Source organism: Phyllobacterium sp. P30BS-XVII (genome assembly GCF_014138335.1).
GTDB lineage: Bacteria > Pseudomonadota > Alphaproteobacteria > Rhizobiales > Rhizobiaceae > Phyllobacterium > Phyllobacterium meliloti.
Genome location: NZ_JACGXO010000002.1, coordinates 57,672 through 114,520 on the forward strand (window position 1 = coordinate 57,672; position 56,849 = coordinate 114,520).

53 protein-coding genes (1 of these 53 only partly in view) are annotated in these 56,849 nt (G+C 56.2%); 26 read left to right on the forward strand and 27 right to left on the reverse strand.

The window, feature by feature from the left end:
* Positions 1-680: 680 nt before the first annotated feature.
* The 3 genes from FHW17_RS06240 to FHW17_RS06250 all read right to left on the reverse strand — a co-directional run bounded on the left by FHW17_RS06240 (position 681) and on the right by FHW17_RS06250 (position 5,034).
* Positions 681-2,123 carry a homospermidine synthase gene (locus FHW17_RS06240; protein WP_112530155.1) on the reverse strand — a complete coding sequence of 481 codons (1,443 nt, stop codon included), beginning with the start codon at positions 2,121-2,123 and terminating at the stop codon, positions 681-683.
* A 152-nt stretch (positions 2,124-2,275) separates the two neighbouring features.
* On the reverse strand, positions 2,276-3,172 hold the full coding sequence (locus FHW17_RS06245) for a DUF3445 domain-containing protein (RefSeq protein ID WP_182509433.1): 897 nt from the start codon (positions 3,170-3,172) through the stop codon (positions 2,276-2,278).
* Between the two features lie 2 nt (positions 3,173-3,174).
* The gene (locus tag FHW17_RS06250; protein ID WP_182509434.1) at positions 3,175-5,034 is read right to left on the reverse strand and encodes a M3 family oligoendopeptidase; all 1,860 of its coding nucleotides are present in this window, start codon (positions 5,032-5,034) and stop codon (positions 3,175-3,177) included.
* A gap of 348 nt (positions 5,035-5,382) precedes the next feature.
* Here FHW17_RS06250 and FHW17_RS06255 point away from each other — a divergent pair, with 348 nt between their 5' ends.
* Positions 5,383-7,362: a DUF882 domain-containing protein gene (locus FHW17_RS06255; RefSeq protein ID WP_246706749.1), complete on the forward strand. Its 1,980-nt coding sequence runs from the start codon at positions 5,383-5,385 to the stop codon at positions 7,360-7,362.
* A 128-nt stretch (positions 7,363-7,490) separates the two neighbouring features.
* Here the strand turns inward: FHW17_RS06255 and FHW17_RS06260 are convergent, their stop codons facing one another.
* From FHW17_RS06260 to FHW17_RS25335, 3 genes are all read right to left on the reverse strand, one after another.
* A complete protein-coding gene (locus FHW17_RS06260; protein WP_182509435.1) occupies positions 7,491-8,129 on the reverse strand; it encodes a 2-dehydro-3-deoxy-phosphogluconate aldolase in 639 nt (212 codons plus the stop codon).
* Positions 8,130-8,167: 38 nt separating this feature from the next.
* A complete protein-coding gene (locus FHW17_RS06265; protein ID WP_182509436.1) occupies positions 8,168-8,800 on the reverse strand; it encodes an N-acetylmuramidase family protein in 633 nt (210 codons plus the stop codon).
* Positions 8,801-9,195: 395 nt separating this feature from the next.
* Positions 9,196-9,318: a hypothetical protein gene (locus tag FHW17_RS25335; protein WP_281410735.1), complete on the reverse strand. Its 123-nt coding sequence runs from the start codon at positions 9,316-9,318 to the stop codon at positions 9,196-9,198.
* Positions 9,319-9,382: 64 nt separating this feature from the next.
* Between FHW17_RS25335 and FHW17_RS06270 the strand changes: the two genes are divergently transcribed.
* The 5 genes from FHW17_RS06270 (at position 9,383) to modC (ending at position 13,907) form a co-directional block, all read left to right on the forward strand.
* Positions 9,383-10,312 (forward strand): rhodanese-related sulfurtransferase, encoded by a 930-nt coding sequence (locus tag FHW17_RS06270; protein WP_112530165.1) that lies wholly within the window; start codon positions 9,383-9,385, stop codon positions 10,310-10,312.
* Between the two features lie 87 nt (positions 10,313-10,399).
* Positions 10,400-11,125, forward strand: a complete 726-nt coding sequence (locus FHW17_RS06275; protein WP_182509437.1) for a tellurite resistance TerB family protein — start codon at positions 10,400-10,402, stop codon at positions 11,123-11,125.
* Between the two features lie 273 nt (positions 11,126-11,398).
* Positions 11,399-12,148: a molybdate ABC transporter substrate-binding protein gene (gene modA / locus FHW17_RS06280; protein WP_112530169.1), complete on the forward strand. Its 750-nt coding sequence runs from the start codon at positions 11,399-11,401 to the stop codon at positions 12,146-12,148.
* Positions 12,145-12,834, forward strand: a complete 690-nt coding sequence (modB, locus tag FHW17_RS06285; RefSeq protein WP_182509657.1) for a molybdate ABC transporter permease subunit — start codon at positions 12,145-12,147, stop codon at positions 12,832-12,834. The genes modA and modB overlap by 4 nt, the downstream gene beginning before the upstream one ends.
* Complete coding sequence (gene modC, locus FHW17_RS06290; protein ID WP_182509438.1) at positions 12,831-13,907, forward strand: molybdenum ABC transporter ATP-binding protein; 1,077 nt, start codon at positions 12,831-12,833, stop codon at positions 13,905-13,907. The genes modB and modC overlap by 4 nt, the downstream gene beginning before the upstream one ends.
* Positions 13,908-13,909: 2 nt before the next feature.
* Here modC and FHW17_RS06295 read toward each other — a convergent pair whose 3' ends face one another.
* Positions 13,910-15,079, reverse strand: a complete 1,170-nt coding sequence (locus tag FHW17_RS06295; protein WP_182509439.1) for a pyridoxal phosphate-dependent aminotransferase — start codon at positions 15,077-15,079, stop codon at positions 13,910-13,912.
* Positions 15,080-15,169: 90 nt separating this feature from the next.
* On the opposite strand from FHW17_RS06295, the gene FHW17_RS06300 reads away from it, so the two are divergent.
* Both FHW17_RS06300 and FHW17_RS06305 read left to right on the forward strand, forming a co-directional pair.
* Positions 15,170-15,844 (forward strand): GNAT family protein, encoded by a 675-nt coding sequence (locus FHW17_RS06300; RefSeq protein ID WP_112530176.1) that lies wholly within the window; start codon positions 15,170-15,172, stop codon positions 15,842-15,844.
* Positions 15,845-15,982: 138 nt separating this feature from the next.
* Positions 15,983-16,189 (forward strand): hypothetical protein, encoded by a 207-nt coding sequence (locus tag FHW17_RS06305; protein WP_112530277.1) that lies wholly within the window; start codon positions 15,983-15,985, stop codon positions 16,187-16,189.
* A 306-nt stretch (positions 16,190-16,495) separates the two neighbouring features.
* Here the strand turns inward: FHW17_RS06305 and FHW17_RS06310 are convergent, their stop codons facing one another.
* The 4 genes from FHW17_RS06310 to FHW17_RS06325 form a co-directional block, all read right to left on the reverse strand.
* On the reverse strand, positions 16,496-17,647 hold the full coding sequence (locus tag FHW17_RS06310; RefSeq protein ID WP_182509658.1) for a nickel/cobalt transporter: 1,152 nt from the start codon (positions 17,645-17,647) through the stop codon (positions 16,496-16,498).
* A 4-nt stretch (positions 17,648-17,651) separates the two neighbouring features.
* Complete coding sequence (locus tag FHW17_RS06315; protein ID WP_112530178.1) at positions 17,652-18,311, reverse strand: DUF1007 family protein; 660 nt, start codon at positions 18,309-18,311, stop codon at positions 17,652-17,654.
* A 67-nt stretch (positions 18,312-18,378) separates the two neighbouring features.
* Positions 18,379-19,278: a LysR family transcriptional regulator gene (locus FHW17_RS06320; RefSeq protein ID WP_112530180.1), complete on the reverse strand. Its 900-nt coding sequence runs from the start codon at positions 19,276-19,278 to the stop codon at positions 18,379-18,381.
* 1 nt (position 19,279) lies between these two features.
* Complete coding sequence (locus FHW17_RS06325) at positions 19,280-20,470, reverse strand: amidase (RefSeq protein WP_182509440.1); 1,191 nt, start codon at positions 20,468-20,470, stop codon at positions 19,280-19,282.
* A 541-nt stretch (positions 20,471-21,011) separates the two neighbouring features.
* Here FHW17_RS06325 and odc2 point away from each other — a divergent pair.
* Both odc2 and FHW17_RS06335 read left to right on the forward strand, forming a co-directional pair.
* Positions 21,012-22,145 (forward strand): ornithine/lysine decarboxylase, encoded by a 1,134-nt coding sequence (gene odc2, locus FHW17_RS06330; RefSeq protein WP_113095597.1) that lies wholly within the window; start codon positions 21,012-21,014, stop codon positions 22,143-22,145.
* Positions 22,146-22,231: 86 nt separating this feature from the next.
* The gene (locus tag FHW17_RS06335) at positions 22,232-22,861 is read left to right on the forward strand and encodes an N-acetyltransferase (protein ID WP_112530188.1); all 630 of its coding nucleotides are present in this window, start codon (positions 22,232-22,234) and stop codon (positions 22,859-22,861) included.
* Between the two features lie 76 nt (positions 22,862-22,937).
* Here the strand turns inward: FHW17_RS06335 and FHW17_RS06340 are convergent, their stop codons facing one another.
* A complete protein-coding gene (locus tag FHW17_RS06340) occupies positions 22,938-23,477 on the reverse strand; it encodes a DinB family protein (RefSeq protein WP_182509441.1) in 540 nt (179 codons plus the stop codon).
* A gap of 85 nt (positions 23,478-23,562) precedes the next feature.
* Between FHW17_RS06340 and FHW17_RS06345 the strand changes: the two genes are divergently transcribed.
* Positions 23,563-24,198, forward strand: a complete 636-nt coding sequence (locus tag FHW17_RS06345; protein WP_246706750.1) for a TetR/AcrR family transcriptional regulator — start codon at positions 23,563-23,565, stop codon at positions 24,196-24,198.
* 58 nt (positions 24,199-24,256) lie between these two features.
* Here the strand turns inward: FHW17_RS06345 and FHW17_RS06350 are convergent, their stop codons facing one another.
* On the reverse strand, positions 24,257-24,865 hold the full coding sequence (locus FHW17_RS06350; RefSeq protein WP_182509442.1) for an alpha/beta hydrolase: 609 nt from the start codon (positions 24,863-24,865) through the stop codon (positions 24,257-24,259).
* 572 nt (positions 24,866-25,437) lie between these two features.
* Between FHW17_RS06350 and FHW17_RS06355 the strand changes: the two genes are divergently transcribed.
* Both FHW17_RS06355 and FHW17_RS06360 read left to right on the forward strand, forming a co-directional pair.
* The gene (locus FHW17_RS06355) at positions 25,438-26,001 is read left to right on the forward strand and encodes an isochorismatase family protein (RefSeq protein ID WP_112530194.1); all 564 of its coding nucleotides are present in this window, start codon (positions 25,438-25,440) and stop codon (positions 25,999-26,001) included.
* Positions 25,998-26,990 carry a helix-turn-helix domain-containing protein gene (locus tag FHW17_RS06360; protein ID WP_182509443.1) on the forward strand — a complete coding sequence of 331 codons (993 nt, stop codon included), beginning with the start codon at positions 25,998-26,000 and terminating at the stop codon, positions 26,988-26,990. The genes FHW17_RS06355 and FHW17_RS06360 overlap by 4 nt, the downstream gene beginning before the upstream one ends.
* Positions 26,991-27,297: 307 nt before the next feature.
* Here FHW17_RS06360 and gndA read toward each other — a convergent pair whose 3' ends face one another.
* Positions 27,298-28,716 carry an NADP-dependent phosphogluconate dehydrogenase gene (gene gndA, locus FHW17_RS06365; protein WP_182509444.1) on the reverse strand — a complete coding sequence of 473 codons (1,419 nt, stop codon included), beginning with the start codon at positions 28,714-28,716 and terminating at the stop codon, positions 27,298-27,300.
* A 102-nt stretch (positions 28,717-28,818) separates the two neighbouring features.
* Positions 28,819-29,652: a MurR/RpiR family transcriptional regulator gene (locus tag FHW17_RS06370; RefSeq protein ID WP_112530200.1), complete on the reverse strand. Its 834-nt coding sequence runs from the start codon at positions 29,650-29,652 to the stop codon at positions 28,819-28,821.
* A gap of 135 nt (positions 29,653-29,787) precedes the next feature.
* Between FHW17_RS06370 and FHW17_RS06375 the strand changes: the two genes are divergently transcribed.
* The 6 genes from FHW17_RS06375 (at position 29,788) to FHW17_RS06400 (ending at position 36,878) form a co-directional block, all read left to right on the forward strand.
* The gene (locus tag FHW17_RS06375) at positions 29,788-30,588 is read left to right on the forward strand and encodes an N-formylglutamate amidohydrolase (RefSeq protein WP_182509445.1); all 801 of its coding nucleotides are present in this window, start codon (positions 29,788-29,790) and stop codon (positions 30,586-30,588) included.
* A 55-nt stretch (positions 30,589-30,643) separates the two neighbouring features.
* Positions 30,644-32,224, forward strand: coding sequence for an amino acid permease (locus FHW17_RS06380; RefSeq protein WP_182509446.1), 1,581 nt, complete (start codon positions 30,644-30,646; stop codon positions 32,222-32,224).
* Between the two features lie 80 nt (positions 32,225-32,304).
* Positions 32,305-33,675 carry a glutamine synthetase family protein gene (locus tag FHW17_RS06385; protein ID WP_091878191.1) on the forward strand — a complete coding sequence of 457 codons (1,371 nt, stop codon included), beginning with the start codon at positions 32,305-32,307 and terminating at the stop codon, positions 33,673-33,675.
* Positions 33,676-33,757: 82 nt separating this feature from the next.
* Entirely contained in the window at positions 33,758-35,143 is a 1,386-nt protein-coding gene (locus tag FHW17_RS06390) for an aldehyde dehydrogenase family protein (protein WP_182509447.1), read from the forward strand.
* 20 nt (positions 35,144-35,163) lie between these two features.
* A complete protein-coding gene (locus FHW17_RS06395; protein WP_182509448.1) occupies positions 35,164-36,330 on the forward strand; it encodes an iron-containing alcohol dehydrogenase in 1,167 nt (388 codons plus the stop codon).
* Between the two features lie 155 nt (positions 36,331-36,485).
* Positions 36,486-36,878: a hypothetical protein gene (locus FHW17_RS06400; protein ID WP_112530211.1), complete on the forward strand. Its 393-nt coding sequence runs from the start codon at positions 36,486-36,488 to the stop codon at positions 36,876-36,878.
* On the opposite strand, the gene FHW17_RS06405 is transcribed toward FHW17_RS06400, so the two are convergent.
* From FHW17_RS06405 to FHW17_RS06425, 5 genes are all read right to left on the reverse strand, one after another.
* On the reverse strand, positions 36,867-37,052 hold the full coding sequence (locus FHW17_RS06405; protein WP_210275824.1) for a hypothetical protein: 186 nt from the start codon (positions 37,050-37,052) through the stop codon (positions 36,867-36,869). The genes FHW17_RS06400 and FHW17_RS06405 overlap by 12 nt on opposite strands.
* Positions 37,053-37,192: 140 nt before the next feature.
* Positions 37,193-38,260, reverse strand: a complete 1,068-nt coding sequence (locus tag FHW17_RS06410; protein WP_112530215.1) for an ABC transporter ATP-binding protein — start codon at positions 38,258-38,260, stop codon at positions 37,193-37,195.
* 15 nt (positions 38,261-38,275) lie between these two features.
* A complete protein-coding gene (locus FHW17_RS06415) occupies positions 38,276-39,070 on the reverse strand; it encodes an ABC transporter permease (protein WP_113095584.1) in 795 nt (264 codons plus the stop codon).
* Positions 39,067-39,975 (reverse strand): ABC transporter permease subunit, encoded by a 909-nt coding sequence (locus FHW17_RS06420; protein ID WP_182509449.1) that lies wholly within the window; start codon positions 39,973-39,975, stop codon positions 39,067-39,069. The genes FHW17_RS06415 and FHW17_RS06420 overlap by 4 nt, the downstream gene beginning before the upstream one ends.
* Before the next feature lie 151 nt (positions 39,976-40,126).
* Positions 40,127-41,230, reverse strand: coding sequence for an ABC transporter substrate-binding protein (locus FHW17_RS06425; protein ID WP_112530221.1), 1,104 nt, complete (start codon positions 41,228-41,230; stop codon positions 40,127-40,129).
* 458 nt (positions 41,231-41,688) lie between these two features.
* Here FHW17_RS06425 and FHW17_RS06430 point away from each other — a divergent pair, with 458 nt between their 5' ends.
* Positions 41,689-42,387, forward strand: coding sequence for an MOSC domain-containing protein (locus FHW17_RS06430; RefSeq protein ID WP_182509450.1), 699 nt, complete (start codon positions 41,689-41,691; stop codon positions 42,385-42,387).
* Positions 42,388-42,396: 9 nt separating this feature from the next.
* On the opposite strand, the gene FHW17_RS06435 is transcribed toward FHW17_RS06430, so the two are convergent.
* Both FHW17_RS06435 and FHW17_RS06440 read right to left on the reverse strand, forming a co-directional pair.
* Positions 42,397-43,989, reverse strand: a complete 1,593-nt coding sequence (locus tag FHW17_RS06435; RefSeq protein ID WP_182509451.1) for a DHA2 family efflux MFS transporter permease subunit — start codon at positions 43,987-43,989, stop codon at positions 42,397-42,399.
* 26 nt (positions 43,990-44,015) lie between these two features.
* The gene (locus FHW17_RS06440; protein ID WP_091878171.1) at positions 44,016-45,200 is read right to left on the reverse strand and encodes an HlyD family secretion protein; all 1,185 of its coding nucleotides are present in this window, start codon (positions 45,198-45,200) and stop codon (positions 44,016-44,018) included.
* 181 nt (positions 45,201-45,381) lie between these two features.
* On the opposite strand from FHW17_RS06440, the gene FHW17_RS06445 reads away from it, so the two are divergent.
* Positions 45,382-46,017: a TetR/AcrR family transcriptional regulator gene (locus FHW17_RS06445; protein ID WP_227987884.1), complete on the forward strand. Its 636-nt coding sequence runs from the start codon at positions 45,382-45,384 to the stop codon at positions 46,015-46,017.
* A 54-nt stretch (positions 46,018-46,071) separates the two neighbouring features.
* On the opposite strand, the gene FHW17_RS06450 is transcribed toward FHW17_RS06445, so the two are convergent.
* The gene (locus FHW17_RS06450; protein WP_182509452.1) at positions 46,072-46,476 is read right to left on the reverse strand and encodes a Fur family transcriptional regulator; all 405 of its coding nucleotides are present in this window, start codon (positions 46,474-46,476) and stop codon (positions 46,072-46,074) included.
* 254 nt (positions 46,477-46,730) lie between these two features.
* On the opposite strand from FHW17_RS06450, the gene aztA reads away from it, so the two are divergent.
* From aztA to zigA, 5 genes are all read left to right on the forward strand, one after another.
* Positions 46,731-47,573: a zinc ABC transporter ATP-binding protein AztA gene (gene aztA / locus FHW17_RS06455; protein WP_182509453.1), complete on the forward strand. Its 843-nt coding sequence runs from the start codon at positions 46,731-46,733 to the stop codon at positions 47,571-47,573.
* 8 nt (positions 47,574-47,581) lie between these two features.
* Positions 47,582-48,448 (forward strand): zinc ABC transporter permease AztB, encoded by an 867-nt coding sequence (aztB, locus tag FHW17_RS06460; RefSeq protein ID WP_112530283.1) that lies wholly within the window; start codon positions 47,582-47,584, stop codon positions 48,446-48,448.
* Between the two features lie 20 nt (positions 48,449-48,468).
* Positions 48,469-49,404: a zinc ABC transporter substrate-binding protein AztC gene (aztC, locus tag FHW17_RS06465; RefSeq protein ID WP_112530233.1), complete on the forward strand. Its 936-nt coding sequence runs from the start codon at positions 48,469-48,471 to the stop codon at positions 49,402-49,404.
* 107 nt (positions 49,405-49,511) lie between these two features.
* A complete protein-coding gene (locus FHW17_RS06470) occupies positions 49,512-50,717 on the forward strand; it encodes a metallochaperone AztD (protein ID WP_182509454.1) in 1,206 nt (401 codons plus the stop codon).
* Positions 50,718-50,774: 57 nt separating this feature from the next.
* Positions 50,775-51,995: a zinc metallochaperone GTPase ZigA gene (gene zigA / locus FHW17_RS06475; protein WP_182509455.1), complete on the forward strand. Its 1,221-nt coding sequence runs from the start codon at positions 50,775-50,777 to the stop codon at positions 51,993-51,995.
* Between the two features lie 181 nt (positions 51,996-52,176).
* Here the strand turns inward: zigA and FHW17_RS06480 are convergent, their stop codons facing one another.
* The 4 genes from FHW17_RS06480 to FHW17_RS06495 all read right to left on the reverse strand — a co-directional run.
* Positions 52,177-53,739, reverse strand: a complete 1,563-nt coding sequence (locus FHW17_RS06480) for a TerC family protein (RefSeq protein ID WP_112530239.1) — start codon at positions 53,737-53,739, stop codon at positions 52,177-52,179.
* Positions 53,740-54,081: 342 nt separating this feature from the next.
* Positions 54,082-54,633: a DUF924 family protein gene (locus tag FHW17_RS06485; RefSeq protein WP_112530241.1), complete on the reverse strand. Its 552-nt coding sequence runs from the start codon at positions 54,631-54,633 to the stop codon at positions 54,082-54,084.
* Positions 54,634-54,658: 25 nt separating this feature from the next.
* Positions 54,659-56,503 carry a monovalent cation:proton antiporter-2 (CPA2) family protein gene (locus tag FHW17_RS06490; RefSeq protein ID WP_182509456.1) on the reverse strand — a complete coding sequence of 615 codons (1,845 nt, stop codon included), beginning with the start codon at positions 56,501-56,503 and terminating at the stop codon, positions 54,659-54,661.
* A 227-nt stretch (positions 56,504-56,730) separates the two neighbouring features.
* Positions 56,731-56,849, reverse strand: the end of a protein-coding gene (locus tag FHW17_RS06495; protein WP_182509457.1) for an amidohydrolase. The gene runs 715 nt beyond the window's last position; the window shows 119 of its 834 coding nt (coding positions 716-834); the start codon falls outside the window, past its right edge; it ends in the stop codon at positions 56,731-56,733.

The window sequence follows — 56,849 nt, forward strand, 5'->3', positions numbered from 1 at the left end:
TGCGGGGAGAACCCAGCCGCAGGGGAAAGGTTTTATCTCACAAGGGTAAAACCAGTCATCGGGACGGGTGATCCGGTTGTTTTCTTGACAAAACAGGAAAATATCCGGGGAACGCATGACTACACTACCAATACCAAGACTTCCGCGTTCCCCTTATGGGTCGCCCGTCTTTCCCACCTTTCAATAGCCAGACGCAAAAGCGGGCGTGGTAAAGAGGGAAATTTGCAAAACCATCGTTGCGCCCTTCGACAAGCTCAGGATGAGGGGGTGGTTTGGTTGCAAAACTAATCTTCACCATTGCAGAACTTCACTCCCCCGCAACCTACCCCACTGTCATCCTCGGGCTTGACCCGAGGACCCACGGCTAAGGAGAATAAACGAAACCGATACTCAGCAGTTATCAACATGGGTCCTCGGGTCAAGCCCGAGGATGACGGTGGGGCGGCAATGGGGTGGGTTGCGGTAGGGTGGGTTGCGGGGGAGTCAAGTTCTGCAACCTTTGCGATTCGCGTTGCATCCCTCTCCCTCATGGTTGTTATGTCGAACCACGAACCACGAACCACGAACCACGAACAAACCACGCACACTCTTTCCGCGGATACCAACCCTGTCATACACCTGCGCAGAAGCAAAAACGGCAACCCTGGGGTTGCCGTTTTTTAATAATGCACGAGGATGTTTCAATGCACGAGGATGTTGCGGAACTGCCAGGGGTCGCTGGTGTCGATATCTTCCTTGAAGAAACCGGGGCGGTTTTCCAGCGGTGTCCAGTCCGTATAATGTCCCTTGAGCGGGCCGAGATAGGGCTTCTGGATTTCAAGGCAGCGGCGGAAATCGATTTCGTCGGTTTCAACGATACCGGCTTCCGGATTTTCCAGCGCCCAGACCATGCCGGACAAAACCGCCGAACTGACCTGCAGACCCGTCGCATTCTGGTAAGGCGCCATCTTCCGCGCTTCCTCGATCGTCAGCTGTGAGCCATACCAGTAAGCATTCTTGTCATGGCCATAGAGCAGCACGCCAAGCTCATCCGCGCCATCAACGATCTCGGATTCTTCCAGAACGTGATGGATCGGCTGGGGCTGGCCAGCGGCACCGAACATTTCGTCAAGCGACAGCGTTGCCACATTGGACGGATGATAGGCGTAGTGGCAGGTTGGCCGGTAAGCAGCCTTGCCCTTCTTGTCGAAGACCGTGAAGAAATCCGCAATGGAGATTGCTTCATTGTGGGTGACAAGCAGGCCGAACTGCGGTCCCTCGGTGGGGCACCAGGTGCGGATGCGGGTATCGGCGCCGGGCTGTTCGAGGAAGATTGCCGCCTTGTTGCCCTTCTTCTGCTTGCGGGCGTTCTTGGGTAGCCATTTCTCGTGGGTGCCCCAGCCAAGCTCTGCCGGCTGCAAGCCTTCGGAAATGAAACCGTCAACCGACCATGTGTTCCAGAATACACCAAACGGCTTTGGACCGCTCGCGCGCTGCGTGTCGCGCTCGGCAATATGGATACCCTTGATACCGGTCTTGCGCATCAGGCGCGCCCAGCCATCGCGATCATCGCGCGCTGGTTCGGCGTGTTCGATGCCCATGTCCTTGGCAAGATTGACCATGGCCTGTTTGACAAACCACGAGACCATGCCGGGATTGGCACCGCTGCATGATACAGCGGTCGGGCCGCCGGGCTTGCGGCGCTTTTCGGCCAGCAGCGTTTCGCGCAGGGCATAATTGGTGCGCTTGGCATTGTCGCCGCCTGCATAATAAAAACCGGCCCATGGCTCGATAACCGTGTCGATATAGAGCGAGCCAACCTTACGGCACAGGCGCATGATATCGACCGACGAGGTGTCGACGGACAGATTGACGCAAAAACCCTGACCACCGCCTGCCGTCAGCAATGGCTTCAACAGCGTCTTGTAATTTTCCTTGGTAACGGCTTCCTGAATGAAGCGGATGCCACGCTCGTCGAGCAGTTTCTTGTTGGCATCACTCGGGTCGATGACGACCACGCGGGATTTATCGAATTTGAAGTGGCGCTCTATGAGGGGCAGGGTACCCCGTCCGATGGACCCGAAACCGATCATCACGATCGGACCAGTAATTTCTCCATGTACAGGCCAATCCGCCTTCGCCATTTTTTTGCTACTCCTAATTTTTTAATCTCCATCAATGAGGGCAGCGGTTATTTCACCGCTTCAAAGAAACCATAGAGCATTGTGATGACAAAGAGCAAACAACCGTTCACCCGGAAGGGGGTAAAACTGCAACTACTGTTAATCGAAGCGCATTAAAGTGCGTTTAGTGCGTCGATCAACCGATCCCGAATGGCAATAATGCCTTTATATTGGGCTTGTGCCTCATTAAGAGACAGGAGCTGCGCAGCAAATGCTTCGGCGACAGCGCGGCATTCCGGATGTTTTTTCAGTGTGGCAACCGGATCAAGATGAATGCGGATGGTGAAGAGAATGTCGCCAGACGCGGGCAGTTTACGCAAGGTCTGGCGCTCGACGCGGACAAAGCTCTGCGCCACGATATCCTCATCCGTATAGCGCGCGCCCTTCTGGTGGCTGGAAAGCGGGTGGTAGAGATTGCCATCCGGTTGCAGCGACCAGTTCATGCGATAGACGGAGCGATCTGGCCGCAGATTGTCGAACATGCGGCTGATGAGCCCGGCATTACGCGTTCCCGTACCGAAGTCCGGTACCGGCGCATGAATCTCCTCCATAGGTCGGCCGAATTTTTCCAGAAGTGTCCATGATGAGGGGAATGAAAGCGATGCGGCAGCCAGATGCCAGCCGCGCGCGTCGTCCTTGCGCATCAGCACAAGATCTTCCTGCACCAGTTTGGCGGCGCGGTGCAGAAACGGCGCATCGGCTTTGCCAAGCGGGATCATTTCATCCCAGCCCATAATGCCGATATTCTCACCATTCCTCACATAATGCGCGGGATAGTGTTCGACGAGATGATTGCTCAAAAGGTCGAGCACTTCCTTCTGTGCTTGCGCAGTTCCCGGCTCTTCAACGAAGATTTTCTCCCCGTGCAGCCCGAACAGACGGCGCTTTTCCGCAAGATATGGCACGAGATTGCCGTCAATCTCGATCCAGTCCTTCAGATCAAGCTGGTGCAACCCTATGGTGAAGGGTTGCGCCGAACCATCATAGGGCGTGTGGGCGGGACCATGCATTCTTACGAGTCCATCGCCTCCAGCTCGTCAATAATACCTTCTATGACCGAAAGACCCTTTTGCCAGAAAGCCGGGTCTGTGGCGTCGAGGCCGAATGGTGCCAGCAGTTCCGAATGGTGCTTTGTACCGCCAGCCTTCAGCATGTCGAAATATTTCTCCTGAAAGCCCGCTTCGGCATTCTGGTAAACCGCATAGAGTGAATTGACGAGGCAATCGCCGAAAGCATAGGCATAGACGTAGAATGGCGAATGGATGAAGTGCGGAATATAGGTCCAGAAAGTCTCATAGCCGGGGCCGAACTTGATCGCTGGTCCAAGGCTTTCCTTCTGTACATCCAGCCAGATTTCGCCGATGCGGTCTGAGGTAAGTTCGCCATTGGCGCGTTCCGTATGCACCCGGCGCTCGAACAGGTAGAAGGCGATCTGGCGCACGACCGTATTGATCATGTCCTCGGCCTTCTGCGCCAGCATGGCCTTGCGTTCGCGCTTGTCCTTCGTCTTTTCCAGCAGCGAGCGGAACGTCAGCATTTCGCCGAAAACCGAAGCCGTTTCGGCCAGCGTCAGCGGTGTCGATGCCATGAGCGCACCCTGATCGCCAGCGAGCACCTGATGCACACCGTGGCCAAGTTCATGGGCAAGGGTCATGACATCGCGCGGCTTGCCCATATAGTTGAGCAGCACGTAAGGGTGGACCGAAGGCACCGTCGGGTGAGCAAAGGCACCCGGTGATTTGCCGGGGCGGGTCGGCGCATCAATCCAGTTCTTATCGAAGAAATCGCGAGCAATATCAGCCATTTCCGGGGCAAAACCGCGATAGGCCGATAGCACTGTTTCCTTGGCTTCGGTCCACGGGATCACCGCCTGCGGTGTTTCCGGCAACGGAGCGTTGCGGTCCCAATTGTTGAGATAATCAAGGCCAAGCCATTTGGCTTTCAGCGCGTAATAGCGGTGCGACAAGCGCGGATAGGCGGCCTGTACGGCTTCCGCCAGTGCATCCACCACTTCCCGTTCGACACGGTTGGCGAGGTGGCGGCTATCGGCAATATCCTGAAAACCGCGCCAGCGATCGGAAATTTCCTTGTCCTTGGACAGGGTGTTGGTGATCAGCGTGAAGGTGCGCAGATTTTCCTTGAAGGTCTTTGCCAGCGCATCGGAGGCCTTCTTGCGCACAGCGCCATCGGAATCCTGCAACATATTGAGTGTCGGCTCGAGCGCGAGGTCCTCGCCATCAACCTCAAAGCGCAGCGCCGTCATGGTTTCATCGAACAGGCGGTTCCAAGCGCCGCGACCGGTGATCGACTTTTCGTGAAAAAGCTGTTCGATCTTGTCTTCAAGCTGGTACGGCTTGTCCTTGCGCAGGTCCACCAGCCATGGGCGGTAATGGCCAATGGCTGGGTTATCATCCATCGCCTTTTCAATCGCTGCGTCGTCAATACGGTTGAGTTCAAGGCTGAAAAAGATGAGGTGGGCGCTGGCATTGGTCATCTTTTCCTGAATGTCGCCATAGAGCTTGGCGCGTTTCGGATCGGATGTATCGCCCGCATAAACAAGACCGGCATAGGAGACGATCTTGCTGATCAGTTCATCCAGCGCCTCGAATTCCTTAATGGCTTCAGCAAAGTTGCCACCTTTGGGCTTTGCCGCTTCGTCAGCCAGATTGCCTTTCCAGCGATTGGCAAACAGCACGGCTAGCTCATCGGCCTTTTTCAGATCTGCTTTCAACTCGCTGCTATCGGCGGAGTGATAAAGATCGGCAAGGTTCCATTCGGGCAGGGTGCCCAAAGCGGTCTGTTCGGCTTTCGCGGTTGCTGCGCCCGACTTTCCGGCGGCGGCGTATGGATAATGGCGGCTGTGGATATTCATTTAAGCACCGTTTTTTGCGTGTCTGCAGCTTGTTCAAATGCGAATCATGGAGGATAGTTTCGATAAGCTAAAGCTTAAAAGTTCATCTGTGTTTGTTCCAGTAGCGTATTCTTTGGTTACAAAACGTGCATGGTTAAGACCTATGAAGGGTGGATTCTATCACCAAAACGTCTTAATTGTGCTGTTAACCATCCGTTGACCATGTCTTAAATCAGCTCTTTGCGCTTCGGTTTTTGCCATGCTCTCAACGTATTTGTTCTTCAATAAGTGACCATTAACCATTAAATCGGATAATCCAGATATTCGGGGACTGGAAAAACGGTCAAGGTTGGGACGACATTGTCAAACATGAATCATGCACAGAACGGCAAATCAACGGCAGTTTCTTTTGTACGCGCCAGCTGGTTTGTGTTCCTCATGGTCTTCGGCTCGATGCTGTTTGCATCGGCGCAGGCTTCCGCTGAGACCCGGACTCTCAAACTCTATTTCATCCACACGAAAGAGCGCGCTGAAATCACGTTCAAGAAGAATGGACGTTATCAGCAGGACGGCCTGAACAAGCTCAATCGATTCCTGCGCGACTGGCGTCGCAATGAACCAACGAACATGGACCCCCGCCTGTTCGATCTGGTCTGGCAGGTTTATCAGACGGTTGGTGGATCAGACTATATTCATGTGGTTTCGGCCTATCGCTCTCCTGCAACCAATTCGATGCTGCGCTCACGTAGCCGCGGCGTTGCCAAGACAAGCCAGCATATGCTCGGCAAGGCGATGGATTGGTATCTTCCCGGTGTAAAGCTCTCGACCCTGCGCGTTACCGCGCTGAAATTCCAGGCTGGCGGTGTGGGCTACTACCCGACATCTGGCTCGCCTTTCGTCCACACCGATGTCGGCAATGTCCGCATGTGGCCGCGCATGAGCCGCCGCGAATTGCTGGCCGTGTTCCCCGATGGCAAGACAATGCACATTCCTGCTGATGGTAAGCCATTGCCCGGTTATGAGCAGGCTGTTGCTGCCTATGAATCCCGCAAGCGTAGCGGTGGCTCTGTTCAGGTTGCTAGCAATTCTTCCAGATCCGGCGGTCGCAGCAAGACGCTCTTTGGTATGCTCTTTGGTGGCGGCGGTGCCGATGACGAGGAGGATTCCGGCGAAGCCGGGGTGGCCGTGGCTTCGGCTCCGACCCCATCGCGCAGTGTAGCCCGTGCTGCACCGGCGGCGGCATCGGATGATGACGAGGGTGGTTCGTCCTTGCCGGGTGTTGCTGGTGCGCAGCCCGCATCGGCCCCTATCGCACCGGCTTTGCCGACGCGCAATGCGCCAGCACCGGTGGAAGCACCGCGTCCTGATGCACCGCTTGTTGCGGGCCCTGAGGATAATGCTGCTCTGGCCTTTGCTGTGCCTGTACCGCTGCGCCGTCCTGATTATGCGCCGACGCCGGAACCGGCTGCTCCGGCAACGCTTAATGCGCTGGCCGAAGAACCGTCGACCGTTGTGGCTGCTTTGCCGACACCGCGTCCGACCGACAGCGCAAGCGCTATTCGTGACATGATCGCGGCCAATGTGAACACACCGGCCAACGAGCCAGCACCGGCCCAGCCGGAAATGGTTAATGCGCTGGTTCCTGTTCCCTTTGACAAGCCGCAGACTGGTCCCAAGCACAGTGACATGATGGTTGCATCGGTTGTGCCGAACCCGCGCCCGGCCATGCCGACAGCGCAGGTCGCGGCTGCCCCTCAGGGTGCGTCTGCACCCGAGGTTGCGGCTGCAACCGAACATGATGTTATTCCGGTTCCCAATGACGATCTGGAAGCGATCATCAAGCAGTCTGATACCGCCCCTGGCAAGGCTCCCGCCGTTGCAACAGCAAAAGCCATGCCGACATTGCCGGCCACCACAGGCGGCCGTGTTGTTCGCAACAAGCCAGCGCCGACCCAGAATACACAAGTGGCTTCCAATGAGCCTCAGCCTTCGCTGCGCCGCACGATGCTGGATGCCGGTGGCTCTGCCGATCCAGTCGCCATGCTCGACAGCGGTGTGATCACCACCAGCAAGACATCGAAGCCGCGTCGCCAAGCAGCGCAGAATCAGGGTGCCAAGGCCATTCAGGTTGCCTCGGATGTGTCGGATCGTGCATTGTCGAACCAGCAGGTTGCCGAGACGTCGCCGAATGTTGAACCGGCTGTTTTGCGCAACGAAGCAATGCGTGCCGCTCCTACAACCGTTTACACCGCAGGTTTCCAGCAGGCTCTGCCAGTATCCGATGCCAACAAGTTCACGGGCAAGGCTGTTACGTTCCTGTCGATTGCAAAGTTCACTTCAACGAATTGATTGCTGTTATATGATCAAACAAAAGGGCGGCCCGTTGGTGCCGCCCTTTTTGTTATGATTGGTGGTTGCTGCGTATCTGGGAGTGAGGGTGAAACTTGCCGGCATCACCCATAATAATAGTGAAGGCGTTACTTCGCCAGTTTTGCAGCCTCAGCGGCAAGCGCGGTAATCTCATCCCATTTTCCGGCCTGAACCAGATTATCGGGGGCAACCCATGAGCCGCCAACACAGACAACATTCGGCAGATCAAGATAGGTTTTGGCATTGCCAGCGCCGATACCGCCGGTTGGACAGAACTGAATGCCTGCAAATGGCGAGGACAGGGATTTAAGGAACGAGGCACCGCCAGCCTGTTCGGCGGGGAAGAATTTGAGCATTGTGTAGCCCTCTTCGCGCAGGCTCATGATTTCTGCCGGGGTAATGGCGCCGGGAAGCAGCGGCACCTTACCCGCAGCGGCAGCTTTCAGCAGCTGCGGTGTTGCGCCGGGGCTGACGATGAAACGCGATCCGGCGGCGCTTGCCTCTTCATACTGGCGCGCATTGAGAATGGTCCCGGCGCCGACAATGGCTTCTGGCACTTCATTGGCAACCGCGCGGATTGCGTCAAGCGCGGCCGCTGTGCGCAGGGTGATTTCGATGGCTGGAAGACCACCGGCGGCCAATGCGCGCGCCAGAGGTACGGCGTCGGCAACGTTATGGACGAGAATAACAGGAATAACCGGCTGGCCTTTCAGAACGGGTAATAGCAAATCGGTCTTCTGGGCCATGTCAAACTCTCCGCTGTTTATGGGTTCAATCGATTTAGTCATACGAAGCCGCTTTGTCTACCGCTTGCTGCCCTATCGAGAGATTCAACCGCAGCATATCGGCGCCAGGCGAGCGACAATTTGGTATCATAGCGGTTCTGTGTGAAGTTTGGACCATTATAGGCGCGCGCAAAAGCCTTCCAGTCGTGCCGCGCCAAAACGGGGATAAGGCCGCTCTTGCCGATGAAGCGGATCATCAGGCGAAGTTGCCCTTTCAATGATCCGCGTGCCTCATCCACAAGGGCGTCGACACTGTCATAACCAAGCCATTTCCAATGCGCCCCCATCACCTGTCCAATGCCCCATGATACGGATTCATAGGCGGCCTCCCGGTTGATAGCGACGGCTGCCCCCAGCAACTGCCACCGCGCCGCCTGCGACACGGGATTGCGAACCGCACCCGCCACGGGGTTTGCAAGGCCTTTGTCACGCGCGTTCAACAGCTGATTGCCCGAGAGGCGTTGGTCGAAATAATGCCCCTCGAAGCGAATGGGCGGTTCATCGCGGCCATCAACCTTGTAGAAGCAGACGCCGCCGCTCTCGACCTGCGCAACTGCAAGAAGCGCTGCCGGTTCGATGCCCGCCCGTTTGGCTTCGCTGCTGATATCCCTGATGTTCTGTTGTGAAAACATGGCGATCCCTTGTGTTTATTTACAAGGGAATTATCGGAGGCTTTCGGGTCTGTTGGATAAGTATTGGGTGGCGCGATGGTTGGTTGGTGGGTGTGGTTCGTGGTTCGTGGTTCGACAAGCTCACCATGAGGGAGAGTGAGGATGAAACTCACCATGAGGGAGAGTGTGGATAAAACGCTAATCACCAAGATTGCAGAACTTGGCTCCCCCGCAACTCACCCTTCCCCCGTCATCCTCGGGCTTGACCCGAGGACCCACGGTTAGGGAAATCAAACAGATCCAGATTTTGGCGCTTTTAAATTATGGGTCCTCGGGTCAAGCCCGAGGATGACCGGGAGGAGTGGTTTGCGGGGGGAGCCAAGTTCTGCACCTTTTGTAATCTGCAACCTTTGTGATCAGCAATTGTCGGCGATGAGCGTTTCATCCTCACTCTCCCTCATGGTGAGCTTGTTGAACCACGAACCCGGCACCACGAACCACACCATCCACACACCATCCATCAGGCAGATAGCGCCCATAAATACCCGTATCCCATGCAAATCTCTTGAAATCATCGCTTGGGAGCAGTAGTTGCAGGGGATCATGACCGATCATTCCGCAAACTTGCCCTTCAAAGTGGCAGCACTTTATCGTTTTGCCCGTCTGGAGCACTATCAGTCGCTGCAGGAACCGCTGGCGCAGCTATGCTGTGGCTTGGGGATCAAGGGCACGTTGCTGCTGGCTGCCGAAGGTATCAACGGTACGGTGGCGGGATCGCATGATGCCATCGACAAGCTTGTCGCGTTTCTGGAAGCCGAACCTGCCATTGCGGGTATGGAGCTGAAATATTCCTATGCGAGCGAAATGCCTTTCAAGCGCATGAAGGTGCGGTTGAAAAAGGAAATCGTCACCATGGGCGTCGAGGATATTGATCCGCTGAAAAGTGTTGGCACCTATGTTCCGGCGCAGGACTGGAATGCGCTGATCTCCGATCCTGACACCATCGTCATCGATACCCGCAATGATTACGAAACGGCTATCGGTACATTTGCCAATGCGGTTGATCCGCAGACCAAGACGTTTCGCGAGTTTCCGCAATGGGTGGAAAATCACCGGGAAGAGCTGGAAGGCAAGAAGATCGCCATGTTCTGCACCGGCGGTATCCGCTGCGAAAAGGCGACAGCTTATGTCAAAGGCCTTGGCTTTGATGATGTGTTTCATCTGAAGGGTGGCATTCTCAAATATCTCGAAGATGTGCCCGCCGAGGAAAGCCGCTGGGAAGGCGAATGTTTCGTCTTTGACGAACGCGTGTCGGTTGGCCATGGCCTCATCGAAGGCGAGGCGGAACTCTGTCATGCGTGCCGCAATCCGATTGCGCCTGAGGACAAAATGTCCACCCTGTTCGAAGAAGGCGTTTCCTGCCCGAAATGCTATCATGAGCGGACGGCGGAAGACCGCGCACGCTTTGCGGAACGGCAAAAACAGGTGAAACTCGCCAAAATGCGCGGCGAAAAGCACCATATCGGTTCCTGATCACAAAAACCTCTGGTGTCATTGCAATGCCATGATGCCGACCCTACCTAGGGCGGAACGCATTCGTGCAGCCATGAGGAGATTTGTATGTTCGACCCGAAGAAGATTCTTGATGATTTTCTGGGAAGCAGTATTCCCGGAACTGGAACCTCCGTTCGAGATACGGCCGGCAAGGCTACACAAATGGCCAAGGACAATCCATTGGCCGCAGGCGCTCTGGCAGCTGTGCTTTTGGGCACCGGCACCGGGCGTGATATTGCGGGCGGCGCGCTGAAACTTGGTGGCCTCGCTGCTGTCGCCGGGCTCGCCTACAAGGCCTATCAGAATTATCAGTCAGGCAATGCACCATCTCAAACGGCTGAAGCGACAAAGGCGGGCGAGCCGGAACTGCTGCCTCCGCCGGATGATTCAAGCTTCCATCCGGCAACCGCGCCGCAGGGCGAGCATGAGTTTGCTCTCGTGCTGGTGCGGGCGATGATTGCCGCTGCCCGTGCGGATGGTCATGTGGATGATGCGGAACGTGCGCGGATCGCCGAAAAACTGTCGCTGTCAGGCCTCAACAGCGACACGCAGGAATTCCTGACCCAGGAACTCAATGCGCCTGTTGACATCGATGCGCTGGTTGCCGCCGCTGTCACCGACGCGCAGAAGGTTGAGCTTTATACGGCTTCGCGCCTTGCCATTGAAGCAAAGACGCGCGCCGAGCGCGGCTATCTTGATCTTCTGGCCGGGCGTCTCAAATTGCCTGATAGCCTCATCGATCACATCGAGGCGACAATCGCCAATGTGAAAACGCCAACACCGCAGGCGTAATCACAGATCGAAACTAAAAACACCCGCTGTCACCGGCGGGTGTTTTGTCTCTCGACAAGACAAACAAGTCCAGTCTAGTTTGGCGCGTTCTGACTCGGGGCCAAGGGTTCATTCAGGACATTCTGGCAGTGTCGATGGCTGCCGCTGCGTCAAGGGTTTTGGGAGCGTCCGGGTCGCGCGCGCTTTGTTCGGACCCACCATCATGTCTGTATAATGCAACTGGATTCATGGCCGGTGTGAGACCGTCATGGATTCCTGACAGGGGTGGACCTCATGAAAAAATTTCTCATTCTGGGCTTTATGGTTCTGGCGGCGATGGCAGGTGTCAATGGCGCCACGGCTGCCGAAAAAGTAACGGTTTTTGCGGCGGCAAGCATGAAGGAAGTAATCGACACGGCTGCCGCCAAGTTTGAAGCCAAAACGGGCACGAAAGTGACTTCTTCCTTCGCTGCTTCGTCAGCGCTCGCCAAGCAGATCGAGCAGGGCGCGCCCGCCAATCTCTTCATCTCGGCTGATCTTGACTGGATGGATTATCTCGAACAGCGCAACCTGATCGACAAGCCATCGCGCAAGGTTATTGCGGGCAATGCGCTTGTTATCCTGACCAAGAAGGATAAGGGCGATGCAGCCGAAATCCTGAAAGCCGGGCGTTTTGCCATGGGTGATCCGACCAACGTTCCTGCAGGCAAGTATGGCAAGGCAGCGCTGGAAACGCTGAAAATCTGGGATGAAGTCAGCAAGAACGCTGTGTTCACCGAGAATGTACGCGCTGCGCTGGAATTTGTCAGCCGTGGTGAAGCCAATGCATCCATTGTCTATGCGTCGGATCATACCGCTGCACCGGATCTGGTTGAAGCCTATCGTTTTGCCGATTCAACCCACAAGCCAATCCTTTATCCGGCTGCACTGGTTGGTAAGGAACCATCGGCTGAAGGCAAGGCCTTCCTTGATTTTCTCGCCAGTGATGAAGGCCAGGAAATCATCAAGTCGAAGGGTTTTGTCGGTGCAGGCAAGGCGGGCTGATAGTGCTGGGTGAGGCAGAATGGGCCATTGTTCTTCTGTCGCTGAGGGTCGCGCTGGTCGCGATCCTCGTCGCCCTGCCATTTGCTTTCATCATTGCGTGGATTCTGGCGCGTTATTCCTTCTGGGGTAAAAGCCTCTTGCAGGCTGTCATCACCATGCCGCTGGTTATCCCGCCTGTGGTGACGGGCTATCTGCTTTTGGTGTGGTTTGGCGCACGCGGCACCATAGGCGGTTTTCTCAATGATATTTTCGGGCTGACCTTTGCCTTTCGCTGGACCGGCGCGGCGCTGGCTGCCGGTGTCATGGCCTTTCCGCTGCTCGTGCGGCCGATGCGTCTTTCCATTGAGAGCCTTGATCGTGGTCTTGAAGAGGCGGCGCGTTCGCTCGGGGCAGGGCGTATTGTCGTCTTCTTCACGGTGACGCTGCCGCTGCTATTGCCGGGCATTCTGGCCGGTGCCGTGCTTGGCTTTGCCAAAGCGCTGGGTGAATTTGGCGCGACGATCACCTTCGTGTCGAATATTCCCGGTGAAACGCAGACCATGTCGCTTGCGATCTACTCCCTGCTGCAAAGCCCGAATGGTGATGTCGCGGCCCTGCGGCTGATCCTCGTTTCGGTGGTGATCTCCGTCGTTGCGGTTGTCGCTTCCGAATGGTTGCAGCGGCGCCTGAGCGGAGGGCGGTCATGAGCGATACGCTGTTCGTTTCAGTCAGTGGACAGGTCGGATCATTCTCTGTTGCTGCCGAGTTTACCGCAGGCGGTGGTGTCACCGCGCTGTTTGGTGAGTCAGGCGCGGGCAAGACAACGCTTCTGAAAATGATTGCCGGGGTAACGCGCCCGGCCAAGGGCTGCATCGCCATCCGGGATCATGTGCTCTTCGACAGCGCCAGCGGAATCAACCTGCCGCCGGAACAGCGGCGTATCGGTTATGTCTTTCAGGATGCGCGGCTGTTTCCGCATCTTTCTGTCAAGACGAACCTCACCTATGCGCGCTGGGCTGGACGGCGCAGCGAGGGGCTGCCCTATGACAGGGTGGTGGCGCTGCTTGGGCTGGAGCATTTGCAGCAGCGCTCGCCGACAACGCTTTCAGGCGGCGAACGTCAGCGTGTTGCCATCGGGCGGGCACTGCTCTCCAATCCGTCACTGTTGCTCATGGATGAACCACTCTCGTCGCTTGATCATAACAGGCGGCAGGAAATCCTGCCCTTCCTTGAAACCCTGCGCGATGAAACAGGTCTGCCGATCCTCTATGTCAGCCATGAGATTGACGAGGTGGCGCGGCTGGCCGACGAGATCGTGCTTTTGCAGGCTGGCCGCGTGACCGCAAGCGGGCCTGCGGAAGCCATCTTCTCGCAGCTTGGCAGCCATGATGATGCGGGAGCGCTTGTTTCGGGCACTGTCATGGCAAGCGATGATGCCTTCGGATTGACGTCGATTGATATTGGTGGTCATCCGTTTCAGATCGCAAAACTCGGCTTTGCCGACGGGACAAAACTGCGGCTGCGCATAAGGGCGCGGGATGTTTCCATTGCCCGCGCACTGCCGGATGCGATCAGCATCCGCAACATCTTGCCCGCGCGCATTGTTTCCATCACAACCAATGAAGGCCCGGACTGTGATCTCGCGCTCGACATTGGCGGCCAGATGATCAGTGCACGCCTGACGCGTAAATCCGCCAGCGAGCTTGCTCTCAAGCAGGGCGACACTGTTTTCGCCCTGGTGAAAGCCGCATCCGTCGATCGCGGTGTGCTGCGCGGTTAAAATTACTTCGCGAGGAACCGTTCGATACGCTCAATGGCGCGCAGAATGTTTTCTTCGGAATTGGCGTAGGAGAGCCGGATATAGCCCTCGCCAAGAATGCCGAAATCCGGCCCGCCGATCAGCGCCACACCCGCTTCATCAAGCAATGCGGCTGCCAACTGCTTGGCGGGCCAGCCGGTGTCCTTGGTGTTGGGGAAGGCATAGAATGCGCCCTTCGGTGTGGTGCAACTGATGCCCGGCAGGCTGTTCAAACCATCAACAACAATCCTGCGGCGGCTGTCGAAAGCGCGGCACATTTTCTCCACATCATCCTGTGGGCCATCAATGGCGGCAATACCGGCATATTGGCTGGGTGCATTGACACAGGACCAGCAATTGACCGCAAGCTTGCGCACCTTGTCATAAAGACTATCCGGCCAGATCGACCAGCCCATGCGCCAGCCGGTCATCGCCCATGTTTTCGACCAGCCATTGAGAACAATCAGGCGGTCGCGAATGGAGGGGAAGGTCAGCAGCGAGCAATGTTCCTCGCCGTCATAGGTCATGACGTCATAAATCTCGTCGGACATGATGGCGACATGCGGGTGCGCTTCGAGGCCTTTCACCAGCTTTTCAATCTCGGATTTCGGTGTAACGCCGCCGGTCGGATTAGCCGGAGAATTCAGGATCAGCAATCGTGTTTTGGGCGTAATGAGCGCCAGCGTTTCTTCGGCGGAGAAGGCAAAACCGTTCTCTTCGCGGATAGGCACGGGAACGGGCGTTGCGCCTGTGAATTCAATCATCGAGCGGTAGATCGGAAAGCCGGGGTCGGGGTAGAGAATTTCTGCGCCGGGTTCGCCAAAAATCATGATGGCGGCAAACATCGTGACCTTACCGCCGGGAACGATGATGACATGATCTGGGGAGACTTCGACGCCCGTTGTGGTCAGCGTGCGCCGGGCCACAGCCTCACGCGCCGCGAGCAGTCCGGTCGCGGGCGTATAGCCATGGTGCCCGTCTTTTAGCGCCTTGATGGCCGCTTCGACGATATGATCGGGTGTTCTGAAATCCGGTTGGCCGATGCCAAGATTGATAATGTCCTTGCCTTGGGAGGCGAGAGCCGTTGCGCGGGCGAGAACAGCAAAGGCATTTTCTTCACCGATACGGTCGAAACCGGAGATGGTACGCAGCATTATCTTGTCCTACATACAATTTATGACTTCAGCTTTGTGCTGCTCTGACTGTATGGAGTCAAATACTCATATGCAAAACAGGCTGCTATCATGACCGATCTCAAAGACTGGACGCCGCGCCCATCTCCCGCCCGTGAACCCATTGAAGGGCACTATGTCACCCTTGAGCCGCTGGATGTGGCCAGACATGGCGATGGGCTTTATGAGGCGTCGAGTGTTGAGGATGCCGCAGACCGGTTTCGCTACCTTTTTGAAACCGCAGCGGGCGACCGTGCGGCTTTCGATACCTGGCTGGAAAAAGTATCGGCCAGCAAGGACCCGCTGTTTTTTGCGGTTATCGACAAGAAATCAGGCAAGGTTGCGGGCCGCCAGACATTGATGCGGATCGATCCGACATTCGGCGTGATCGAAATCGGCAATATTTATTGGGGACCGCTGATCTCGCGCAAACCGGCAGCCACCGAGGCACAATATCTTTTTGCGTCCTATATATTCGATACGCTGGGATATCGCCGCTACGAGTGGAAATGCAACAATGCCAACGAGCCATCCAAGCGGGCGGCGGAGCGTTTCGGCTTTACGTTCGAAGGTATTTTCCGCCAGCATATGGTGCAGAAGGGCCAGAACCGCGATACCGCATGGTTCTCAATCATCGATAGCGAATGGCCAGCGCTGAAAGCCGCCTATCAGGCATGGCTGTCGCCTGATAATTTCGATGCGGATGGGCAGCAGATCAAACGGCTTGAGGATTTCCGAGCAAGGTAGTGCTTGCGTTCGGATGCAACGGAGCTACAAAGGCTGCGAATGCTGCACCTGAAGAGCCTTTCTTGTTTAGCCAGAACTGGCTTGTTTAGACAGAACTGGTTCTCTTGAAACAAGAAAGGTCTCGAAAAGACCATGCCCGTGAGTGATCCCAAAACCCGCAATGCTGCCATCGCCGCAGCCTGTATCATGCTTGGTTTCGGTTTTGCCGCATTCTACATGCCCACAATGATGCTGGCGCTGGGCGCCCATTCACCCGCGCTTGCCGGCGTTTTCGGTGCGCTGTTTGTGTTCGGTTTCTTCATTGTGTTCTGGCTGCGAGCGAGAAGGCAACGGCATAAGGATTAGTTGGTTGGTGATTGGTGGGTAGTCAGTAGTCAGTAGTCAGTAGTCAGTAGTGAGTAGTGGTTCGTGGTTCGACAAGCTCACCATGAGGGACTTGGGTGGATGCAATGATAATCGCCAATGTTGCAGAATATGGCACCCCTTCAACCTATCTCTCCTCGTCGTCCTCAGTCCTCGGGTTAAACCCGAGGACTGAGGATGACGGAAATGGTGGGTTGTCGACAGTCACGTTCTGCAACATTGGCGATTATCGTTGCATCCACCCAAGTCCCTCATGGTGAGCTTGTCGAACCACACACTCACTACTCTCTAAAACCTCAGTGCTGCCGTCAGCAGCAACACACCGACCAGCACGATAAACAGCGCACCACCAACTTCGATGGTGTTCTGCACGCGGGTTGAGAGCGCTCCCCCGCCGGAAATTTTCAAAGCCACATTCTTGGCGGTTACTGCCAGTGTTGCCAGCGTGGCAACGGTAATGAATGTACCGAATGCCATGGCGAAAACTGAAAGCACGCCGCCAAGCATCAACCCGTTGAGTAGCGAGAAGGTCAGGACGATCAGTGCGCCGGAGCAGGGGCGCAGGCCAACGGCGACAATGGCCGCCCAAGCGGTTTTCCAGTTGAACTCACCCGCCAGCATGGCCGGATCAGGCGCATGGGAATGGCCGCAGGTGGCGCAGACTTCGCCCGCAGCATGGTTGTGAGCGTGATCATGTTTATGATCGTGATGATGATGTGCGTGATTGGCGTGGCTGTGAACATGGGCAACCGGTGCATGCGCCGCGTGGCTATGCCCGTGAGCGTGGTCGTGGTGATCATGCCCGCAACCGCAATCATCGTCATGGCTGTGATGATGGTCATGGTGCTGATCGGTCAGGACAGAGCCATGATCGTGTTTCTCAGGCATGAGATGCGCGACGCGTGGGCCAAACATCAGCGGCAGCTTGCGCCAGAGCAGCGACAGGCCGAAGGCAATAATCAGCACAAAGCTGGCAATTTCCATGTAACGGGCCGCATCGTTCATTGACACGGTGGTGCCGCGCAGAACGAGCCAGGCCAGACCAACGATGAACAGTGCGGTAAGCGCCTGAAGCATGGACGAGGCGAAGGACAGGAGAATACCGCGTTTCAGTGTGGTTTCATTGGCAAGCATATAGGACGAGATGACCGCCTTGCCGTGGCCGGGACCAACCGCATGCAGGATGCCATAAAGGAAAGAGAGGCCAACGAGGACGGAAGCCTGCCAAGGGTCCTCGCGCATGGCTTTCAGCGCATGCGTCATGGCCAGATAGAAATTGCGCTGCTGCAGGTTGATCCAGAGGATGATTTCAGCAAACGGCCCGGTTGGCTGCATGGCCACTTCGTTCGAGCCGATACCCAGCGACGAGGTCTGCGCCAGTGCGTGTCCGCTAAACAGAGCCGCAAGAACCAGCGCACAAACAAGGGTTGTTTTCCGCATCATCTTATCCTTTTGCCGGGCAGTCTATTTCCAGCCGGGTGGCGAAGATTTTCGACATATTAGTCCCAGTCGGGTCATTAAAGAAGGAGTCGGTCAATGTTGCCTGATTGGCGGCAATTGCTTCATCCGGATTGGGCCGCACGACCTTTGACTTGCAGTTTGCGGGCATGCCGGTGACGTGGATATCCGTGTCATTCACGTAATCTATGGCCGTGTAGAATGTCGGGTCGTAAACACCGAAACTCGTGACCTTGCCGAGTTTCAAGGGCTGCTTCGGTTTGCTCTCGAAGATAATCAGCAGCTGGTTGTTCTGGAAATCCGCAATCAGGTGCTCCGGCGCGGCCATGACAACCTTTTTGTTATCGAGCATCACCGACTGGAAATAGTCGAACTCCGAAATCGATGAATTGATGGTATTGGCCAGTTCGGCAAGTTCTTTCTGGTCCAGTTGCAGATCGCCATTCTTGTCGAATTCGACAAGGACTGTGCTGGAAAAGAGATCGTCAAAACGCCAGACATGGCCGAGTTTCTGCACGGTTCCATCGGGGTTGATTGTCACGTCGAGGCGCGCTTCGGCAAAGACGTGCGGATGCACATACGCCGGTGTGGCGACCATCATTCCCAAGCTGAGGGTTGCGACGAAAATCGCGAATCTTTGGTGCATTATTCCGCCCGTATCATGTGCGCAAAGGACATTCCGAACGTGTCGAAATTGGGACGATATAACATATTCATACCCTGCGGTTGTCCTTGAACCATTTTGCAAGATAGTCAACCAGCACGCGCACTTTTGCCGGTAGATAGCGGCGATGCGGGTAAACAGCGTAGATACCGCCATCACGTGGCGAGAATTCTTCGAGAACGCTAATCAGCCTGCCGCTTTCAATATCCGGTTTGGCGATGAAATCCGGCATGGAAGCAAAGCCAAGACCGGCAAGTACGGCGCGGCGGGTGGAAAGCGGGCTGTTGATTTCCATGCGCCCGGAAACCTGCACTGAAATTGCCGGACCATTCTCATTGTAAAACTGCCAGCTGTTGCGCGAGCGGTTGTTGGTGTCGATGATGCAGGGCAGGGATGCCAGCTGTTCGGGCCGTGTTGGCCGCCCGACCCGCTCGATCAGGTCAGGCGAGGCGCAGAGCACCGTGCCGAAGGGGGCAATGCGTTTGGCGATCAGCGATGAATCCTGCAAACGTGTAATGCGGATGGCAAGGTCAAAACCTTCTTCCACCAGATCGACGAAGCGGTCATCGAGGCGCACATCAAGCACGATATCCGGCTGCTCGATGCAGAAATCGATCAGGCACTGGCCGATATCCGCATCGGCAAAGGAGCGGGAGGCGGAAACCTTGATGCGGCCTTTAACGTCGCTGCTGGATTCGCGCACCGTTTCCTGCAGGCTTTCCACCTCACGCAGGATTTCGCTGGCGCGCTGGTAATAGGTATGCCCGGCCTCGGTGAGCGAGAATTGCCGTGTCGTGCGGTTGAGCAGCAGCGCACCGAGTTCATCTTCCAGTTCCCGGACATATTTGGAAAGCAGCGCCTTTGACCGGCCTATCTTGCGTGCGGCGGCGGAAAACCCTTCCGCCTCCACCACATCAATATAAGCGCGCATCCGGGTGAGTGTGTCCATATCAGTTCCTTGTTTCTGCTGACGACAGAATGGCGCTGCCAAGACGGATCAGGGCGCTGTCACTGCCCTTCGGGCCCAGCAGGGAAATGCCGAAGGGCGCGCCGTGGACCTGCCCGAGCGGCAAGGTGATTTGCGGAAAACCGGAGAGGCCGGAGAGGCAAAGCAATCGCAGCGCCCGTTCGCGGTAAGCCTGCAACTCGTCGAAAGTCGAGTTGACCATGGGGGCGGCACCGGGAACCGTTGGCAGTACCATCACGCCATCCTCTTTGAGCACATCGGCAAGCTCGCTGCGGAAAAGATCCCGCCGCTTCGTCTGGGCTTCATAGGTTTGCGCATCGATGGTCGAGCCATATTCGAAACGCTCTTTGACGCCGGGGCCAAGATGGCGATCCGCTGCCGATATCCATGCGCCATGGGCGGCCCATGCCTCGAACCCTTGTATCTGCCGGAAGCAGAGATAAAGATCATCCATCGAGGCTGTCGACTGGCGGGCGGATTTGGCATGGCCAAGATGCGCAGCAACACGGCCATACATGGCACGGAAGGCTGCGTCTTCCGCTTCACCCGTCAGGTAATGTTCCAGAAGCGGGATGAACAGCGGGCGGTTGAGCTTGAAGTCGGTTTCATCTGGCCCGAGCAGGACCGCGCCCACTTTTTCATAGAGCGCCATATCCCGTGCGAACCAGCCGAAAGTATCAAGCGAGGGCGCGAGCGGCATGGCCCCGCCAAGCGACAGGCGGCCATGGGTGGTGCGCAGGCCAATCAGCCCGCAGAAGCTTGCCGGTGCGCGGATGGAACCGCCAGTGTCCGATCCGATGGCGATATCGGCAAGGCCGCCCGCCACGGCGGAAGCTGATCCCGAGGACGATCCGCCAGTCACCCGGCCGGGTGCCTTTGGATTGATAGGGAAGGGATAATGGCTGTTCTGCCCCATCAGCGAAAAAGCCAGCTCGTCCGTCTGCGTTTTGCCAATGAATGTGGCCCCGGAATCCAGCAGTTTCTGCACGGAAGGCGCGGTAATACTTGCGGCTGATTCGTGATTTTTCCCAGGATTGCCACATTGCGTCGGCAGGCCCGCAATATCGAAGATATCCTTGACGGCGAGCGTGTATCCGCTCAGCGGGCCGTCCACGGCTGGAAAGGCCTGAAAAGGCAGGTTTAGCAGGGCATTCAGGGGTGAAATCGTCTTCATCGTTCAATAATTCTATGTGATTTGAGTCCGTTTGTTCAATGAATAAAAAAATTTCGCAAATGCGAGATTTGTCATTGATTGGACACAAGTTTGGACTTATATCGCCCTTGCCCAAAGTCGCACGTGCCCCATGGGTGTCCGCCGATCCTCATTATGGTGAGGAAACGGTATGGTACCTGGAACTAACCCCTCCAGTCAGTTTGACGGCCTACTGCCAGACTGAGGACATCTTGAAGCAACGACGGTGCGGGCCTTTCTGGTGTCTTTCGGCTGTCCATAAGCCGGAATTACTGAAGAGGCACACCTTCATTGCCGGTAGTGCGGATGGGATCATCCAAACCAAGGCAGACAAAGCGGATCAACGCTGGCTTAGCGTAGATCCATCGCCGCTTGAACTCGTCCGTGTTCCCAGCATCTCCAAAGGCTGGCTTCGCGTGAGATGGATTCATGCACTTTGTCCTGGCGATCATACGGGGGAGAAACCCCTGCGATCGCAACTTGTTAAGACGGCCGGAAGTGCCGTCACGATTGGAGACTCAAGATGGCTACACAGCGCATTCTCGATTTCATCAATACACGACGCCCAAATGGCCCTTGCATGGTGCTGGACCTTGAGGTCGTGCGCGAAAATTTCCACAATTTCGAGATGGCCCTGCCGGACTCGAAGATTTTCTATGCGGTGAAAGCCAATCCTGCGCCTGAGATTCTGCGCCTTCTGGCTTCGCTCGGTTCAAACTTCGACACCGCTTCGGTTGCGGAAGTCGAGATGGCGCTCGATGCCGGTGCATCGGCTGACCGTATTTCCTTCGGCAACACGATCAAGAAGGAACGCGATATTGCGCGCGCTTTCGAACTCGGCATTCGCCTGTTCGCCGTCGATTGCGTTGAAGAAGTCGAAAAGGTTGCCCGTGCAGCCCCCGGCGCCCGCGTATTCTGCCGCGTCCTGACCGATGGTGCCGGTGCCGAATGGCCGCTGTCGCGCAAGTTCGGCTGCGTGCCTGCCATGGCTGTCGATGTTCTGCGCGCTGCCCAGAAGCTCGGCCTCGATTCCTACGGCGTTTCGTTCCATGTGGGTTCGCAGCAGACAGATCTGGCTGCATGGGACCGCGCATTGGGCGATGCCAAGCAGGTTTTCGATGCGCTTGCCAAGGAAGGCATCACGCTGAAGATGGTCAATATGGGCGGTGGTTTCCCGACCCGTTACCTCAAGGATGTGCCAACCGCACAGGCCTATGGACAGGCTATTTTTCAGGCGCTGAGCAAGCATTTCGGCAACCGTCTGCCAGAAACCATCATTGAACCCGGCCGCGGCATGGTCGGCAATGCCGGTGTCATCAAGGCTGAGGTTGTGCTGGTTTCGAAGAAGGCCGCCAACGACAATGTTCGCTGGGTCTATCTCGACATCGGCAAGTTCGGCGGTCTGGCTGAAACCATGGACGAAGCCATTCGCTACCAGATCACCACCCCTCGGGATGGCGATCGCAGCGAACCTTGCGTTCTGGCTGGCCCGACCTGCGACTCCGCTGACGTGATGTACGAAAAGAACCCCTATCCGCTCCCCGTTTCGCTGACCATCGGCGACGAGGTGCTGATTGAGGGAACGGGCGCCTACACCACGACCTATTCCGCAGTTGCCTTCAACGGCTTCGAACCACTCCGATCATACGTCATCTAAACCGGTTTTGAACCCGGTTGAGAAGTTCTGCCCGGGATCACTCCGGGCAGCGATGACCCACGACATGACTAGATTGGTTTAAGACAATGAGTGCAGCAGAAAATATCGAACAGAACCTGGTACCCGACGGACTCTATTTCGCCGGTGCCGGAGCCTATGTCATCGTCAACGAAGTGCCGCAGGACGAGAAAGCCCGCGAAGACCTGCTTGATCGCGCCATGGGCGAGGGACGCCGGCGCAAGTCGTCGGAAAAGCTGCGTCGTGGCCGTCTGCCTTCGGAAGGCCTCGCCTTTTCCGCACGCGGCGCCGGTGGTGCGCTGCTCGGCACGGTACGGCTCTGGGACATTCAGGCTGGCCATGATGCATCGGGCAAGGGCGTGCGCGCGCTGCTGCTCGGTCCGCTTGCCGTTGATCCCGCTTCAAAGGATCTCGGCATCGGCTCCGAGCTGATGCGCCATGCGATCAAGGAAGCCGCACGGCTCGGCCACGGCGCCATCATTCTGGTTGGCGATCCTGAATATTACGAGCGCTTTGGTTTTACCGGCGCAAAGACCGCGGGTCTTGCCATGCCCGGTCCCGTCGAGCGCCGCCGTTTTCTGGCGCTTGAGCTGAAGCCGGGATATCTCGACGGTGCCAAGGGCCTCTTGACATCAAAGGGCCGCCGCTCATCGCGTGCCATGCGGATCATTCCGGTCTCGCTGCGGTTTTCCGCCTGAGCGGAATGAAGGCTTTGTGAAACTGATCGGGTCCCCGTTGAAAAGCGGGGACCCGTTTCATTCAAACTCACACTATTCAGGAGGCTGAGAGGGTATTCTCCAGCATCGGTGTTCTCAACCGCCGCGAAGGCTCGGTTTGGTGCAGATGCACGGCAAGAGTATCCCATGGCGGACTGATGGAAATCTGGCTGAGGATGCGCCCGGCTTCACCACGATGATAGCCGCCGTGGGTCACGACATGCGCGAGCATTTCTTCACGCGACATGCAGCCGCTATCACCATCTGTAAATGCGAAGGGTACAGCTTCGCCAAGCTGTTCCGGCGTCACGGTCTCCAGATATTGGAGATACCAGCGATCCGATGCCGCAACAGCCGAACGCAGATCCGGCAATAGGGGCGTATCAGCTGTGTTATCTGACGTGTAGCCATGCTTGGTGCCGGAGAGATGCGCTGCAAATATCCGGTTCACCACATGGCAGTGATTGATCAGCCGAATGACTGTGTGCCGCTCTTCCTGATTTATTACCGGGTCGATGCTCTCGATTTTATCCAGCAGATCGCTGTTGGCCCAAGCCTGATAGCGGAAAAGGGTGTGGAGCAATGTTGAAGCGCTCATGGTGATATCCTTCCGTCGTTGTAAAAAACATGAGTAATATGCTCGTATCTTGTAATACTTTTGCATTCTAACGAGTGAGTGGTGCATGTCTACTCGCATTCCCTCTTCGCCGCATCAGGCGGAAAAAGAGCCTCCTGCAATGCGAAAGGAGCCGCGACAGGCGCGTTCGCGTGCAACCGTCGAGATTATCATACGGGCAGGCGCTCGCGTTCTGGGTGATCGGGGCTTTGATGGATTTACAACCAATGAGGCAGCAGAGATCGCAGGTGTCAGTATCGGTTCGCTCTATCAGTATTTTCCGGACAAGCTTTCGCTGATTGATGCCATTCGTCGTCGCCACCTTGATGATGTCCTTACTGTCCTGCGCGGAACGGGGCAAGGCAGCCGATCCCTCAAAGAATTTGCTGGAGAACTCGTTGACGGTATGATCGCTGTCCACAGTATCCAGCCCGCGCTTCATCGGGTGCTACTTGATGAGGCACCGCGATATGAGGGTGCAAGATCAATACACGGCCTATTTGAGGCTGAGTATATGGATCGCTACAAGGCGATTATCACGGCCTTTGGCACGCGCGAGAGCGGCATAACCATTGATGTCGCGGCGCAGGTTTTATCCTCGGCAGTGGAAGGGGTGATTCACAATGCCGTGCGAAGGGGAATGCTGAAATCACAGGAATTGAGACAGGAACTTGTTCATCTGATCTGTTCCTATCTGCGCTGATCCATGATGTGGGACAGAGGCTCCATCTTTTGACAGAGCCTCGCGAAACTGGCTCTTGTTAGCGCGCCAGAAACTCCTGTATCGCGCCGATCTCGCTCTGCTGGATTTCATGGCCGCCCGGATGCCAGGCGATGTTAACATCGGTTCCCTGTGCGGTGAGATAATCCGCCAAAGCCTGTGTCTGGGCTGGCGGGCAGATCGGATCGCGTTGTCCCGCTGTGATGAGCACACGCTTTCCGGCAAGTCTTGGCTGCGGTGCGGGTGTCCACGGAATCAGCGGATGCATCAGGATGGCTGTGTCGAAGAGATCGGGCTCTTCCAGTATCACCGAGGCCAGAATATTGGCGCCATTGGAATAGCCGAGGCCGATGGTGTTTGCTGGAACGGCTATATCCTTATGCGCCCTGATGAAATCCGCCATCGCGCGGGTGCGGCTGGCAAGATCAGCCATGTCATAAACGCCCTCTGCCGTGCGCCGGAAGAAGCGTAAAGCGCCGTGTTCTGAAACATCGCCGCGCGGTGAGACTATCCCGGCTGACGGGATCAACCGCTGAGCGAAATCAAAGAACTGGTTCTCGTCGCCGCCCGTGCCGTGAAAGACGAAGAACAGCGGGCTGTTCGGCTCTGCGGCTGAATGGATACGATGCTGATAGGAATTGGCAGACATGTCGTGCCTTTCCGCCCTGTTTTAGGGCCATGCTTCATGGGTGTGTTTGTTGACTGAGATATGGAGCGGGAAAGGGCCCGAGGGAAGTTGTCTGCTGTTTGATGGATTGTCTATGTGATGGAGACAATGGGGGGATATTGGCGTCGAATCATTGACATCTTGCGTAGGATAACCCGCTGCACAATCGCATGGTTCGCCTTTCGACAAGCTCAGGAGTTCACTATGGAAACATACCACTCCCGTCATCCTCGGGCTTGACCCGAGGACCCACGCAAAGGGTTTTCAACGAAACTAGAGTTTGGCGCTTTTGAATTTGGGTCCTCGGGTCAAGCCCGAGGATGACGGAGATGGGTGGATGTCGGGAATCGAACCCTCCAACATTTACGCTTGTTGTTGCAACCCACCTCTCTCCCTCATGGTGAGCTTGTCGAACCACGCGCTAAGGTGCTGCTACTTAGGAGTTCGTGGCATAGTATATGTCCTTTTTTGTCCGCTTCTCGTCCTGTCCGTGCGTATCATCAGCTTGAATCGGGCAGTATTATCAGTGTATCAACACACAGGAGATGACAAAAATGTCCGCAGATACTGCTCTTATCGTAATTGACGTGCAGGAATCCTTTCGCCAGCGCGGTTACTGGAACGAAGCTGAAGCGCAGCCTTTCATTGCCAATATCCAGCGGCTGATTGATGGTGCAAAAGCGAGGGGCCTGCCTGTCATCCAGATTTTTCACGTCGACGGTGATGGCCCGTTTGCGCTTGATTCAGGCTTTATCAAGCCGTTGGCTCCGGTTTCGCTTGCAGCGGATGTCGTGTTCAACAAGGCCCGGCACAGCGCGCTTGTTGGCAGCGGGCTTGATGTCTGGTTGACGGAAAATGGCATCCGTAAGTTGCTGGTATCGGGTATCCGCACGGAACAGTGTTGTGAGACGACGACGCGTCATGCATCTGACAGTGGCTACGAGGTTGATTTCGTCTCCGAGGCAACGCTGACCTTTGCCATGACCAATGCGGCGGGCCGCACTTTTAGTGCCGATGAAATCCGGGCGCGCACGGAACTGGTATTGGCCGGGCGCTTTGCCCGAATCGTGACGGTTGATGAAGCCCTTGATGGAGTGGAGCGCGCGATAGCCGCATGAGTGCTGAAAAGCCGAAGCATATCGAGGTTCTGGTGGTGGTCCCCGCAAGGGCGCTGCTGCTGGATATTGCCGGGCCGATTGAAGTTCTGCGCAAAGCCAATCTTGAGCAGAATGATGTGCATTTTGATGTGCGCTATGTCGGCCCGTTGGCAAACGTGACCTCATCCATCGGTTTGACGATCAGCGGCATAGCACCGCTACCGGACAAGATATCCGATGATGCCATGATTATTCTGGCGGGTGATGCGACCATATTGCTCGACACTCCGGCCAGTCTGGAAGCTGAGGCGCAGGGGCAGGGCGATACGGAAATTATCGAATGGCTGAAGGCGCATGTGGGCGAAAGCCAAAAGCTGGTGTCGATCTGTTCAGGCGCACTCCTGGCCGGTCGCGCCGGTCTGTTTGATGGTCGGGCCTGTACAAGCCATTTTGGTTCAATTGACGAATTGCGCGCGCTTGTGCCAACGGCCCGGGTGTTTGATAACCGGCTTTATGTCGAGGACGGCAATCGCTATTCCAGCGCCGGTATCACCGCAGGGATTGATCTGATGCTGCACCTTGTCAGCCAGATTGCCGGGCCTGCCTGCGCTGTGGCCGTTGCACGCTTTCTGGTGGTTTATCTGCGGCGCAGCGGTAGTGATCCGCAATGGTCGCCGTGGCTCGATGGGCGCAATCATATTCATCCAGCCATCCACCGGGTGCAGGACAGGCTGGCCGCTGATCCCGCGCAGCGCTGGTCGCTGGAGAGTTTGGCTGATATTGCCGCAACCAGCCCGAGGCATCTGTCGCGATTGTTTAATGAACATGCGGGGATGAGCATCCCTGACTATCTCAATGGTCTGCGCATAGCGCTGGCACGGGAAATTCTCGGGCATTCCAGGCTTGATATGGAGAGTGTGGCTGAGCGCACAGGATTTGCCTCGGCACGGCAATTGCGCCGAGCCTGGGGCCGGGTTCATGCCATGCCACCAAGTTCAATGCGTGGTTAGCCCTTCGATAAACTCAGGAAGCTCACCATGGGGAACATACCACTTCCGTCATCCTCGGGCTTGACCCGAGGACCCACAATCCAAAAGCGTCAAGCTTCGTTTGATTTCTTGAGCCGTGGGTCCTCGGGTCAAGCCCGAGGATGACGGAGAGGGGGATTGCGAGGAACTACATTCTGCAACGTTGGCGATTAGCCTTGCATCCACACTCTCCCTCATGGTGAGCTTGTCGAACCACGAACCACGAACCACGAACCACGCACAAAATCTAAGGCCACCTCTGTTTCAGAGGTGGCCTAACCCATCTCTTTCACCCAACATCAGACCATGGGCCGTGGAAATCACCATCCTTGTCCACGCGTTTGAAACCATGGGCGCCAAAAAAGTCTCGCTGGGCCTGAATGAGGTTGGCCGTGCCGCGTGCCTGTCGGTAGCCATCGAAATAGCTGAGAGCCGCGGCGAGTGCCGGGGTTGGCAGACCGGCAAGGGCTGCTTTTGCCACCACATCGCGCAGGGCGCCAGATGCGGTTTTCATGCGTTCGACGAAGGAAGGGGCGAGCAGCAGATTGTCCTGTCCGCCACCGGCGAAGGCCGAGGCGATTTCATCAAGGAATTGTGAGCGGATAATGCAGCCCGCGCGCCAGATTTTGGCTGTGGTATCGAGCGGGATATTCCAGCCATGCTCTGCCGAAGCACCGGACATCACGGCAAAACCCTGCGCATAGGCGGCGATTTTGCCCGCGAGCAGGCCCTGTTCCAGTGCGTCGATAAAGGACTGGCCGGTGCCGGAGAGCTTTGGTGTGCCGAGCGATGCATAGGCTTTTGCCGCCTTGGCGCGTTCGCCGCCAAGGGCGGAAATGGAGCGGGCAGCAACGGCTGCTTCAATGCCGGTAGCGGGAATGCCGAGCATTTGCGCCTCAATGGCCGCCCAGCGGCCGGTGCCCTTCTGGCCCGCGCTGTCGACGATGATTTCGACGGCTGGTTTGCCGGTTTCCGTATCGGTAGCGGCAAGAACTTTTGCGGTAATCTCGATCAGGTATGAATTGAGCGGGCCTTTGTTCCACTTGTCGAAAATCTTGCCGATCTCGGCAGGTGCAAGGCCGAGGCCATCGCGCAAAATGCCGTAGATTTCGGCAATCATCTGCATGTCGGCATATTCAATGCCATTGTGGATCGTCTTGACGAAATGACCGGCGCCATCGGGACCGAGCAGGGCCGAGCAGGATTCCCCTTCATATTTTGCCGAGATTGCTGTCAGGACAGGCTCGATGCGCGCATAGGATTCCGGCGTGCCGCCAACCATGATGGACGGGCCGTGGCGTGCGCCTTCTTCACCGCCGGATACACCCATGCCGACGAAAGTCGGATCGTTGGCACCGAGTTCCTTCAGGCGGCGGACGGTATCGTGGAAGTTGGCATTGCCCGCATCGATAATAATGTCTTCCTTGGCAAGGAACGGTTTTAGCGCGGCGATCTGTTCATCAACGGCGTCGCCAGCTTTCACCATCAGGATGATCGGGCGTGGTGCGCGGATGTTCCTGGCGAGTTCCTCCAGCGTTTCGCAAGGAATGATCTTGTCTTTGAGCGCGCCTGCTTCCTGATGGAAGGCATGGGTCTTTTCGACTGTTCTGTTGAAAACCGCGACGCGATAGCCGTTTTCGGCGATGTTGAGCGCCAGATTGGCACCCATGACGCCAAGGCCGATCAATCCAATGTCAGCTTGCTGCATGATTATGTCCTTGCTTTATTCGATTCGAACGCGGGCGCTTGGGGTTAGCCCCGGCCCGGGTGAACATTTGTATATCAATGTGCTGTTCGAGCAATGACAATCTCAGCCATCACGCAACTGTTCCATGTCGCGGATGCGCTCGGCGCTGCTGTTTTGCAGCTTCTGCGTCACCCCGGCAATCAGCGTTTCGGCCATCAGAAAAAGCGTGGTGGATGAGTCCCATGGCGAGGGCACTGCCGTGCGTCCCGCAATGACATGGCGGGCAAAGCGGGCGATGGGCGAGAGCCATTGATCGGTGATCAAAACGATTTCCACGCCGCGTGCCTGTGCCTTCTCGGCAAAGCGGATAAGGCTGTCCTGATAGCGCCTGATGTCGAAGATAACGAGCACATCCTTCTTGCCCATGTCGATCAGCTGATCGCGCCAGTTGCTTTCCTGTCCCGTAAGATGGGTGACGCCGGAGCGGATGATTTTCAGATGTGCCGCCATGTAGATGGCGATGGGATCGGTGAAGCGCCCGCCAAGCAGATAGACATGGGTGCGGGGACGGCTGAGCGCATCCGTGACATCATCCAATTGCTGGGTGGAGAGGTGATGAAACGTTTCACGGATGTTCTCGATCGCTGCTTCCATCAGCGGGTAGGCAGCGCCTTCCCTTGATGATTGAACGATTGTCGTGCGATTGAGCGGCGACTGGATCTGCGCCGCCAGTTCCTGTTGCAGTGCCTGCTGAAACTCGGGGTAACTCTGGAAGCCGAGGCGTGAGACGAAACGCAGGATCGTCGGTGAACTCACACCGGCCTGAGCCGAGAACTCCGCCACTGTGCGCAGCCCGATCAGCGGGTAGTTGGCAATGAGTGTCTGCGCGGCCTTGCGTTCCGAGGCCGACATGGCATCGATTTTCTCGCTGATCAGTTCGGAAATGCTGGTCCCCATCAAACTTCTTTCGAACAGAGTTCAGAATCGCGATTTTCGCATTTGACAATTTTGTGACTTATGTATCAAATCATACGAGAGTGGAAATAAAAATACAAAATGTAATGTAAAGTACAAATTGCCGAAGAGGGCAAAATGGGATTATCGCAGGCCAAGCAAAGTGTCTGGGAGCCGGTTCGGGTGTCCAACCCCGATGGCGGCTCGCCGTTTGTCATTCTCTGCGATCATGCATCCAATCATATCCCTGCGCCCTATGGCCGTCTCGGCCTTCAGCCGGATGATCTGCAAAAGCATATAGCCTGGGACCCGGGTGCGCTGGGTGTCAGTCAGGCAATGAGCGCGCTGCTTGATGCGCCGCTGGTTGAATCGCGCGTGTCGCGGCTGATCATTGATTGCAACAGGCCGCTTGAGGCTCCTGACCTGATCCCGGCTACCAGTGAACTCACCAGCGTCCCCGATAATGTCGGGCTGGATGGGGCGGAAAAGCAGCGGCGCATAGCGCTATCGCATCAGCCCTATCATGAGGCGATTGAACAACTGGCAAAAGCCCGTGCGGCGAAGGGTTTTCCTGCGCCTGTTTATGTGGCGGTGCATTCGTTCACGCCTGTCTATCGCGGTGTCGAACGCCCCTGGCACATCGGCATCATCCATGACGAATATGATCAGGTCGCCGCGCCGCTGATTGCGGGCTTGCAGGCACTGGATCAGTTTTGCGTCGGTATCAACGAGCCCTATTCGCCCGCTGACCGGGTCTATTACACGCTGGAACGGCATGCCTCCGCGCATGGACTTGCGGCTGTCATGATCGAGATCCGCAACGATCTCATCACTAATACAAAAGAAGAAAAAACATGGGCCGGGATACTCTCGGTCCTTTTGAAGGAAATTGCCCAAGGGCCGCTTTCCATAACGGGGAAGGCGGCAAACACACGCTGAACGACTGGTATCTGACGTTAGAAATCTCTCAAAAATAACGGGGAACGTGAGTACGATGACACACCAAGATTATACGGATGTTGATAAGTCGGAGGACACCAAAGTCCTCCACGGCATGGGATATGCCCAGGAACTGGAACGGCGCATGAGCCGTTTCTCGAACTTTGCCATTTCATTTTCGATCATCTGCATCCTGTCCGGCGGCATCAATTCGCTGGCGCAGGCAACCTCCGGCGCCGGTGGTGCCGCAATCGGCATCGGCTGGCCGCTCGGCTGCCTTGTCTCTGCGGTTTTTGCCATTGCCATGGCGCAGATCAGCTCGGCCTATCCGACAGCGGGCGGGCTTTATCACTGGGGTTCAATCCTCGGAAATCGCGGCACGGGCTGGCTGACCGCATGGTTCAACCTGCTCGGTCTGATCACGGTTCTGGGTGCCATCAATGTCGGCACTTATTACTTCTTCTTCGGCGCGTTCGGTGGCTATCTCGGCATGGAAGATACGACAACAGTGCGTATCCTGTTCCTCGTCGTCCTCACCGGTATTCAGGCGCTTATCAACCATATGGGCATCGGGCTGACGGCCAAGCTCACGGACTTTTCCGGTTATCTGATCTTTGTGACCGCAATTGCTCTTTCCGTGGTTTGCCTGTCCATTGCTGAAACCTATGACTTTGCACGGCTCTTTACGTTTGCGAACTATTCGGGTCAGCCGACCATGGCCGCAGACGGCACATTGACAGGGGCCTCCGTCTGGCCGAGCCTTTCGCAAAGCTGGGTCTTCCTGCTTGGCCTGTTGCTGCCAATCTATACGATCACCGGTTATGATGCTTCGGCCCATACGTCGGAAGAAACCGTCAAGGCTGCTCATTCGGTACCACGCGGCATGATCTCGTCAGTGCTGTGGTCGGCGGTGTTCGGCTACATCATGCTCTGCTCTTTCGTGCTGATGATCCCGAACATGGACGCGGCAGCGGCGCAGGGCTGGAACGTGTTTTTCTGGGCCATGAACGAGCGGGCAAATCCGCTGGTGAAGGATATTCTCTACTTCCTGATCTTCATCTGCCAGTTCCTGTGCGGTCTTGCGACGGTAACGTCCGTCTCGCGCATGATCTTCGCCTTTGCCCGTGACAAGGGGCTTCCGGTTTCGAGCGTCCTCTCCAAGGTCAGCCCGAAATACCGTACCCCCGTTGCCGCTACGTGGACCGGGGCAACGCTTTCGGTCCTGTTCGTCTGGGGTTCTTCGCTTGCAACCATTGGCGATACGCCTGTGTATACGATCGTTGTTTCCTGCACGGTCATCTTCCTGTTCTTCTCCTTCGCAATTCCAATTGCGCTGGGCCTGTTTGCCTGGGGCACACCGAAGTGGAACAAGATGGGACCGTGGAATCTGGGTGAAGGCCTGTTCAAACTCTTCGCCGTCCTGTCGATCCTTGCCATGGCCTTGATCTTCGTTCTTGGCATCCAGCCACCAAATGAATGGGCGCTCTACATCACCGTAGGCTTCCTTATCGTGACGGCCATTGTCTGGTTCGGTTTTGAGCGCCGCCGCTTTCAGGGGCCGCCCATTGGCGATGCCGTGGCCAAGCGCGCCGCGGAAATCGCTGCTGCCGAAAAGGCTGTTGGTGAAAGAGGCTGATTGCAAGATGGGGCGACCGGCTTTCGCCGGTTGCCCTGACTTTTGACCCTGATCACATTTCTGCTTGAGGATAGATGATAATGCCCGGACATTGGAGTTTTGACGAATTAAAGCGCCACGTAACCAATGGCGAAATAGACACGGTGCTGGCCTGCTTCGTCGATATGCAGGGCCGCCTGATCGGCAAACGCTTTCATGCGAGCTTCTTTGTCGAGTCTGCCCATGACGAGACCCATGGCTGCAACTATCTTCTGGCCAACGATATCGATATGGAGCCGGTGCCCGGCTACAAGGCTGCCAGCTGGAAACAGGGTTATGGTGATTTCGTCATCAAGCCTGACCTTTCCACCATCCGCCATATTCCATGGCTGGAAAAATGCGCGCTGGTACTATGCGATATTCTCGATCATCACCACCACGAGGATCTTGCCCATTCGCCGCGCGCTATCCTGAAACGTCAGCTCGCACGGCTGAAAGAGCGCGGCTATCTCGCCTATTTCGCGTCGGAGCTGGAATTCTATCTCTTTGACGAGACCTATGAGAGCGCCCGTGCCAAGCACTGGAAGGGCATGAGCACTGCTTCGCCCTATATTCAGGATTATGTGATCCAGATGACCACCAAGGAAGACGCCGTTATGCGCGCCATCCGCAATGGTCTGTTTGATGCGGGTATTCCTGTCGAGAATTCCAAGGGTGAATGGGGGCCGGGTCAGGAAGAAATCAATGTGCGCTATGCCGAAGCGCTTGAAATGGCGGATCGCCATGTCGTCATGAAAAACGGCTGTAAGGAAATCGCCACCCAGATGGGCAAGGCGATCACCTTCATGGCCAAATATGATTATTCACTGGCCGGTAGCTCCAGCCACGTCCACAACTCCCTGTGGAGTGCCGATGGCAAGACGCCATTGTTTTTTGACAAGAATGCCGAACACACCATGTCGCCGCTGATGCGCCAATGGGTGGCGGGTCAGCTGAAATATGCCGATGATTTCACTTTCTTCCTTGCGCCATATATCAATTCCTACAAGCGCTTTCAGGCGGGCACATTCGCGCCGACGAAAAATGTCTGGAGCCTCGATAACCGGACGGCAGGCTTCCGCCTGTGCGGCGAGGGCACCAAGGGCATCCGTATTGAATGCCGTATCGGTGGCGCAGACCTTAATCCCTATCTCGCTTTTGCCGGTCTGATCGCATCGGGTCTTGCCGGTATTGACGAGAAGCTGGAACTCGACAAGCCGTTTCAGGGCGATGCTTACGGCGGGGCGAAACTACGCGAAATTCCAAAAACTTTGCGTGAAGCCACCGACACATTGGCGAAATCTAAAATGCTCAAAACGGCACTCGGCGAAGATGTGGTCGAGCACTATGTCCACACCGCCAAGTGGGAGCAGTTCGAATATGACCGCCGTGTCACCGATTGGGAGTTGCATCGCGGTTTCGAACGGTATTGAAGATCACACCAAAAGCCTGTCCCGCGGCTGCACGTTGCGGGACGGGTCCAGTTTTTAAAAAACACAGCCTAGAGGTTTCCCCATGACCGAGACGGTCAAACTGATCACCCCCATTGACGGTTCCATTTATGCGGAACGCCCCGTTGCAACTGACAAGGCCATTGAGGCCGCCGTGGAAGCGGCGAAGCTGGCGCAGGTAAGCTGGTCGCAAACGAGCATTGCCGAGCGCGGCCAGCTCTGCCTTGCCGCACTGGATGCGCTGCTTGCCATGAACGACGAGATCGTGCCTGAAATCGCATGGCAGATGGGCCGTCCCGTGCGCTATGGCGGGGAAAAGGGCGGCGTTGAAGAGCGCACGCGCTATATGGTCAAGATTGCTGAACAGGCGCTTGCGCCCATCATCGAAAACGACAAGCCGGGCTTTCGCCGCTACATCAAGCATGTGCCGCTTGGCGTCGTCATGGTCATTGCGCCGTGGAACTATCCGTACCTGACAGCGGTCAACACGATCATCCCGGCGCTGATGGCTGGCAACACGGTCATCCTCAAACACGCGGCGCAGACATTGCTGGTCGGCGAGCGGTTTGCCCAGGCTTTCGAAAAGGCCGGATTGCCGAAAGGCGTATTTCAGAACATCGTGCTTGGCCATGCTCAGACCGAAAAGCTCTTGGGTTCGGGCCGCATTGATCACGTCAATTTCACCGGCTCTGTCGGTGGTGGACGCGCTATCGAGAAAGCGGCAGCGGGAACATTCATGACGCTTGGGCTTGAGCTTGGCGGCAAGGACCCGGCCTATGTGCTGCCGGATGTCAATCTCGATCACGCCGTCGCCAATCTGGTCGATGGTGCTTTCTTCAATTCCGGCCAGTGCTGCTGCGGTATCGAGCGCATCTATGTGCATGCGGATGTCTATGACCGTTTTGTTGACGGCTTTATTGACCTCACCAAGCAATATGTGGTCGGTAATCCGCTGGATGCGGCAACGACTATGGGACCAATGGCGCAGACACGTTTTGCTGAACTGATCCGCGAGCAGAAGGCGGAAGCCTTGCGCAAAGGCGCGAAGGCGCATGTCAATATGAGCGTTGCCAATGACAAGGCGGGATCGCCCTATCTTGCGCCCGAAGTGCTCACCGGTGTCGATCACCAGATGAGTGTGATGCGCGAGGAAAGCTTTGGCCCCATCGTCGGCATCATGAAGGTGCGCAATGATGAGGAAGCTTTGGCGCTGATGAATGACAGCCAGTACGGCCTGACGGCTTCGCTGTGGACCACCGATACGGACCGGGCGGCTGATATTGGCGACAGGATCGAAACCGGTACAGTCTTCATGAACCGCTGCGACTATATCGATCCGGCGCTGGTGTGGACCGGCGTCAAGGAAACCGGCAAGGGCGGTGCCATGTCCGCCATCGGTTATGGCAATCTGACCCGGCCAAAATCCTTCCATCTGCGCGAAGCGATCTGACTTTCTGAAAGAGACACACAATGAGCAAACTGATTTCCAAATGGAACTACCCAACCACCGTTCGCTTCGGTGCGGGCCGCATCAAGGAACTGCCTGAAGTTCTCGAAGCAACCGGCATCAAGAAGCCGCTTTTCGTCACCGATCCCGGCCTTGCCAAGCTGCCTGTGGTGGCAAGCACGCTGAAAATCCTCGATGATGCGAAAATCCCCTATGGCGTTTTCTCTGAGGTGAAGCCAAACCCGGTTGAATCCAACCTGACCGCCGGTATTGCCGTGTTCAAAAAGGGCAAGCATGACGGCGTTATCGCCTTCGGCGGCGGTTCGGCGCTTGACCTTGGCAAGCTTATTGCCTTTCAGGCGGGCCAGACCCGGCCGGTCTGGGATTTTGAGGATGTGGGTGACTGGTGGACCCGCGCCAATAGCGACGTGATTGCGCCGATCATTGCGGTGCCGACGACGGCGGGGACGGGCTCCGAGGTTGGCCGCGCTGGTGTTATCACCAATGAAGAGACGCATACCAAAAAGGTCATCTTCCATCCAAAACTTCTACCAGCGATTGTTATCGCCGATCCGGAACTCTCTGTTGGCATGCCAGCCTTCATCACGGCGGGCACGGGCATGGATGCGCTGGCACATTGTCTCGAAGCCTATTGCGCACCGGGCTATCACCCGATGGCCGACGGTATCGCTGTTGAGGGCATTCGTCTCGTTTTCGAAAATCTGCCGAAAGCCTATGCCAATGGCAAGGATTTGACGGCACGCGCGCATATGATGAGTGCTGCCGCCATGGGTGCGACGGCCTTCCAGAAAGGTCTTGGCGCGATCCATTCCCTGTCGCACCCAATCGGTGCGCTGTATGACACCCATCACGGCATGACCAATGCGGTGTTCATGCCCTATGTGCTGGCGTTCAACCGCGATGCTGTGGAAGAGCGCATTGGACGGCTCGCCAGCTATATCGGCATCAAGGGCGGCTTTGATGGCTTCGCCAAGTCGATCGTCAAGCTGCGCAAAGAACTGAAAGTGCCGCACACACTGCCCGGTCTGATCAAGGATCTGAGCATGAGCAAGAAGCAGAAAGAGCTGATCGCGGATATGGCGATTGTCGATCCAACAGCGGGTGGTAATCCGGTCAAGCTGACAAAGAAAGCAGCGCTGAAACTGCTGGATGAAGCGATTGAGGGCTAATTAAAGCCACGCGGAAATACAAGTGAAGGGGCGCCGTGAGGCGCCCTTTTGCATGAAAGTGACGCCCGTATATGCGACGAGAGTCGTATAGTTTTTGTCGACGCGTCCGATATTATTTTTGGTGAGAAGAAGGGACCGAGCGTCCATTGAGACTGATGATCGAGATACGCAAAATTCCGCCAATATGGGGAAAGCTGCTGCTGTGCCTAACGTTCATGGTCGTTATGGGCGGCATAACCTACTTGCAGGGTGAAGTAGTTGGTCTTGTTCTGATAAAAGCCCTTGCTTCTGGTTTCTATGTGGCTGTCTCGATGGGTTTGGGACGAAGTGGTAAGAGCTTTTTAAAATCCGATACCGAGTCCTGGCCAAAACTGTTTATGTACCGTTTTTTCGAGGCGCTGGTGTTTCCAGCGTGGTTTACCGTCTATACTTGGAAACCGGGTTTGCCGGTTGATGAAACTCTTGAGACCTTTGGCATTTTCTTTGCTATTAACCTCGGCGTCATGCTGGTTATGGCAATTCCGCCACGCAAGCATTCAGCGGAATAAATCCGCAATATCTTCATCACCGTCATTAAATTCGTCGACAGTTTTTGGCAGATTGAGATCGGCAAGAATGTGCCGTGCTGCCCCAATGCGCGTGGGAGCCGGGGACGGGACCAGTTTGGCAACGGGCATGCCATTGCGCGTCAGAATGATTTCGCTCTGGCGGCCAAGTTCCAAGCTTTCCACCAGAGTTGATAATTGGGCACAGCTTCAACAACGTCGATTGCAACCATGATGACATCCGTTTAGCCGAGCACCAATCGGTTGTGTACATTGCGAGATGCACAGCCGGAACCGTGTGCCAATTGCTGGAATTCCTAATGCTCCAGAACCAGCAAATCCTTGGCGGCGAGGCTGACCTTGACGTCTTCGCCCGGTGTGGGTGGTGGGGCGCTTGGATTGTTGAAGGTATCGAACGAGACGATGTTTTCACCAAGCGATGCGCGGATGCGGATGACTGAGCCGAGGAAGTGTACGCTGTTGATGCGGCCATCAAGCGTTGTTTCGCGCTTGTCGGTTGCTTCACCAAGACTGACGGCTTCCGGACGCACGGCAAGCGAAATTTTGTCGCCTGTCTTGTGGCCATTGAGGCGCTGGCGTCCAATTTCAACATCGCGGCCATCAACAGTGATAACGCCGGTTGCCGCATCGCGCACGACGGCATCCAGTGTGTTCAGCGTGCCAACGAAGGAAGCGACAAAGCGGGTAGCCGGCTGGTTATAAATCTCGAACGGTGTGCCGACCTGTTCGGCGCGGCCCTCATACATGACGACGATGCGGTCGGAGATCGACAGGGCTTCTTCCTGATCATGGGTGACGAAAATTGTGGTGATGCCAAGCTTGCGCTGGATCGCGCGGATTTCTTCGCGCAAGGAAACGCGGATTTTTGCGTCGAGCGCCGACAGTGGTTCGTCGAGCAGCAGAACCTGCGGCTTGGTGGCAAGAGCGCGGGCGAGCGCAACACGCTGCTGCTGACCGCCTGATAGTTGATAGGGGAAGCGTTCGGCAAGATGATCGAGTTTGATCAGCGACAGCATCTCATGCACCGTTGCATTGATCTCGCCTTGCGGCTTCTTGGCGACCTTCAGACCAAAGGCAACATTCTGCGCAACGGTCATGTTGGGGAAGAGGGCATAGGCCTGAAACACCATGCCGATATTGCGCTGATTGGGTTTGAGGTTGACGACGTCCTTGCCGCCAATGCTGATGATGCCGGAGCTTGGCGTTTCGAACCCGGCCACCATGCGCAGAACCGTCGTCTTGCCGCAGCCGCTGGGGCCGAGGAAAGAGATGAACTCACCCTTCTCGATATCAAGATTGAAATCGTGGACAACCGTGGTTGCTCCAAAACTCTTTTTCAAATGGCTGATGGTGAGAAATGACATTGGCTAGGTTCCCGATTATCGCTTTGTTGCCGCGAGGGATTTGTTGAAACGGGTGACGACCTGGATAAGCCCCATACAGACCCAGGTAATGGCGAACGAAATGACGGATAGAGCTGCTGGCTCATAGGCCCGGTTAGCACCCATCAGCTGCAGGAAGGGCCCGAAAGCTGGCCGGTTGAGCAGTGCCGCCATGGTGAATTCACCAATGACGATGGCAAAGGTCAAAAATGCACCTGACAGAACCGCGACAAGCACATTCGGAAGAATGATGCGCGACATGATCGTTACCCGGCTTGCCCCAAGGCTTTCGGCAGCTTCCGTCATGGTGCGGATATCGATAGCGCCAAGGCCCGTATCGACAGCGCGGTACATATAGGGCAGGGCCAGCGTCGTATAACCGAAAACGAGAAGGATGTTTGTTCCCATCGCCGAGCCTGTGAGTGGCAGTATCGATGAGGTGTTGTAGAGCCTGATATAGCCAAACACGATAACGATGGCTGGGATAACCAGCGGCAGCAGCGTTATGAACTCGATGAATGGCCGCCAGCCGGGCAACCGCAAACGCACCCAATAAGCGGTTGGAACAACCAGAACGACGCCAACGATGATTGTGGCGATGGCCATGACCACCGAATAGGCAAAGGTTGCCTGAAATCCGGGGTCAGCCAGCACAACCCAATAGGCATCAAGTGAATAGGTGCCACGCCGCATGCGCAGAGAAAATTCAAGCAATCCTATCAATGGCAGAGCAAAGTAGAGAATGCCGAAGGCGAGCGCGAGCCAGGACCAGATACGGTTGTTTTTCTTCATTTCAGCCACCGTTCACTGCGGGCGCGCATCCAGATGTAAATGCCGTTGGAAATACCAGTGATGACGATCATGCCGAAAGCCAGCGCATAACCGAGCTGCGGGTCCTGCAGGACGTCGCCGCGGATTTGCGCATAAAGAACGATAGGAACGATACTGAGCGATGATCCTGTCAGCGCGTAGGCTGTTGCAATTGCACCGAAGGAATTGGCGAAAAGCAGCAGGATAGTACCGAGCAGGGCAGGCCAAAGGATCGGAAACGCCACCATGCGCCAATATTGAGGGCTGGTGGCGCCGAGAATAAGGGCTGCTTCCTTCCACTCCCGCTTCAAACCATCAAGCGCCGGGGTGATGATGAGAACCATCAGGGGAATCTGAAAGTAGAGATAGGTCAGCGTCAGACCCCAGAAGCTCAGGAGATTGAAGCCATGGGCATAGAGATTGAAGCCGAAAACGTTGACCAGGAGATAGGTAACAAGGCCAGTGCGCCCCAATGTAAACAGGAAGGCGTAGGCCAGCGGGACACCAGCGAAATTTGAGGCGACACCGGAAAAGGTCATCAGCGGAGCGCGAATCCAGCCGGGCAGGCCGCCCAAGGTGATTGCAGCGGCAATGCAGAAGCCGATCAATGCGCCCAGAAGCGCCGAGGCCAGCGAGATTTTGATCGATATGACATAGGCATCGATGATGGACGCCTGAAAAAGGTTGCCGATATTGGCAAGGGTGAGATTGCCCTGCGCATCCTGAAACGCGCCAGCCACAAGATAGATTGTCGGCAGAACCAGAAACATCACCGCGAAGATGATGAACGGCATCACACCGAGCCAATCGAGCGACAGTCGCTTGCGCTCCTGAGCGACGGCGGCAGGGGGGGCAGATGGAGTGTTTGCTTCTGAAATCGCGCTCATATGCTTTGCAGACCGCTTTCTTCGCTACAATATATCCGCTGCCGCCCATATTGCGAAGCGAACAAACGAATCGTCAATTCCAGCGATAATGGCTGGACTCTGAAAAACGGAATCCCCGCGGATGTTTCCACGGGGATCCCATAGTCAGAGATTACTTGACGTTGGCGCCAACAACCTTGTCCCAGCCCTTGGTGATGGCTTCCTTGGCGGCAGCCTGTTCATCAAGCGTCGGGAAGAATGCCTTTTCATAGGCTGCTGCTGGTGGAAGCTTGTCGAGCAGCTCCTTTGGCACCTTGTTGTTCTTCACCAGATCCTGGAAACGGGTCGGGTGGCAGTAGCCCTTGAGATAACCAAGCTGGCCTTCATCGGAATAGAGATATTCCATCCAGAGCTTGGCTGCATTGGGGTGCGGTGCATAGGCGCTGATGGCCTGAACATAAACACCGGCGAGAACGCCAGTTGCGGGAACAACGACTTCAACAGGCGGGTTGCCCTTGAGCGTGTCACGACCGGAAAGGGCGTTGTAATCCCAGTTGATGATGATCGGGGTTGCGCCCTGGGCCAATGTGCCAGACTTGCCGATAACCGGTACGAAATTGCCAGCCTTGTTGAGGTCGGCAAAATACTTCAGGCCAGCTTCGGCAGCAGCAGCGCCGGGCTTCGCACCGGTTGATGCACCGGCTGCCTGAACGGCGAGGATTGCCTGGTTCGAAGCGCGCGGATCACCGGCAAGCGCGACGGAGTTGGCATATTCAGGCTTGAGCAGGTCAGCCCAATCCTTGGGAACATTCTTGACGATGTCGGTGTTCACTTCGAGCGACATAACGCCGTAATAATCGCCGTACCAATGACCGTCGGCATCCTTCAGTTCAGCCGGGATCGAATCCCATGTGGAAACCTTGTAAGGCGCTGTCAGGCCGGCGGCCTTGGCATCGGGGCCGAAGGAAAGACCGACGTCGATAACGTCAGGAGCCTGTGGGCCCTTATTGTCCTTGTTTGCCTTGATTGCTTCGACTTCGTCTTTCGAGCCGGCATCCGGATTGAGTTCGTTGACTGTCAAACCATACTTTGCCTTGAAGCCGGCAATGATGTCACCATAGCCGCACCAGTCATGTGGCAAAGCGATCGTGGTCAGCGCGCCTTCCTTCTTTGCAGCCGCAACCAGCTCAGCCGGTGCGTCCGCGAACGAAAGCGTGGTGCTTGCGAACAGCAGAGCTGTGGATAGAGAGAGCAAGCGTTTTGTTGTAGCAACCATTTTAACACCCCTGTTTAAGCGACAAACGTCATTGGCTCTTTTTTCGACGTTCCTGCCTCCCGATATAGGGCTCTCATGTCAGTTAGATGACAGGCCCGCGAACGTCTTTCCCTGAGCAGTGACGGGAAGTGAAACATTTTTTTGGCGGCTTAGCAATTCGCAGCGGGCGGAATTCTAGTGCCGGTTGCGTTGGCCGTTGAATTGCTCCAATAACGACAAAAAGATTGGCGCGTGCGTCAGTTAGCCGAATAAATAATGTCGCATTTGATTTCCTGCGACATTGCCATCCACAGGGCCGGTTCAAACTGCGGAAATTCCAGTTAGTGGACTAACATTATTTTTCAAGAATCCGGTTGTTTGCGCGCGCAGGAGAAGACCATTCTTCCGTGTTGTTCACCGCGTTGTCATTGCCAGAAGGGTCGCATTTTCTGGCAAACCCTGCTACGGAATCGGGCATCATGACCATCAAAGATTGCACGATTGAAGTCCTTGTCGGCACCCTTGCTCCACTCGGTGAGAAGAAAGTGCCAAGCGGTATCGCCAAAAAGCCCGTCAGGAAACGGCTCTGGCTGGGCAATACGGGCCTTGAAGGCGATGCACAGGGCGATCTGAAACGCCATGGCGGCGTTGACAAGGCTGTACACCATTACCCCTTCGATCATTATGAAAAATGGGTCTCGGATATCGGCGCGGTATCTCTTCTTGAAGGGGCCGGAGCATTCGGCGAGAACATATCGACCACCGGTCTCGATGAGACAAATGTTGCGCTTGGCGATGTTTTCCAACTTGGTGGCGCAAGAGTTGAAGTCTCGCAGGGACGCCAGCCATGCTGGAAACTCAACAGCCGTTTTGGCATTGCCGATATGTCCATGCGCGTCCAGAAGACGGGCAGGACAGGCTGGTACTACCGGGTTGTTGAAACCGGCTATGTTGCGCCTGAAGATACGCTCACGCTCGTGGACCGGACATCACCTGAATGGACCATTCATCGGTTATGGCGCACGCTTTACATTGATACCATGAACCGGGAAGAGCTGGCACAGATGGCCGCGCTGGAACGGCTTCCCGATGGATGGCGCCGCTATGCGGAGCGGCGCTTGGCGAGTGGCAAGGTAGAGGACTGGTCGAGCCGCCTGACGGGCGAACAACCCGCGTAAACAAACTTCCTAGTGTCCGCCGCCGCCACCACCGCCGCCAGCCGCTACAGGTTTGCGCATCATCACGGCAAAAAGTGCGAGCGTGGCAAACAACATTGTCAGGATATAGAAGACATCCATAAACGACATCAGCGTTGCCTGCTGGTGTACCATCGCGGAAATCCGGCTAAGTGCTGCTGTCTGGCCATCAATCCCATGGGACTGGAAATTCTTGGTCATGCTGGCCATCAGATCTTCCGCTTCCGGATTGCCCCAGCGGACATTTTCCGAAAGCTGCGAATAATGCAGGATGCCGCGATCGGTCAGAACCGTGTTGATCACCGCAAGGCCAACGGCACCACCAAGGTTACGGGTCAGGTTGAACAGGCCTGATGCGTTCTTGAGCCGGGAGAGCGGCAGAGTGCCGAGCGCCAGATTGTTGATCGGCACCATGCACAGCATCAGCGAGCAGCCGCGCAGGATCTGCGGCACCAGCAACTCATAGAAATCCCAGTCGGCAGTCAGACCCGTCATGGTCCATGTACCTGCAGCAAAGCCGAGGAAGCCGATCATCATCATCAGGCGCGGGTCGATGCGGGTGGACAGGAAACCGGCGACCGGTGCGGTCATGAACATGGCAAGGCCGCTGACAAACAGGGCTTCGCCGATCATCAGCGCATCATATCCCCTGATCCGGCCGAGATAGACAGGATAGAGATAGGTCAGGCCGTAAAGGCCAACGCCCATGATAAATGAAAACACCGATCCAAACGCGAAATTCAGGTTCTTGAAAGCGCGCAGATCGACAATCGGCTCCTCCGCAGTAAAGGCCCGATAGAAGAAGAGGACAGCACCGACAACCAGAACAATGGCAAAGAAGAAGATCGAATTGTCCTGCAACCAGTCATTGCGCGGGCCTTCTTCGAGCACATATTCAAGCGAGCCAAGGAAGGCTGCCATACCGGCAAGGCCCCACCAGTCAAACTTGCTGAACAGGGACCTGTCGCCCTTGTCGAAGTCGATGAGGTTCCACGCGGCAAATGCAACGATAATGCCGGGAATGACGTTGACGAGGAACAGCCAATGCCAGGAGAACGCATGGCTGAGATAGCCGCCGACTGTTGGCCCGATGGTCGGGGCTAGTGTTGCCACAAGGCCGATGATCGGCGAGACAATTGAGCGCTTGGATGGCGGGAAGATGGTAAAGGCCGCAGCGAATACGCTGGGGATCATGCCGCCGCCGATAAAGCCCTGAATGGCGCGGTAGACGATCATCTGGTCGATGTTGGTCGCCGTGGCGCAGAGGATACTGGCCGCGGTGAACCCTGCGGCGGAGACGGTGAAGAGAACCCGCGTTGACAGGAGCCGTCCGAGAAATCCTGACAGCGGGATCATGATAACTTCGGCGATGAGATAGGAGGTCTGAACCCACGAAATCTCGTCGGAACTGGCGCTCAGACCCGCCTGAATTTCCGCAAGGGATGCCGAAACGATCTGAATGTCGAGAATGGCCATGAACATGCCGAACACCATCGCCACGAAGGCGATGGCTTTTTTCGGATCAATATGGTCGGACGGTACGGCGGGTGCCATTGGCTTTCCGCCTGCTGTGGTGCTCGACATGATCTTTGGCCCGGTGCTGGGTTTGTTTACTTGGTCGGCGCTGTGCGTGTGTCGACGTCAACGATGACGCTGAGACCCGCCTGTAATTTGCCGCTTGCCAGAACGTCGGCAGGCAGGGCGATGCGAACCGGTACGCGCTGGACAACCTTGGTGAAATTGCCCGTGGCGTTTTCGGCAGGAAGCAGCGAGAACACGGCGCCGGATGCCGGAGCAATCGAGGCAACCGTGCCTTCAAACGTATCGCCTGATAGCGCATCAACCCGCACACGAACCTTTTCGCCCGGCACGATGTCGCGCAGCTGCGTTTCCTTGTAGTTCGCGTCAATATAAAGCGCATCAACGGGGACAAGGGCTGCCAGACGCTGGCCGGGGCTGACAAGATCGCCCTTCTTGGCGGAAAGGTTGCCGACGACACCGTCAAGCGGGGCGCGGATCACCGTGAAGCCGAGATCGCGGGCGGCCTTGTCCTTGGCAAGCTGCAGCGAGGCGATAGAGCCTTCTGCTTCCTTGTACTGGGCCTCAAGTACGCCGACATTGGCAACGGCTGCTGCGATCTGGGCATCGGCGGAAACGAGATTGGCCTTGGCCTGATCAAGCGCTGCCGTTGCATCATCAAGCTGCGACTGGGAGGCAAACCGTGTGGCATGCAGCTGGCTGGCGCGGGTGGATGCGGCTTCCGCATTGGTCAAGACAGCCTGTGCGGCTACCTTGCCCGCCTGAACCTGCTGGACCGAGGCTTTCGCCGCTTCGGTCTGCGCCTCGATGCGCTGAAGCGTCAGGCGCTGCGTTGCGATCTGGGCTTCTGCCTGCTTTTCGGCAATCGTGTAATCGCCATTATCAAGTGTGACCAATGGATCACCCGCCTTGACGCGCTGGTTGGCAACGACATTGATCGTATCGATATAGCCGGTGATTTTCGGTGCAATGGCCGTGATATCGCCCTGAATATAAGCATCATCGGTTGAGACCATGAAGCGGCCTGTTGTCCACCATTCATGGCCATACCATGCACCGGCGCCAACTGCGGCAATGATGATGACAGGAAGCACAAAGCTCTTTACAGAGCGTTTTGGCTTGGTCGGAGCCGGAGCCGCGGTCACAACATCGTGTTGCGGGGCTTCATCCGTTACCGGCACTTCCACCTTGGAAGCAGGAGCGGATGTGGGGAACTGACGAATTTCAGCCTCATTGGTGGATTTCGGCGCGGACATGGGACGCTCTTTCTAGAGATGGTCACTCGGAAAATTGATTGAACCAATCGGTTCGATCGTTGACATAGCGCAAATCTAAGTGCATATCAAGTGGATCGAACCGGTTGGTTCGAAAAAGAATCGAAAATGAGGAAACGTGACTAATATGTCGTCTACCAAGGCATCCGTTGTTGACCCAGGCATGACCACTTTAGAACGCCCCGGCCGTATGGCGGCAGGACAGGACCCGGTCAAGCGGCAACAGATTCTTGATGGGGCCAATCGCGTTTTTTCGCAGATGGGTTTCGATGCGGCCAGCATGAACGACATTACCCGTGAAGCGGGTGTTTCCAAAGGCACGATCTATGTTTACTTCGACAATAAGGAAGAGCTGTTCATAGAACTGTGCAACCAGTACAAGAATGCGCTGTTCGAGGGCATTTATCATGCGCTGGAAACCAATCCCAATCTGCGCGAAGCGCTGATCCAGTTTGGCATATCGCTGTCGACGCTGATTACATCAAATGTTGGTATTCAGGCGCAGCGGGTTGTTATCGGCGTGGCCGAGCGCATGCCGTCCATGAGCTGCAGTTTTTACGAAAAGGGTCCGAAAAAAGGCTTGGCGCTTATGCGCGCGCTGCTGGACAAGCATGTCGCCGCGGGGTTTCTGGCCATTGATGATACGGAAATTGCAGCCTATCAGCTTTCCGATCTCTTTCACTCGGGTCTGCTGCGCCGGCGTCTGTTCGGGCATATGCTGCAGGAACCCGAACCGGAACAAATCCGCAAGACCGTAACCGCGGGCGTCGATATGTTTCTGCGCGCCTACAAAGCTTGATTCAGGAACCTTTCCGGTCGAACGGTTCTATCTCAATCGGAAAGGCTCTGGAGGTCAGGCCGTGCCGCAACTGGCGCAGACGCCGCGAATTTCGATAGTTGTCTTGCTGGGCTTGAAAGCATTATCCGTCGTCCATTGCCGGACACGCTGGGTAATGACGTCGTCGGAAAATTCCGAAACCTGACCGCATTTCTCGCAAATGGCGAAAGCAATCATGCCGTGATTGTGGCTATGGCTGTGTGGATGGGCGCAGGCGACAAAGGCATTGATGCTTTCAAGGCGATGGACCATGCCATAGTCAAGCAGTTTTTCCAGCGCACGATAAACCTGGAGCGGCGCACGGAAACCCTCGCCGCGCAGCTGGTCAAGAATTGTATAAGCACTCAGAGGCCCGTCCGCACGAGACAATGTATTGAAAACCAGCGTCTGGTTTTTCGTCAGCTCTTGGGCAGTCGTCATTGCCTTGGGTCTCCTCGTGGACTTCCAAGCTGCTATCGTGTGAAATAGCCGCAAACAAGTCTCTTTTCGTAAAAATCTATAGTCTTTAAAGATAGGGAACTACTTCATTGACTGCCAGTGGATAAATTAATTTCCCCTGTTCTCAAATTCGCCATTGTTGACTAATGTAATAACATCACATATCGAGACGTCAAGAAGGGTGCCAAAGGTTGCAACCGGTTGAATTTCAGCACCCCTGTGTATGCGGATAGAGAATGACTGACCAATGCCTGACCTTTCGTGACCTTACCCTTGGGTATCGCAGTCACCCGGCGGTTCACCACCTGAATGGTGTGGTTGAGCGCGGTTCGCTCACGGCTGTCGTTGGTGCGAATGGTTCGGGCAAGTCGACGCTCATGAAGGGCATTGTCGGCGTTCTCAAGCCGATGTCCGGTTCGGTTGTGGTGGAGAAGGGCGTCCGGGTCGCCTATCTGCCGCAGCAGTCGGAACTTGACCGGTCCTTTCCGGCGCGTGTCATTGATCTTGTTTCGCTCGGGCTTTGGCCCAAGCGCGGCCTGCTTGGCCGCTTTACATCAGATGATCGGGAGCAGGTTTCCAGGGCTCTGATGGGGGTCGGGCTGGGGGGCTTTGAAAAGCGCCCTATCGACAGTCTGTCGGGCGGGCAGTTGCAGCGTGCTCTGTTTGCCCGGGTGCTGGTGCAGGATGCAGACCTGATCCTGCTGGATGAGCCATTCAACGCCATTGATGCCAAGACGGTCGGCGATCTCATCGCCCTGATCAAGCGCTGGCATGGCGAGAAGCGCACCATCATGGTCGTTGTGCATGACCTTGATCTGGTGCGGGAACATTTTCCCGAGACACTGCTGCTGGCGCGCAAGCCCATCGCATGGGGTGCTTCCAAAGAGACGCTTCGCCCTGAGAATCTGCTGCATGCGCGGCAATTCCACGAAGCATGGGCGGAGGGCGCGCCCTGGTGTGAGGATGACGAGACATCGTCGCCGGTGGATCATCATGGTCACGATCATGCGCATGGGCATGACCACAAGCACCACGCGCATAATGATGATCATGACCGTGGCCGCGTGAATGGGGCATGATCCAGACAATGTATGATTTTCTGATTGCGCCCTTTGTCGAATACAGTTTCATGCAGCGCGCGCTGCTGGGCTCACTTGCCCTGTCATTGAGTTCATGCCCGGTTGGCGTGTTTCTGATGCTGCGCCGTATGAGCCTGACTGGCGATGCCATGTCCCATGCCATTTTGCCGGGCGCCGCTGCCGGCTTTCTGCTCTACGGGCTACAGATCGTGCCGATGACCATTGGCGGGCTGATCGCCGGTGTGATCGTGGCGCTGGGAGCCGGAGCAGTTTCGCGCTTTACGATCCAGAAGGAAGATGCCTCCATGGCTGCCTTCTATCTGATATCCCTTGCGCTGGGTGTGATGATTGTTTCGCTGCGCGGCTCGAATGTCGATCTGATGCATGTGTTGTTTGGCACCGTCCTTGCGCTCAACAATGATGCGTTGAGCCTTATCAGCCTGATCTGCGGTGTGAGTATCGTGACCCTTGCCATTTTCTGGCGTGGTCTTGTGGCCGAATGTCTCGACCCGCTGTTCCTGCGCTCGGTCAGCCGCATCGGCACACCCGTCCATTTCATCTTTCTGGCGCTGGTTGTGCTTAATCTTGTTGGCGGCTTTCAGGCACTTGGCACGCTCCTGTCGGTTGGCCTGATGATGCTGCCTGCCGCAGGAGCGCGTTTCTGGACTGTTCGCGTTGGTCCCATGTGCGCCGTGGCCATTCTCATCGGTATGGCGTCCTGTGTCGCGGGCCTTTTGATTTCCTATCACTTTGCCCTGCCATCCGGCCCGGCGATTATTCTTTCCTCGGGAGCGATCTATATCGTCTCCATCCTCATCGGCTCGCGCGGCGTCCTGAACAGCCGCATGCGCTCGCACCGCCACAGAACCGCTTAATCACAACAAGGAGACTATCCATGCGCAAAGCTCTTCAATTAGCTACGTCTTTGAGTGTTATACTATTACTGGGCGCGGGTTCGTCTTCAGCGTTTGCTGCAAACCTGAAAGTTGTTTCCAGCTTTTCCATCATTGAAGATTTCGCCAAGAATGTCGGTGGCGATAAGATTTCACTGGTCAATCTGGTTGGTCCGAATGGCGACAGCCATGTGTATGAGCCAAAGCCATCGGATGCGGCTGCACTGGCTGGAGCCGATGTGGTTCTGGTCAATGGTCTCGGCTTTGAGGGTTTCCTGCCGCGTCTGGTCGAAGCCAGTGGCACCAAGGCGACCATTGTCGAGCTGACCAAGGGTGTTGAGCCTTTGAAGGCACAGGAAGAAGAGGGCCATGCGGAAGCTGGTGCCGAACATCACCATGATCACGGCGCTTTCGACCCGCACGCTTTCCAGTCGATTGCCAATGCAAAGATCTATGTCAAGAACATCGTCGATGCCTTTTGCAATGCGGACAAGGCGAACTGCGACACCTACAAGAAAAATGGTTCTGACTATACGAAGAAGCTGGATCAGACCGAGGTTGATGTGAAGGCCGGTATTGCTTCCATTCCGGAATCAAAGCGCCTGATCATTACGTCACATGACGCCTTTGGTTATTTCGAACACGCCTACGGCCTCAAGTTCCTTGCTCCGGAGGGTCTTTCAACCGATGCAGAGCCTTCAGCTGCTGATGTTGTGGCGCTGATCAAGCAGGTCAAGGAAGACAAGGCTTCGGCGATCTTCGTGGAAAACATCACCAATCCACGCCTGATCGAGCAGATCGCCAGCGAGACAAAGCTGAAAGTCGGCGGTACGCTGTTTTCCGATGCATTGTCGGAGCCGGGCGAAGGTGCCAGCACCTATATTGACATGATGCATCACAATATCAGTGCATTCAAAAAGGCCATTATCGGCAGTTGATGAATTGAATTGAAAAAAGCGGGGATGACGCCGCTTTTTTCGTTGGCATTGATGTAATGTTATTACATTATGTATTCAGGACTCCCACGACGCATAAAGGAAGAAGCATGTCACGCCATCTGAAAACAGTTCTGCCCCTCGCCATGGCATTTGGCTGTGTTGCAATGTCTGCCCAGGCTGAAGAACAGACCGCCTGGAGGCTGTTTGTCTCTGACCATGCGGAGCCGACTATTCGCGCGCTAGACCCGCAGACCGGCAAAATCATCGACACGTTCAAGGTGAAAGCGCCGGCTGGCCTATCACTTTCCGATAGTGGGAAAACCATTTTTGCCGTTGAGCGGGATGGGGCTGAGGTCGCAATCCTGTCGACGGGGATTGCGGTGGAAGATCACGGCGCCCATGGCGATCTCAAAGTGGAAGCACCGAGACTGCTCGATCTGAAGCTGGAAGGACAGCGTCCTTCGCATTTCGTCGATCACAACGGCAACATCGCGCAGTTCTTCGACGGTGATGGCGTGGTCAAGGTCGTCAAGGAGAAGGATGTTCTTGCGGGTAAGAATGACGTTCGCAGCATCAAGCTCGCTTCGCCCCACCATGGTGTCGCCATTTCCTATGGAAACACTGTTCTGGTGACTGAGCCACACCCGGAAAAGCCTGTCGATGAACTGCCCGTGGGTATAAAGGTTCTCGGCGGTGACGGTTTCCCCATCGGTTCGCTGCACGAATGCCCTGATCTGCACGGTGAAGCATCATCAGGCAATATTCTGGCTATCGCCTGCAAGACCGGGTTGCTTCTGGTCAAATCGGGTGAGGGCGGGCCCGAAATCGAGCATCAGCCCTATTCGAAATCGCTTCCGGATGGAAAAGTCAGCACGCTGCTTGGTGGCAAGGGCCTGCAATATTTCCTCGGCAATTTCGGCCCGCAGGCGGTGGTGCTGGTTGAACCCGGCAATGCCGATCCGTTCCGCCGGATCGAACTTCCGGCGCGCCGCGTCCATTTTGCCGTGGATTCTTCGCGTCCGCAGTTTGCCTATATCTTTACCGAGGACGGCCAGCTTCACCGGTTGAATGTGGTAACGGCCAAGATCGATAAATCGATCAAGCTGACCGAACCCTACAGCATGGATGGCCACTGGAGCCTGCCACGCCCGCGCATTGCCGTCGCCGGGGATGCCATCATTGTCAGCGATCCGTTGAAGAGCCGTCTGCATGTGATCAAAGCGGCTGCATTTGAAAAAGATCGTGAAATCGCGCTCGAAGGCAAACCTTTCAATGTCGTGGCCGTCGGTGGTTCCGGCGAAGTCCACGATTGATCCCATCTGGCCTGCTTTTCTGCGGGGAGGCAGGCCATTCTTTAAAGGGCAATAGCCATGCAAAACACAGCCAATCCCAAACGCCTGCCAGTCACGGTTCTTTCCGGATTTCTGGGCGCCGGTAAAACCACACTGCTCAATCACATTCTCAACAATCGTGAGGGGCGGCGGGTTGCCGTTATCGTCAATGATATGAGCGAGGTGAATATCGATGCCGCGCTCATCCGCGACGGCGGCGCGAACCTTTCGCGTACGGATGAGCAACTGGTTGAAATGACCAATGGCTGCATCTGCTGCACATTGCGCGATGATCTTCTGCAGGAGGTGGAGAAACTGGCCAAGCAGGGCCGCTTTGACTATCTGCTGATCGAGTCCACGGGCATTTCCGAGCCGCTACCGGTGGCCTCGACATTTGACTTTCGCGATGAAAACGGTCGCAGCCTTGCCGATGTGGCAAAGCTCGACACGATGGTGACGGTCGTCGATGCGGCCAATCTTTTGAAGGATTATGCCTCGGCGGATTTTCTGCGGGATCGTGGCGAGTCGCTGGGCGATGCGGATAACCGGACACTGGTCGATCTGCTGGTGGATCAGATTGAGTTTGCCGATGTGATCATTCTCAACAAGATTTCCGATTCATCACTCTATGACCGTGATCTGGCGCGCAAGATCATCCTCGCGCTTAACCCTGATGCAAAGCTTATCGAGACAGATTTTGCCGAAGTGCCGCTCGATACGGTGCTCAATACAGGCCTGTTCGATTTCGACAAGGCGCAGGAACATCCGCTATGGTTCAAGGAACTGAACGGCTTTGCCGATCATGTGCCGGAGACCGAGGAATATGGGGTCCACTCCTTCGTCTATCGCGAGCGACGTCCGTTCGATCCGCAGAAACTGCATGCTTTTCTCGACAAGAGCTGGCCGGGTGTCATCAGATCAAAGGGTTTCTTCTGGCTGGCGACACGGCCTGATTATGTCGGTGAACTCAGCCAGGCCGGTGCGCTGGTGCGCGCGGAAAAACGCGGGCTGTGGTGGTCATCCATTCCGCGCAATCGCTGGCCCGAGCATCCGGAGTGGCTGCAATCGATGAAGCCTTATCTGCACAAGATCTGGGGTGATCGGCGGCAGGAGATCGTCTTCATCGGTGTTGACCCGATGAGCGAGGTCCATCTGCGGGCGCAACTTGATGCGTGTCTTGTGGATGCTGAGGAATTTACGCCCGGCATGTGGGAAGACTTGTTTGATCCGTTTCCCAGCTGGGTGAGGCAAGCCGCCTGATTTCGGCCGGATTAATAGGTTTAAGCCGCGGGAGCATTGAGCGGGAAACGGGACGCTCCTTCGCCGATGGGACACCGGCCAAATCCATCGGGTCCTGCTATTGTTCGATGCTCTCATGTTCCCGCCCCGTGGTCAGACGGGGCGGGAACACCTTTTTGAGGTGTTGGAATTAGAGGCGATCCTAGATAAAGGCGGCTGTCTCGGTGGGTGAAATCTTCACTTTGCCGATGTTGCGGCCATCCATTTCGACGATCTCATATTCATAATCATCCACCTTGAGCTTTTCGCCCTGAGCGGGGATGTGGCCGAGATTCCACAGGATATAACCGGCAAGTGTCGTATAGCGGTCGCCATCATCAACCAGATCGCGCTCGATCAGGCCGCCGAGACGGCGGATATCGATATAGGCATCAACGACCATGCTGCCATCTTCCGAACGCTCGAGAACCGGGCTTTCATCCCCTTCATCAGGGAAATCCCCGGCAATCGCCTCAAGGATGTCGGTTGGGGTGACAACGCCTTCAAACGAGCCGTGCTCATCCAGAACAACGGCCATCTGTACCGTCGTTCCGCGCAACTGCTCCATGACGCGCAGGACATTGGCATTCTCATGCAGGATCAGCGGCTGGCGCGTGACTTTATCCCAATCGATCTTGCCGCCATCAAGAATGGCGAACAAAAGGTCTTTTGTCAGGGCAACGCCGACGAATTCATCGATCCGGTCGCGGGCCAGCACGACCCGGCTGTGGGTGAGTGTCCTGATCTCCGCCAGCAATTCCTCGTTGGTCTCGTTAAGATCAAGCCATTCGACTTCGTTGCGCGGCGACATGATCGAACGCACCGGCCGCTCGACCAGATCAAGCACGCCGCGGATCATTTCCTTTTCTTCCCGGTGGAAGACTTCTCCTGCAGCGGAGTGTTCGGCGATCACGTCGATCGTATCGGAATGGACACCGTCGCCATTGCGACCGCCACCCAGCAGACGAAGGACCGCACCGGCTGTGCGGTCGCGCAAATCCATCGAGGTGATACGCTTGTCGCGGTTGCGCCGCCCAAGCTGGTTGGCCGCCTCGATGAGCACGGAGAAGCCGATGGCCGCATAGAGGTAGCCCTTCGGAATGTGGAAGCCAAAGCCTTCGACGATCAGGCTGAAACCGATCATCATGAGGAAGCCAAGGCACAGGATCACAACTGTCGGATGGCGGCTGACGAAGCTCATCAATGGTTTCGACGCAAGCATCATGACGCCCACCGCAATGACCACGGCGATCATCATGACTTCAAGATATTTGACCATGCCGACGGCGGTGATAACGCTATCGAGCGAAAAGACCGCGTCGAGTACGACGATCTGGGCGATAACCTGCCAGAACACGGCATGCGCCGCATTGGACTCCTTGGCGGACATATGTCCTTCAAGGCGTTCATGCAGTTCCATGGTGCCTTTGAACAGCAGGAACATGCCGCCAACAATGAGAATGAGATCACGTCCCGAGAAGCCGAAACCTGCCACGCTGAAGAGCGGTGTCGTGAGCGTCACCACCCATGAAATCGAGGCAAGCAGTGCAAGACGCATGATCAGCGCCAGCGACAGGCCAACGAGGCGCGCACGGTTGCGCTGGCTCGGCGGCAGCTTGTCGGCGAGAATGGCGATAAAGACGAGGTTGTCGATCCCGAGTACGATCTCGAGCACGATCAGCGTGGCGAGACCAATCCAGGCATTGGGGTCGGCAATCCATTCCATTGGGAAGTCGGTTCCTTCTAAGTGATAATATCAGAGCGCAGCATGGCGTGCGGATGCGGCTGGAAAAGACAGCGCAAATCCGCCCGCAATGCAGGACAAATCAGATTTTGGGGTGATGAACGGGAGTTGTTGCTGACGCTGCGTGTGCAGAGTCAGCTTGCTTCGCAAGTCCGGACTTGGAGGCTCTTCAGATTGTTCGTCCGGCATCGATGCGCGGTCAGTCCCTGTTTGACTGGCGTCATTGGTGAAATTTACGGGTGCCAGATGCCGATATAATGGCAGTCTGTGCGGTCACGTTCAAGAGGATACGGCAAAATTCAGACCGGCGTGGCGAAAATCTGTCTATCCGGCAAATCCGCCCGCATCGAGAAATGCCTGTTCTTCCGGTGTGGATTTGCGTCCAAGCAAGGCATTGCGATGGGGAAAACGGCCAAATCGCTGAATAATATCGTAATGTTCGGTGGCCCATGCCAGTTGGCTCGGTGCCGACGCCGTGTAGAGTTCTACACAGCGCAGTTGCTCCTCAATATTTTCTGAATGCATGAAGGGCAGATAAAGAAAGCCGCGCACCGATGGTTCGAGCGAGAGATCGTGGCCTTTTTCGAGCGCCTGACCGGCATAATGGCGGGCGAGTGAGTCTGTCGCATACATATGCCCCGTTCCGCGAAAGCAGTTGCGTGGAAACTGATCGAGCAGGATCATCAGCGCCAATGCGCCTTCGGCAGTTTCAACCCAGCTGTCATGTTCGCGCCGGGCGGCGGCAAAATGCCTGTCGAGAAAAGTCTGATGAAACGTTTCATCAAAGGCCGCATCCTTCTTGAACCAAGCATCGGGACCGGCCTTGCGCCAGAAGCCGACGATGCTGTCGATGATCGCCTGATCGGTTTCAGCCATTATGTTTCTCCCATATTCCGTGTGGTCAGTTTGCGCTGTCAGCGGTTTGCGATGTGGGCAGTACGAGGGCGGTTTCCTCATTCAAAGCCCGGCCCGATTGCCGTGGTTTGATCAGTGGTCCGGGGACCGGCGCATTGCCGCGCATCAGATCGTTGCCAGCGCGGATGCCGCCTGCAAGTTGCAGGTCAAGCCGCTCCGCATCGCGGCGGCGCACATCATCGACAATTTCAGCGGCTTCCTCAGGTGAAACGCCAAGGCCAACGAGCGTGTTTTCGCCGAAGGAAAGCGCGGACTCGAAGGTTTCGCGGATCTGATACTCTACCCCGGCCTTGATGAGCGACAATGTATTGCCGCGATCAAAGGAGCGCGCATAGACCTGCACGAGTGGGTATTCCGCCTTGATATTCTGGGCGATGGCAAGAATCGTGTCTGCCTTGTCGACGCAGATCAGGACAGCCTGAGCGCGACCCGCACCGGCGGCATGCAGAATGTCGAGCCGCGTGCCGTCGCCGTAATAGACCTTGAAGCCGAATTCCGACGCGGCCTGGATCATTTCAACATCATTGTCGATGATCGAAACATCGACACCGCGTATCAGCAAGGGCTGGCACGCGATCTGGCCGAACCGGCCGAAGCCGATTATCAGCACGCTGCCCGAAAGGCCATCGGCGACATCCACACCATCAAGGGACTGTTTTTCACGCGGCAGAATATAGCGCAGGCCAATGATGGCGATGGGGGTGAGCACCATGGAAATGATGATGATCGCCGTCAGCATGGCGCTGGCCCGGCCATCAAGAATGCCAACAGATGTGGCGGTGGAATAAAGCACGAAGGCAAATTCGCCGCCCTGCGCCATGACAATGGCGCGCTCCAGCGCTTCCGAATGGCTGGATTGCATCAGGCGGGCGACGATATAGATCGCGATGGCTTTTACGACCATGAAGGCGACCACATAGAAAAGGACAGTCTGCCAGTTTGCCGCGACAACGCTGAGGTCCAGCGACATGCCGACCGCAAGGAAAAACAGACCAAGCAGGATGCCGCGGAAAGGTTCCACATCGGCTTCAAGCTGATGCCGGAAAGTGGATTCGGACAGGAGCACGCCCGCGAGAAATGCGCCCATCGCCATGGAGAGGCCGCTGACCTGCATGACGAGCGCAGCGCCCAGCACCACCAGCAGGGCGGCGGCGGTCATGACTTCACGGGCGCGGGATTGGGCGAGAAAGCCGAACAGGGGGTTGAGGAGATAACGGCCCGCCACGATAATGCCGATGACCGCGCCAACGCCGATGCCGATATCCATCCAGCGCAGGCCGGTGGGCGGCGCATCCGTTGCGGCAATGGGCGCAAGAAAGGCGACGAGGGCGAGCAGCGGCACGATGGCAAGGTCCTCAAGCAGGAGGATCGAGACCATGCGCTGGCCTTTTGTGCTTGAGATTTCGCCGCGTTCCTCCAGCAATTGCATGACAATGGCGGTGGAGGTCAAGACAAAACCAGCGCCAGCAACAAAGGATATGGCCACGGGAAAGCCGGTGGCGATGCCGACACCGGTCAAAAGAAGCGCGCAGACGCCGACCTGCAGGGCACCAAGGCCAAAAATTTCCTTGCGCAGCCCCCAAAGGCGGGAGGGCTGCATTTCGAGGCCAATGATGAACAGGAACATGACCACGCCAAGTTCGGCGACATGCAGGATCGTTTGCGGGTCGGAGAAGAATTTGAGGCCGAAGGGGCCGATCACCAGACCGGCAGCAAGATAGCCAAGGACGGAGCCGAGCCCCAGCCGCTTGAACACGGGTACGGCAATGACACCCGCACCCAGAAGCACAACGGCACTGAGAAGATCCGGTCCATGAAGCTCCGCCGCCATTTTATCTCCCGCTGTTGATGGTGTTGCTGACTAGCAGAGGTAAAGCGGGATGGATTGGCAAGCAAGTGGTTTGAGGCTTGGGGGGTGAACGCTGGCGGTTCGTGGTTCGACAAGCTCACCATGAGGGAGAGGGGTGATGAAGGGGAGTCAAGTTCTGCGATCTTTGCGACTAGCCTTGCATCCACCAATTTCCCTCATGGTTGTTATGTCGAACCACGCACCACGAACTACAATCCCCATACCCTCCGGGCATTCCCCGAAAACAGCTTTGCTTTTTCACTCTCGCTGCATCCAGCAACAAGAGCGTGTGTTGCTGCGACCCATGTGGCGAGACCACCGCCCAATG

What these genes read in the sequence shown, in the direction of transcription:
- FHW17_RS06240 (WP_112530155.1), bottom strand. Translation starts at nt 2,123, where the DNA reads ATGGCGAAGGCGGATTGGCCTGTACATGGAGAAATTACTGGTCCGATC.
- FHW17_RS06245 (WP_182509433.1), bottom strand. Translation starts at nt 3,172, where the DNA reads ATGCATGGTCCCGCCCACACGCCCTATGATGGTTCGGCGCAACCCTTC.
- FHW17_RS06250 (WP_182509434.1), bottom strand. Translation starts at nt 5,034, where the DNA reads ATGAATATCCACAGCCGCCATTATCCATACGCCGCCGCCGGAAAGTCG.
- FHW17_RS06255 (WP_246706749.1), top strand. Translation starts at nt 5,383, where the DNA reads ATGAATCATGCACAGAACGGCAAATCAACGGCAGTTTCTTTTGTACGC.
- FHW17_RS06260 (WP_182509435.1), bottom strand. Translation starts at nt 8,129, where the DNA reads ATGGCCCAGAAGACCGATTTGCTATTACCCGTTCTGAAAGGCCAGCCG.
- FHW17_RS06265 (WP_182509436.1), bottom strand. Translation starts at nt 8,800, where the DNA reads ATGTTTTCACAACAGAACATCAGGGATATCAGCAGCGAAGCCAAACGG.
- FHW17_RS25335 (WP_281410735.1), bottom strand. Translation starts at nt 9,318, where the DNA reads ATGGGCGCTATCTGCCTGATGGATGGTGTGTGGATGGTGTGGTTCGTG.
- FHW17_RS06270 (WP_112530165.1), top strand. Translation starts at nt 9,383, where the DNA reads ATGACCGATCATTCCGCAAACTTGCCCTTCAAAGTGGCAGCACTTTAT.
- FHW17_RS06275 (WP_182509437.1), top strand. Translation starts at nt 10,400, where the DNA reads ATGTTCGACCCGAAGAAGATTCTTGATGATTTTCTGGGAAGCAGTATT.
- modA (WP_112530169.1), top strand. Translation starts at nt 11,399, where the DNA reads ATGAAAAAATTTCTCATTCTGGGCTTTATGGTTCTGGCGGCGATGGCA.
- modC (WP_182509438.1), top strand. Translation starts at nt 12,831, where the DNA reads ATGAGCGATACGCTGTTCGTTTCAGTCAGTGGACAGGTCGGATCATTC.
- FHW17_RS06295 (WP_182509439.1), bottom strand. Translation starts at nt 15,079, where the DNA reads ATGCTGCGTACCATCTCCGGTTTCGACCGTATCGGTGAAGAAAATGCC.
- FHW17_RS06300 (WP_112530176.1), top strand. Translation starts at nt 15,170, where the DNA reads ATGACCGATCTCAAAGACTGGACGCCGCGCCCATCTCCCGCCCGTGAA.
- FHW17_RS06310 (WP_182509658.1), bottom strand. Translation starts at nt 17,647, where the DNA reads ATGCGGAAAACAACCCTTGTTTGTGCGCTGGTTCTTGCGGCTCTGTTT.
- FHW17_RS06315 (WP_112530178.1), bottom strand. Translation starts at nt 18,311, where the DNA reads ATGCACCAAAGATTCGCGATTTTCGTCGCAACCCTCAGCTTGGGAATG.
- FHW17_RS06320 (WP_112530180.1), bottom strand. Translation starts at nt 19,278, where the DNA reads ATGGACACACTCACCCGGATGCGCGCTTATATTGATGTGGTGGAGGCG.
- FHW17_RS06325 (WP_182509440.1), bottom strand. Translation starts at nt 20,470, where the DNA reads ATGAAGACGATTTCACCCCTGAATGCCCTGCTAAACCTGCCTTTTCAG.
- odc2 (WP_113095597.1), top strand. Translation starts at nt 21,012, where the DNA reads ATGGCTACACAGCGCATTCTCGATTTCATCAATACACGACGCCCAAAT.
- FHW17_RS06335 (WP_112530188.1), top strand. Translation starts at nt 22,232, where the DNA reads ATGAGTGCAGCAGAAAATATCGAACAGAACCTGGTACCCGACGGACTC.
- FHW17_RS06340 (WP_182509441.1), bottom strand. Translation starts at nt 23,477, where the DNA reads ATGAGCGCTTCAACATTGCTCCACACCCTTTTCCGCTATCAGGCTTGG.
- FHW17_RS06345 (WP_246706750.1), top strand. Translation starts at nt 23,563, where the DNA reads ATGTCTACTCGCATTCCCTCTTCGCCGCATCAGGCGGAAAAAGAGCCT.
- FHW17_RS06350 (WP_182509442.1), bottom strand. Translation starts at nt 24,865, where the DNA reads ATGTCTGCCAATTCCTATCAGCATCGTATCCATTCAGCCGCAGAGCCG.
- FHW17_RS06355 (WP_112530194.1), top strand. Translation starts at nt 25,438, where the DNA reads ATGTCCGCAGATACTGCTCTTATCGTAATTGACGTGCAGGAATCCTTT.
- FHW17_RS06360 (WP_182509443.1), top strand. Translation starts at nt 25,998, where the DNA reads ATGAGTGCTGAAAAGCCGAAGCATATCGAGGTTCTGGTGGTGGTCCCC.
- gndA (WP_182509444.1), bottom strand. Translation starts at nt 28,716, where the DNA reads ATGCAGCAAGCTGACATTGGATTGATCGGCCTTGGCGTCATGGGTGCC.
- FHW17_RS06370 (WP_112530200.1), bottom strand. Translation starts at nt 29,652, where the DNA reads ATGGGGACCAGCATTTCCGAACTGATCAGCGAGAAAATCGATGCCATG.
- FHW17_RS06375 (WP_182509445.1), top strand. Translation starts at nt 29,788, where the DNA reads ATGGGATTATCGCAGGCCAAGCAAAGTGTCTGGGAGCCGGTTCGGGTG.
- FHW17_RS06380 (WP_182509446.1), top strand. Translation starts at nt 30,644, where the DNA reads ATGACACACCAAGATTATACGGATGTTGATAAGTCGGAGGACACCAAA.
- FHW17_RS06385 (WP_091878191.1), top strand. Translation starts at nt 32,305, where the DNA reads ATGCCCGGACATTGGAGTTTTGACGAATTAAAGCGCCACGTAACCAAT.
- FHW17_RS06390 (WP_182509447.1), top strand. Translation starts at nt 33,758, where the DNA reads ATGACCGAGACGGTCAAACTGATCACCCCCATTGACGGTTCCATTTAT.
- FHW17_RS06395 (WP_182509448.1), top strand. Translation starts at nt 35,164, where the DNA reads ATGAGCAAACTGATTTCCAAATGGAACTACCCAACCACCGTTCGCTTC.
- FHW17_RS06400 (WP_112530211.1), top strand. Translation starts at nt 36,486, where the DNA reads ATGATCGAGATACGCAAAATTCCGCCAATATGGGGAAAGCTGCTGCTG.
- FHW17_RS06410 (WP_112530215.1), bottom strand. Translation starts at nt 38,260, where the DNA reads ATGTCATTTCTCACCATCAGCCATTTGAAAAAGAGTTTTGGAGCAACC.
- FHW17_RS06415 (WP_113095584.1), bottom strand. Translation starts at nt 39,070, where the DNA reads ATGAAGAAAAACAACCGTATCTGGTCCTGGCTCGCGCTCGCCTTCGGC.
- FHW17_RS06420 (WP_182509449.1), bottom strand. Translation starts at nt 39,975, where the DNA reads ATGAGCGCGATTTCAGAAGCAAACACTCCATCTGCCCCCCCTGCCGCC.
- FHW17_RS06425 (WP_112530221.1), bottom strand. Translation starts at nt 41,230, where the DNA reads ATGGTTGCTACAACAAAACGCTTGCTCTCTCTATCCACAGCTCTGCTG.
- FHW17_RS06430 (WP_182509450.1), top strand. Translation starts at nt 41,689, where the DNA reads ATGACCATCAAAGATTGCACGATTGAAGTCCTTGTCGGCACCCTTGCT.
- FHW17_RS06435 (WP_182509451.1), bottom strand. Translation starts at nt 43,989, where the DNA reads ATGTCGAGCACCACAGCAGGCGGAAAGCCAATGGCACCCGCCGTACCG.
- FHW17_RS06440 (WP_091878171.1), bottom strand. Translation starts at nt 45,200, where the DNA reads ATGTCCGCGCCGAAATCCACCAATGAGGCTGAAATTCGTCAGTTCCCC.
- FHW17_RS06445 (WP_227987884.1), top strand. Translation starts at nt 45,382, where the DNA reads ATGACCACTTTAGAACGCCCCGGCCGTATGGCGGCAGGACAGGACCCG.
- FHW17_RS06450 (WP_182509452.1), bottom strand. Translation starts at nt 46,476, where the DNA reads ATGACGACTGCCCAAGAGCTGACGAAAAACCAGACGCTGGTTTTCAAT.
- aztA (WP_182509453.1), top strand. Translation starts at nt 46,731, where the DNA reads ATGACTGACCAATGCCTGACCTTTCGTGACCTTACCCTTGGGTATCGC.
- aztB (WP_112530283.1), top strand. Translation starts at nt 47,582, where the DNA reads ATGTATGATTTTCTGATTGCGCCCTTTGTCGAATACAGTTTCATGCAG.
- aztC (WP_112530233.1), top strand. Translation starts at nt 48,469, where the DNA reads ATGCGCAAAGCTCTTCAATTAGCTACGTCTTTGAGTGTTATACTATTA.
- FHW17_RS06470 (WP_182509454.1), top strand. Translation starts at nt 49,512, where the DNA reads ATGTCACGCCATCTGAAAACAGTTCTGCCCCTCGCCATGGCATTTGGC.
- zigA (WP_182509455.1), top strand. Translation starts at nt 50,775, where the DNA reads ATGCAAAACACAGCCAATCCCAAACGCCTGCCAGTCACGGTTCTTTCC.
- FHW17_RS06480 (WP_112530239.1), bottom strand. Translation starts at nt 53,739, where the DNA reads ATGGAATGGATTGCCGACCCCAATGCCTGGATTGGTCTCGCCACGCTG.
- FHW17_RS06485 (WP_112530241.1), bottom strand. Translation starts at nt 54,633, where the DNA reads ATGGCTGAAACCGATCAGGCGATCATCGACAGCATCGTCGGCTTCTGG.
- FHW17_RS06490 (WP_182509456.1), bottom strand. Translation starts at nt 56,503, where the DNA reads ATGGCGGCGGAGCTTCATGGACCGGATCTTCTCAGTGCCGTTGTGCTT.